The following is a 55,321-nucleotide window of genomic DNA, read 5'->3' as shown; positions in this document are numbered from 1 at the left end:
CCGATGACACCCGCTGACCCCGCGCCGACCGGCCTCGGCCCTGGTGGTCTCGTCCCTGCTGGTCTTGGTGTGGTCGACCCTGCTCCTGTCGGCTCCGCGACCGCTGATCACGGGCCGGTCGGCTTCGGGGCGGCTGTTCCTGCGCCCGCTGTCGCCGGACCGGCTGGGCTCGGTTCTGACGGCCTTGTTCCTGCTGGTCGCGGGGCGACCGGCCCTGCTCTTGTCGACTCTCGGCCCGCTGATCTCGGGGCGCCGGGCTTCGGACCGGTGGAGTCTGTGCCCACTCGCGCCATGTCCGCCGTCGACGTGCCCGCCGGCTCCGCGTCGGGCGGCGCCGCGTCCGCCGATCCGGCGCCGCCCCGCGCCTCCGCGCCCGTCGGCCCACTGCCGTCCGGGCCGGGGCCGGGCCTTCCCCCGGCCGGTCAGCCCGAGGCCGACCGGTTCCGGGCGGACAGCGGGACGGCCGGGCCCGAGGTCGTCTGCCTCGGGGAGGCCATGGTGATGCTCACTCCCGCCTCCGCCCGCCCCCTCGCCGAACGGCCGCACCTGGCGACCGCCGTGGGCGGCGCGGAGTCCAACGTCGCCTGCACCCTGGCCCGCCTCGGCCACCGCACGGCTTGGGTCGGCCGCGTGGGCGACGACCCGTTCGGGGCCATGGTCACCGGCGACCTGGCCGGGCACGGCGTGGACGTCTCCGGGGTCGGGGTCGACTCCGGCCGCCCCACCGGCGTCTACGTCAAGGACCCCGCCCCCGGTGGCACCCGGGTGTACTACTACCGGCGCGGGTCGGCGGCCTCGGCCATGGGCCCGGACACCGCCGCCGCCGTGCTGTCGGCGCGGCCCCGCCTCGTCCACCTGTCGGGCGTCACCCCGGCGCTGTCGGAGAGCTGCGCCGCCCTCGTCGACCGGCTCGTCGCGGGCGCCTCCGGCGGCCCGATCACCTCCTTCGACGTCAACCACCGGCCCCGGCTGTGGGCGGGCGGGGCGGCGGAGACACTGCGGCGCCTGGCCGACGCGGCCGACGTCGTGTTCGTCGGCCGCGACGAGGCGGAGGCGCTGTGGGGCACGTCCACCGCCGACGAGGTCCGCGCGCTCCTGCCGCGCCCGCGCCACCTCGTGGTCAAGGACGCGGGTGAACCCGCTGTGGAGTTCCACCCCGAGGGCCGCACGGCCGTTCCGGCCCCCCGGGCCCGGATCGTGGAACCGGTCGGCGCGGGTGACGCGTTCGCCGCCGGCTTCCTGTCCGGGCTGCTCACCGGCCGCCCCGCCGAACAGCGCCTCCGCCTGGGCCACCTGTGCGCGGCCGCGACCCTCGGCACCGTCACCGACCTCGCCCCGCTCCCAGCCCCGGAGACCATCGACGGCCTCCTCACCACCCCGTCCTGGCCCCACGCCGCCACGGAAGCGCTGTCCCGCGCCTGATCCCGCTCCGCCCGGGGGGCGGCGGAGACCGGCCGCCCCCGGGCGGACGGCGCGTTCGCGGTGGTTAGCGGCCTGTGCCGGGGGCAGAGAGTGGCCTTCATGGAGGCCACCACACCGCAGCCGGCGCTGCCCCACCTCACCTCGTTCGCCGAGCTGGTGGCGCTCGTCGGAGCGCGCGACCGGCTGTACCTGCGCTACTCGCACGGCCCCGAGGCCGACGCCGACACCGTCAGCCGCGATTACGAGAGCGGGCTCGAACTGCCGGGGCTGTCCTCGACCGTCCTCGACCCCGAACCGTGGTGGACGCGCCCGCTGGACGACTGGCTCGCCCGGCAGGTCCGCAAGTACGCGCAGCTCGGCGAGGCGGACGAGGACCGGTTCGCCTGGGTCCTCACCGGACGGGTGGTGGCGCGCGGACCCGACCACGAGCCGCTGCTCGTCGACGCGCGGCCCGTGGCCCGGCTGGATGACGCCGTGGTGCGCCAGGCGCGCGAGATCTACGAGGAGCGCTTCGACGTGGGCCGAGGGTCCGCCGATCCCTGACCGCCGCCGTCCCCCCGGAGCGGCCCTCTCGGCCGGCGGCGCCGCTCGGAGCAGCACGTTCGGCTCCGCCGTCGACCGCGCCGCAGGGCGCGCCGCTCGGACCGACCGCCTTCGCGGGGCGCTCGCCGAGTGTGGGTCATCGGGTGGGCGAAGCCCTGGGCACGGCGGCGGTCCGGGCGGGGCCGCTGACCGCGTGTCGGAGTCGTCCGGTCCGCAGCCGGGCGACCCGACCCGGCCTGTCGGGGTCCGCCTTTCCACGGCCCGTGGTCGGTCATGGCTCGCCGGCCGTCCGCCTTCCGACGTGTCCGGGCCGCCTGCGTGTTCGGGCCGGTGGGCCGTCGTGTGGGCGGGACCCTGGGGCGGGTGGTCCGGGGTGGGGCGCCGGCGCGGGTTCGGGGCGGGTGCGTGCGGGCAGACCGTCCGCACCTACGGAAGGAGTTCCGCCGTGGCACCCGCCCCCTCCGGTTCCACCCGGCCGCCCCCGCTCGTCGCGCCCCCGATGCCCGGACCGCCCCTGGTCCGCCAGAGCTGGCGCGACGCCGTCTTCCTGCACTGGCGGATCGCGCCCGAGCGCGTCGCCCCGCTGCTGCCCGCCGGGACCCGCCCCGATGTCCTCGACGGGGCCGCCCACGTGGGGGTCGTCGCGTTCCGGGTCGCCGCCACGACCGTCCTCGGCGTCGTCCCCACCGGCGGCTTCGGCGAGGTCAACGTCCGCGTCTACGCCGTCGACGGCCACGGCCGCCGGGGCACCGTGTTCCTGTCGCTGGACGCCGACTCCGCGCACAACGCCCTCGGGGGCCGCGCGGCAGCGGGGATTCCCTACCTGTGGGCGGACGTGTCGCTGCGCCACGCCGCCGACGGCACGCTGGCCGGCGCGGTCCGCCGCCGATGGCCTTCCGGGCCGGCCCGGGCCCGGTGGCGGACCACCGTCGGCGCCCCCATCGCCGCGCCCTCGCGCGAGGACCGGTTCCTCACCGACCGGTGGGGCCTGCACGTCCGCCGCCTCGGCCGAACGGTGTGGATACGCGTCGCCCACCAGCCGTGGCGGCTGCACCGCTGCACGGACACCCGGTTCGAGGGCGACCTGCTCGCCGCCGCCGGGCTGCCCGTCGGCGACCGCCCGCCGGACTCCGTCCTCTGGTCCTCGGGCGTGGACACCGGGATCACCCCCTCCTTGGTCCCCGCCTGATCCCCACGGGGCCGCGGCGCCGGTCAGGTGTCGAGGCGGGCGAGGGCGGCGTGCAGGGCGCGGACGTCGGCGGGGGAGAGGTGGGAGAGCGGGGAGCGCTCGGCCAGACCGGTGCCGATCGCGTCGACCACCCGGCGCCCCTCGGCCGTCGGACGGGCGACGCGGACCCGGCGGTCGCTGCGCGACGGGACGCGGGCGACCAGGCCCTTCGCCTCCAGCTCCCGGGTGAGCACCGACACCCCCGAGGCGGTGCGCCCCAGTTGGCGGGCGAGCGCGCTCTGCGAAGGGGCGTCGCGCAGCGCCCGCAGCGTGCGCGCCTGGAGGGCGGTCAGCCCGTGTTCGGCGGCAAGCGTGGTGAGCAGGGCGTCGAGCCGCTGCGCGACGCGCAGCAGCACCTCCCCGGTGTCGCGCGCCGTGGGCTCGGGCGCGCCGGGGGAGGGGACGGCGGGGGCGGCCGCCGCGCCGGCGGGGTCACTCGTCATGCGGTCCAGGATGGCGGTCCTTCCGTTGCGGCGTCGCGCGCGGGCCGGTGCGGCGGGGCGGGGGCGCCGCCCGGGCGGGGTCGGGTGGCGCCGGCGGCGGGTGCGGGCGGTGAGGCGGCCGGCCGGGGCGCCGCGCGGTGGTGGTGCGCCCGGCCAGGGTCGGCCTTGACACCGGAGGCGGGGGCGGGCGAGGTAGGGCGGTCGACGCCCGGCAGGGGGCGTCGCGTGGTCGCGGGTGCGTCCGGCCGGGCGGTGGGTCGCCTGTGTGCGGGGTCGGCCGGTGGTGTGTCCGGTCCGGCGGCCGGCCGGCCACATGCGCGGCGCGGTCGGTGGTGCGGCCGGTCGGTGGGGGCGGCGGAGTGGGGGCCCCGCCGGGTGGTCATGGGCGGGGCCAGTCGTGGGTGAGGGCGGCCAGGGCGTCCGGTAGGCCGACGCGCCAGCACGCGCGGTCGTGGCCGCCGTTGTACTCGGCGTAGTGCGGATCGGCGCCGCGGTCGCGCAGGGTGTCGCGGAGCCGCCGCGTCGGCCCGACCAGCGACCACTCGTGCACACCGACGCTGAGGTGGACGCGCCGGGGCACCTCGGGCGCGGCGGCGAGCAGGCGCGTCAACCGCTCCGACTCGCCCCCGGCGGCCGCCACGTTCGGCCACCAGAACGACCCTGACTGCGCCACCGCGCCGCCGACGCGCTCCGGGAACCGGTGCGCGGTGTAGAGCGCCGTCAGCCCGCCGAGGCTCTGCCCCGCCACCAGCACCCGATCGGGGTCGGCCGAGACGCCGAACCCGGCGCGCAGCGCCGGCAGCAGCTCCCCGGTGAGCGCGGCGACGAACGGGTCGTGGCAGGCGAGTTCGCGGACCCGCGCGGCGAAGTCGAGCGACGGCACCATGGCGACGACCATCGGCGGCAGCACCCGCGCCGCGATCAGCCGGTCCAGCAGCGGGGCGAGCGGCAGCGCGTGCCAGTCGTCCCCGTCGAGCAGCACCACCACCGGCCGCTCGCCCGCGGGAGGCAGCCCCGCCGCCGGGGTGTACACGCGCACGGTACGGGCGGTCGCGGGGTCGGCGCCGGTGAACGGCAGCGGGTCGACGCGGCCCGCCGGCGCGGCGGTGGGCAGGCCGCGCCACGCCTCCGGCGGCGCGTCCGGCAGGGACGCCACCGACCACCGGTCGTCGAGCCGTTCGCGGGCCAGCGGGTCGGGGCGGGCGTGGGCGAGGGCGTCGAACCACCGGGCGATGGCGGGGGCGTCGGCGGGTTCGGCGACGGCGAGCGCCCGGGAGCGCCGGACGGCGGTCATCGGGTCGAGCGGGCCGGGCGGCGGCGCACCGTCGGCGGGGACGGGGGCGACGGCGTAGGAGGACCGCCAGTCCGAGCCCATCCGGTAGGTGAGGTGCCAGATGTCGGAGCCGGGGACGCGCTCCATCCGGTTGCGGGTGAACGACCCGGCGTCGGCGCTGCGGTCGGCGACGAGCAGCACGTCCGCGACCTCGTCGCCGCCGCGCCACAGGAAGGTGGCGGTGTGCTCGCCGGGGCCGGCGGGCGCGACGACCGGGGTGCCGGTGCGCGCCGCGTCCCGCCAGAAGGCGCGGACGGCGTCCGGGCCGCCGCGGGCGGCGTCCTCGGCTGCCCGGACGACCGGTGCGGTGGAGCGGGGGAAGGCCGGCGCCGGCTTGAACTTGGGCGGCACCGTGGGGAGCGTGGGGTCGTTCACATGCGGAGACATTGACATAAGGATAGGCATACCTAAAAATGCTTGCAATGAAGCAAGCATCACTCTCCCGCCGTGCGGTCTGGGCCGCCCCCGCCGTCGTGTTCGCCCTGCTCTCCGCCGGGTGCGCGGCCGGCGAGGCCGAACCGCCCGCCGGCGACTCCGGCGACACCCGCGCCGTCGAGCACCTGCTCGGCTCCACCGACGTCCCCACCGACCCCGAACGCGTCGTCGCCGTCAGCGTCACCTCCACGCCGATCCTCCTCGGCCTGGATCTGCCGGTGGTCGCCGCCGGCACCACCTCCCCGTCCGCCCTCACCGACGGCAACGGGTTCTTCGCCCAGTGGGCCGACGTCGCCGAGGAGCGCGGCGTCGAGCCGCTGCCCGGCCCCGAGGTCGACCTGGAGGCGGTCGCCTCGGCCGAACCCGACGTCATCGTGGGCACCGGCTTCGGCGCCGACGCGGTCGACGAGCGGACCTACGAGCGCCTGTCCGAGATCGCGCCGACCGTGGTCTTCGGCTCCTCCGACACCCCCTGGCTCGACGTGACCGAGGAGGTCGCCGCCGCCTTCGGCGCCGAGGCGCGCGCCGAGGAGATCGCCGCCGAGTACACCGACCTCACCGAGGAGACGGCGGCGGCCCTCGACACCGGCAAGGACGTCGTCCTGCTCACCGGCACGCCCACCGGCTTCAACGTCTTCACCGAGGAGTCGCCGCAGGGCCGGTTCCTGGCCGACCTGGGCCTGCGCCAGCACGCGTTCGAGGACGGTGAGACGACCGCCACCGAGGGGCGCGCCGACACCGTGTCGGTGTCGCCGGAGAACGTCTCGTCGTTCGACGACTCCACCCTGCTGTTCGTCAACACGAAGGGCGAGAAGGCCGACGACTACCTGGAGACGGCGCCCAACCTGGCCCGCACGCCCGCCTTCGAGGAGGACCGGGCCTTCACCATCGGCGCCGAGGCCTTCCGCATGGACCCCTACAGCGTGCGTGTGGTCGCGGAGCGGCTCACCGACCTGATCGGCGCCTGACCCGACCGCCCCACCTCCACCGCCCGCCGCCCCGCCCCGCCGCGCCCCGTCCCCGCCGCCGTTCCGGCGGGGGCGGGGCGCGACGCGTCGCCGGTCCGTCCGCGTCGCGTGGCCCGGAAAACCAGAGGCGCGGGCCGGGGGGTGCGTGATAGCTTCCGCGCCGGGAAGCCGACGGGGCACCGTTCCCGGTGCTCCGCCCGGCCGCGTGCCGTCGCGCCGGACGGTTCCGGTGTCGCGCGCCGCCGCGCGGCGTGCCGCCCCACTCCCGCCCACCCACCCGGCCGGTGCCGGGCGCGGCCGCGCCGCCGCCCCGCCGACCGGCCCGCAACCACGCCTGGAGTCCCCGTGCCCGCCTGGCTGATCGCGCTCGCCGTCGGAGCGCTCGTGTTCTACACCGACGACTACGTGATCGCCGGCGTCCTGCCCGAGATCGCCGCCGACCTGGGGGTGTCCGAGGGCACCGCCGGCCAGTTGGTCACGGCGTTCTCCGTGACCGTCGCCCTCGCCGCGCCGGTGGCCGCGGTCGCCACCGCCCGCCTGCCGCGGCGCGGCGTGCTGACCGCCGCGGCGGCCGTCTTCACCGCCGCCAACGCGCTGGCGGCCGTCGTCCCCTCCTATGAGGCGCTGCTCGCGCTGCGCGTCGTGGCCGCCCTCGCGGCGGCCACCGCGACGCCCGCGATGTTCGGCCTCGCCGCCCGGCTCGCTCCGCCGGACCGGGTCGGCCGCTACGTCGCGGCCGTCGCGTTCGGCGTGACGGGCGCGATCGCGGCCGGGGTGCCGATCGGCACCTGGATCGGTGGGGTCCTCGGCTGGCGGGCGACCTTCGCCGCCATGGCCGGTGCGGGCTTCCTGGTGGCCGTCGCGTTCGCCGCGCTGCTGCCCGCGCGGTCGGGCACCGCCCCGGCCCTGACGCTGCGCTCCCAGCTGGCGACCCTGGTCCGCCCCGCCGTGTCGCTGGGGCTCGCGGCCAACGTGGTGCTCATGCTCGGGTCGATGATGCTGCTCACCTACCTCGCCCCGTTCGCGGCCGGGGTGGCCGGCGCCGGGGCGGGCACCCGCGGCCTGCTGTTCGCCGCCTCCGGGGTCGCCGGCATGGTCGGCATCTGGGCGGGCGGCGCGGCCACCGACCGGTGGGGCGCCGACCGCACCCTGCTGCTCGGCGTCGGCGCGTTCGTCGCCACCATGGCCGCCCTGGTCGGGCTGTGGGCGGTGCGGCCCGTACCGGTCGCGGTGCTGCTGCCCGTCGTCACGGTGTGGGGCGGGGCGGCGTTCTGGAACTCCCCGGCGGTGCAGGCCCGCCTGCACCGGCTCGCCGGACCGGTCGCGACCCAGGCCCTGGCGGTCAACACCTCGGGCACCTACCTGGGGGTGGCCCTCGGCGGCGCCGTCGGCGGGGCGGTCCTCGACGCGGCCGGGCCCGGCCCGCTCCCGGTCATCGCCGGGGCGGCGGGGCTGGCCGCCCTGGCCCTGCTCGCGGCCGCCGCGGCCCCCCGCTTCGCCGTCCCGGCCGACCGCGCCTGACCGGCCGCCCCGTCACCGCCGACCGCCGCCCCCCTGGCCCGCGAGCACGGTGAGGAGGCCGTCGAGCGCGTCGCCGAGGGCTGCGGAGGCGGCCGGGGTGAACCATGTGGTGCGGATGCGCTCGTTGTTCCCGTTCGGGGTCTCGTGGTCGGCGGCGATGCGGCGCAGGGAGCGCGTCTCGTCGCCCAGGGCGCGCCCGACGTTGTGGAAGAGGTGCCGGACGTAGCCCTCCGCGACGCCGGGGGCGATGCCGTGGCCGGCGGCCCACGACGTGAGTGCGGCGAGATACGCGTAGTGGGTGGTCAGCGTGCCCGTCAGCGCGGAGAAGACGTCGAAGGCCGCCTCGTCCTCGACCGGGAGCACTCCGCCCAGGCGCTCGAAGAGGGCGTCCACCGTCGGGTCCGACGGGTACGTCACCGTGACGGAGCGGCGTTCCCGTACGGCGGGCAGGGGGATGGCCCGGACCAGCGGGGCGTCGGTGGCCAGCGTCCGGCGCAGGTCGTCGACGCCGACGCCGGCCATCACGTTGACGACCGTCGTGCCGCCGTCCACCCGCAGGCCGGCGAGTGCTTCGTGCCGGTCCTGGCCGCGCACGGCGATGACCACGATGTCGGAGCGGTCCACCACCTCCTGGTTGCCGGCGCACGCCCGCACGCTCGCGAAGCGCTCGCACAGTTCCGCGACCGTGCCCGCTCCCCGGGGGGAGAGGAACACCTCCGGTGGCTCGCCGCCCCCGCCGCACAACCCCGTCACGAGGGCGCGGCCGATCTCGCCCACGCCGATGATGCCGATGCTCTTCACCGCGTCTACCTCCAGGGTGCGTGGTGGTCCCGAACCGGGCGGTCCGGTCCGGTGATGCCAGGTCGGTGGGGGCGGACCCGTCGCGGGCATCGCGCCGCCCGCGACGGCCTCCGCATTCCTTCAGGTGTGCCGGGGCGCGGCCGGGCCGGAGGCGGTCTCCGGTCGGCCGTTCCGCCACATCAGCCCGACCGCCACGAGGCCCGCCAGGCAGGGAGCCAGCCCCATCCAACCCAGAGCGGGCGGCAGGCCGGTGTCGCCGGAGGTGTCCGTGGTCAGCAGGCCGGCCAGCCCGACGCCCGTGCCGAGCGCCAACAGCACGGTCGCAACGGGGCGCGCCCACCCCTTGCCCGCCTTGACGGTCCACATCGACCAGAGCCAGGCGGCGGCGCCGAGCGCGCCGATGACCGAGAGCAGCGCAACGTAGAGGTCGACGGCCGAGTCGACCCTGATCTGGGTGTAGTCGGGATATCCGGCCCGGATGTGGTCGGCCAGCACGCGGGTGGTGGCACGGTCGACGTAGGGGGCGATCGCCGCGATGACGGTGAGCCCGAGACCCGCGCCCATCGCTGCGGCGACCCACCGCTCACGCGGTGCCCCCGTCATCGGGGGGCTCCCCTCCGACCGCGGTCGACCGTGCGGTGCCGTCCGGCGCGCTGACCCCATATCGCTTCTCTTCCTGCTCATACCTTTCTCCTCTCCTCTCTCCTCGTGGTGCGTCGGACGCCCGGCGAGGCGGGACGCCCTCAGCTCCGCGTGCCCGGTGCGGCCGGCGCGTCGTGGACGGTCCGCAGCAGCCGGGCCGCCAGATCCCGCACCTGTTCCGGGCGCGGGTTGGCGCCGGTGATCACGACCGCCGGCCGGTCGCCGGGGACCAGGCCCTCGGCGACCGCCGCCAGGCCCGCCGCCCCCGCCGGCTCCAGGACGACCCCGAGCGTGCGCGCCGCCAGGTCCATGGCGGCGGCGATGGCCTCGTCCGTCACCAGGACGACCTCGTCCACCACGGCGCGGGCCCGCCGCACCGAGGCCTCCAGGGGGCGGTGCACCGCGATGCCGTCGGCGAAAGTGCGCGGGTCCTCGACGCGGACCGGGCGCCCGGCGCGCAGGCTCTCCCGCATCGAGGGGGCGCCCGCCGCGTTGACCCCCACGACGCGGACGCCGGGGGCGTGCTCCTTCATCCAGCGGCCCACGCCGTTGATCAGGGCGCCGTCACCGACCGGGAGCACGACCGCGTCGAAGCCCCCGCCGCCCGGGCCGCGGGTCAGCTCGACGCCGATCGTCCCGGCGCCTTCGGCGATCGTCGCCTGGAGGCCGTCCCGCAGGTGGACGCGGTCGGGGTGGCGCTCGGCGTGGGCGGTCGCGGCCTCGCGCGCCGACGCGCCGTCCGGTCCCGCCGTGACGACCCGGGCGCCGAAGGCCTCCATCCGCTCCCGCTTGCCGGGGTTGACCGTCTCGGGCACGAACACCTCCACCGGCATCCCCCGGGCCCGCCCCGCGTAGGCGACGGCCTGCCCGAAGTTGCCCGAGCTGGCGCACACCACGGGGGTGCCGGGGGCGAGCGTGCTCAGCATCAGGTCCGCGCCCCGGCCCTTGAAGCTGCGCACGGGGTTGGCCGTCTCCAGCTTGACCGTCACCTCGCGGCCGCCCAGCGCCCGGCACAACTGCTCGTCGAGGTACTGCGGGGTGTTGAGGAACAGCGGGTCGATCACGTGCACGGCCTTCTCGATCCGTGCCGCGTCCACATCCAGGTCCATGCGTCTCGGCTTTCTTCAGAGGCTTCCGGACCCGGCCGACACTAATCGAACGCCTGATCGACGCGATTGAGAATTTCGTGCTGAGACGCAATAATCTTGCATGCCCGAGCAACCGCCGCCCCGCCTGGACGACATCGACGCACACCTCCTGGACCTCCTGCAGCACGACGCCGGACGGACCCTGCACGACCTCGGCGAACACGTGGGCCTCTCCCCGAGCGCCGTACAGCGGCGGATCGCCCGCTACCGCAGGGACGGCCTCATCACCGGGCAGGTCGCCGTCCTCGACCCGCACCGCCTCGGCCCCACCGTCCTGGCGGCGGTCCTGGTGACCCTCGACCGGGAATCGGTCGAGTACCACCGCGCCTTCGCCGAGCGGATGCGCTCGGACCGGCAGGTCCAGCAGTGCTACCGGGTCGCGGGACCGTGGGACTACGTGGTCGTCCTGGCCGCACGGAGTACGCGCGACTGCGGCCGTCTCGGCGACCGCCTGTTCAAGGCGGACGGCAACGTCCGGCGGTACGAGACGCTGATGGTCTTCGACACCGTCAAGACCGGCCTGGCCCTCCCGCTCCCGGCGCCGGAGCCCTCCCGGTAGCCGGAACGGCCACGGGCGGGACGGCCCGGCGCGGCGGCCGCGTTCAGGCGGTGAGGGTGCGGCGCAGGCGGGTGAACGCGCGGGCGCGGTCGACGGCGAGCACCGCCGCGGCCGCCCCCGCGCGCTCGTAGACGGCGGCGAACGACCGCTGCGCCGGGTCGCCCTCCACCACGCGCACGGTGTCGCCCGGGGCGCGGCGTCCGGCGAACTGCACCCGCACCCCGTACTGGTCGGACCAGAAGTAGGGCGGCCGCCGGTACTCGGCGACCGTCGCCCCCGCCAGGAGGTTGCGCACCGCCACGGCGGGCTGCTCGACGGCGGCCGTCCAGTGCTCGGCGCGCACGGACCCGCCGGGGGTGCGCCACCGGGCGACGTCGCCGACCGCCACCACGCCGGGCACCGACGTCCGCCCGCCGCCGTCGCACACCACCCCGTCGGCCACCGCGACCCCGCTGCCCGCCAACCAGTCGGCGGCCGGGACCGCGCCGATGCCCGCGACGACGGTGTCGGCGGGCAGCCGCCGCCCGTCGGCCAGCTCGACCGCGCGCACCCGGCCGGTGCCCAGCAGCCGGGCCACCCCCGTTCCGCACAGCAGCCGCACCCCGGCGGCGGCGTGCAGGTCCGCGCAGTGCGCCGCCATCTCGGCGCCCAGCACCCCGGCCAGCGGCAGCGGGGCCGCCTCCACCACCGTGGTGTCCAGGCCGAGCGCCGCGCACGCCGACGCCGCCTCGGCGCCGATGAACCCGCCGCCGACGACCACGACCCGGGGCCCGGAGGTGAGCGCGCCCCGCAGCGCGGCGGCGTCCTCGCGGGTGCGCAGCACGTGCACCCCGGCGAGCGGCGGACCGGGGAGGCGGCGGGGCAGCGCGCCCGTGGCCACCACGACCCCGTCCGCGCGCACCTCCGTGCCGTCGGCGAGCAGCACCGAACGCCGGTGCCGGTCGAGCCCGGTGGCGGGCACGCCCAGCCGCCACTCGGCGGCCAGGTCGGCGTCGGCGGGGTCGCACAGGTCCAGGTCGGCGGGGCCGGCGGTGCCGAGGAGCACCGCCTTCGACAGCGGCGGGCGGTCGTAGGGCGGGTGCGGTTCGGCGCCGACGAGCGTGAGCGCCCCGTCGAAGCCCTGGGCGCGCAGCGCCCGCGCGGCGCCGAGCCCGGCCAGGGAGGCGCCGACCACCGCCACCGACCTCACGCGCCGCGCTCCGCCGCGCCCGCCGCCACCCCCGCGCCGCTCCCGGGGGCGGGGACCCCGACGTGCACCTCCACCCGTCCGTCGGGGTGGACGGTGACGGCGTGGGTGCGGACCGGGCGGCGGGCGGGCAGGCAGGTGGGCGCGCCGGTGCGCAGGTCGAACGCCGCCTCGTGCAGCGGGCACTCCACGAGGCGGCCCTCCACCCAGCCGTCGGACAGCGACGCGTCCTGGTGGGTGCAGGTGTCGTCGATCGCGTACACCTCGCCGTCGACGTTGAAGACCGCTATGGGGACGTCGGCCGGCACGCGCAGCACGGCGCCCGGGGGGAGGTCGTCCAGGTGGCAGGTGCGGATCATCGCGACTCCTCTGGGGGCGTGCGGCCGCCGCGACCGGCGGTCGGCGGGTGGCGGGCAGCGGAAACGGGCGGCCCCGGCGGGTTCCGAGGGCGGGGGAGGGCGGCCCGCCACCGGACGCGGACGGGCCTGAGTGTTCCCTAGTGCGCAACAAAGAGTCGAACACGCAACAGTTTCCGATCCGCCGTGCGGCCCGTCAACCCCTCGGATCGGACAGCTTTCCGGCGGCGCGCCGGTAAAGAAGGTGTAACGGAGCGAGGCTTGACGGCGGCCGGAATGCGCCGCACGCTGTTGATTGATGCGCGACAGAGAAGCGCCATACGCAACAACTATGCCCGCCGTGCCGTGCGCCGTGTCCGCCGCCGTGCCGTCCGCCGTCCCCCTCGCCCCGCACCCCCCGGCCGACCCGTCCGCCGACCCGCCGGCTCCGCCGGACCGCCGCGTCCCCCGAGAAGGGCCTCCGCGATGAGCGCACCCCCCGACCCGACCCCCTCCGGCCCCCGCGTCGTTGTCATCGGCGCCGGCATCGTCGGCTGCGCCCTCGCCGACGAGCTCACCCGGCGCGGCCTCGCCCGCGTCACCGTGCTCGACCAGGGCCCCCTCTTCGCCACCGGCGGGTCCAGCTCGCACGCCCCCGGCCTGGTCTTCCAGACCTCCCCGTCCGCCACCATGACCGCGTTCGCGGCCGCCACCGTCCGCAAGTACCGCGGGCTCACCCTGGACGGCCGCCCGTGCTTCCGCCCCGTCGGCGGCCTGGAGGTCGCCACCACCCCCGAGCGGGCGGCCGACCTGCGCCGCCGCCACGGCTGGGCGCTGTCCTGGGGCGTGCGCGCCGACCTGCTCTCCGCCGAGGAGTGCCGCACCCGCTGGCCGATGCTGTCCGACGCCGTCCTCGGCGGCCTGGCCACCCCCGACGACGGCCTGGCCGACGCCGTGCGCGCCGCCGCCGCCCAGGCCCGCGACGCCGCCGCCCGGGGCGCCGTCTTCCGCGCCCACCACACCGTGACCGGCGTCGACGTGCGCGGCGGCCGGGTCCGCGGCGTCCGCACCGACCAGGGGGACGTCCCCGCCGACGCCGTCGTCTGCGCCGCCGGCTTCTGGGGGCCGCGCATCGGCGCGATGGCGGGCGTCCCCGTCCCGCTGCTGCCGCTCGCCCACCAGTACGCCACCACCGACCCGCTGCCGGAGCTGACCCGCCCCGGCGCGCCCGGCCCCGACGCCCAGCCCATGCTCCGCCACCAGCACGCCGCCCTCTACGTCCGCCGGCACGGCGACCGCCTCGGCATCGGCTCCTACGCGCACCGGCCGATGCCGGTCGACCTCGCCGACGTCGCCGCCCCCGGCACCGGCCCCGCCATGCCGTCCGTGCGCCCGTTCACCCCCGCCGACTACGCCCCGTCCTGGCGCGACGCCGTCGACCTGCTGCCCGCCCTGGCCGCCTCCCGCGTCGCGGACGGGATCAACGGCGTCTTCTCCTTCACCCCCGACGGCCTGCCGCTGCTCGGGGAGTCGCGGGAGGTGCGCGGGTTCTGGCTGGCCGAGGCCGTCTGGGTCACCCACTCCGCGGGCGCGGCGCGCGCGGTCGCCGCGTGGCTGGCCGAGGGCCGCCCCGGGATCGACGTCCGCGAGTGCGACGTCCGCCGCTTCGACGGCGCCCGCCTCTCCCCGGCCTACGTCGAGGAGCGGGGCCGCCGCAGCTTCACCGAGGTCTACTCCGTCGTCCACCCGGCCCGGCCCCCCGGCGGCCCGCGTCCGCTGCGCACCAGCCCGTTCCACGCCCGCCACCGCGAACTCGGCGCCCACTTCACCGAGGCCGGCGGCTGGGAGCGCCCGCTGTGGTTCGCCGCCAACGCCGGACTGCCCCGGCCCGGCGTGCCCGAGCGCGACCCGTGGTCGGCGCGCCACTGGTCGCCGGTCGCCGCCGCCGAGGCGCGCGCCACCCGCGAGCGCGTCGCCCTCTACGACATGACCCCGCTCACCCGGATCGAGGTGGCCGGCCCCGGCGCCCTCGCCCACCTGGAGCGCCTCACCACCAACCGCGCCGACCGCCCGCCGGGCACCGTCGTCTACACGCTGATGTGCGACGACACCGGGGGCGTGCTCGCCGACCTCACCGTCACCCGGCTGGGCCCCGACCTGTTCCAGGTCGGCGCCACCGGCCCCCTCGATCTCGACCGGCTGATCCGCCTCGCCCCCGACGACGGCTCGGTGCGCGTCCGCGACACCACCCCCGGCACCGCCTGCGTCGCCGTGTGGGGCCCGCGCGCCCGCGACCTGGTGCAGCCGCTGTCCCGCGACGACTTCTCCAACGCGGGCTTCCCCTACCTCACCGCCCGCCGCGCCCACGTGGGCGCCGTCCCCGTCACCGCGCTGCGCGTCTCCTACGCCGGCGAACTCGGCTGGGAGCTGTGCACCACCGCCGACCTGGGCGCCGCGCTGTGGGACACGCTGTGGGAGGCCGGCCGCCCCCTCGGCGCCGTCGCCGCCGGCCGGGCCGCCCTCGACGGCCTCCGCCTGGAGAAGGGGTACCGCGCCGCCGGCACCGACATGACCGCCGACCACGACCCCTACGAGGCCGGCCTGGGCTTCGCCGTCCGGCTCGGCAAGGGCCCCTTCATCGGCCGCGACGCGCTGCGCCGGCGCGCCGCCGCCGCACCCGCCCGGCGGCTCGCCACCCTCACCCTCGACGACCCCTCCCGCATGGTGCTCGGCGGCGAACCTGTCATGATCGACGGAGCGGCCGCAGGGCATGTGACCAGCGCGGCCTTCGGCGCCACCATCGGTCGGCCCGTCGCCCACGCCTGGCTGCCCGCGGCCGCCGCCGCGCCCGGCACCCGCGTCTCGATCGCCTACTTCGGGGCGGACCTGGCGGCCACGGTCGCCGCCGGACCCCTGGTCGACCCCGACGGGACCCGGCTGCGCGGCTGACCGACCCGCAGCACCGAGAGGAGCGCCCACACATGGCCACCACCCACGACGTCGCCGTCATCGGACTCGGCGGCATGGGCTCCGCCGCCGCCCACCACCTCGCGGCGCGCGGCCTGCGCGTCCTCGGGCTCGACCGCAACGGGCCCGCCCACGACCGCGGGTCCAGCCACGGCGGGTCGCGCGTCATCCGCCAGGCGTACTTCGAGCACCCCGACTACGTCCCGCTGCTGCTGCGCTCCTACGGGCTGTGGGAGCGGCTGTCCCGCGACGCCGACGCCGACCTGCTCACCATCACCGGCGGGCTGATGATCGGCCCGGCCGGCAGCCGCACCGTGGCGGGCACCCGCGCCTCCGCCGACCGGTGGGGGCTGCCGTACGAGGAACTGGACGCCGCCGACATCCGCCGCCGCTTCCCCGCCTTCACCCCCGGCCCCGAGGACGTCGGCGTGCACGAGGCGCGCGCCGGGTTCGTCCGCCCCGAGGCCGCCGTCGCCGCCCACCTGCGGCTGGCCGCCCGCGACGGCGCCGACCTGCGCTTCGGCGAACCCGCGCTGAGCTGGGCGCCGACCCCCGGCGGCGGGTTCCGGGTGACCACCCCGGCGGGCACCCACACCGCCGGCCGGATCGTCCTGTGCCCCGGCGCCTGGGCCCCCGGCCTCCTCGCCGACCTCGGCCTGCCCCTCACGGTGGAGCGCCAGGTCCAGTACTGGTTCGCCCCGCGCGGCGGCACCGGCCCCTTCCTCCCCGGGCGCCACCCCGTCTTCGTCTGGGAGGACGCCGAGGGCACCCAGGTCTACGGCTTCCCCGCCTACGAGGGCCCCGACGGCGGCGTGAAGACCGCGTTCTTCCGGCGCGGCACCGCGTGCGACCCCGACGCCCTCGACCGCGCCGTCCACCCCGAGGAGGTCGACGCCATCGCCGCCCACCTGGCCCCGCGCGTGCCCGACCTGCCCGGCCGGTTCCTGCGCGGCGCCGCGTGCATGTACACCACGACCCCCGACCAGCACTTCGTCGTCGCCGCCCACCCCGACCACCCGGGCGCCGTCGTCGCCTGCGGCTTCTCCGGGCACGGCTTCAAGTTCGTCCCGGTCATCGGCGAGATCCTCGCCGACCTGGCGGCCACGGGCACCACCCGGCACCCGATCGCCCTGTTCGACCCCCGCCGGCCCGCCCTGCGCGGCGGCCCGGCGGCCCCCGTCCCCCCAGACCCGAACGAGGTGGCGCCGTGACCGCGACCGACCCCCGCTCCCCGTTGCTGCCCACCCCGCCCGGCACCGCCTACACCGACCCCGCCGTTTTCGCCCGCGAGCAGGCCCGGGTCTTCGAGGCGGTCTGGGTGTGCGCGGCGCGCGCGGGCGACCTGCCGCGCCCCGGTGCCTTCCGCACCGTGCCGGTGGGCCGCGAGAGCGTCCTCCTCACCCGCGACCGCGCCGACCGGGTGCGCGCCTTCCTCAACGTGTGCCGCCACCGGGGGGCGCGGCTGTGCACCGAGGAGGCGGGCGAGGTGCGCCGCGCCTTCCGCTGCCCCTACCACGCGTGGACCTACGGCCTCGACGGGCGGCTCGTCGCCGCCCCCAACCTGGGGGAGCTGCCCGCGGCCGAGCGCGACCGGCGCGGCCTGGCGGCCGTGCACGTGCGCGAATGGCTGGGCTACGTGTGGGTCTGCCTCGCCGACGACCCGCCGTCCTTCGATGAGACGGTGCGCGGCGCGGTGGCCGACGCCCTGGGGTCGGCCGACGCGGTGGCCGCCTACGGCGTCGACCGCCTGGAACCGGGGCGGCGCGAGGTCTACGACGTCCGCGCCAACTGGAAGCTCATCGTCGAGAACTTCATGGAGTGCTACCACTGCGCCACCATCCACCCCGAGCTGACCGGGGTGCTGCCGGAGTTCGCCGAGGGCCGCGCGGCCCAGGCGGACGGCGGCCGGGGCGCCGCGTTCGGGGCGGACGTCGACGGGTTCACGGTCGACGGCGGGTCCGGGTTCGGCCGCCTCGGCGGGGTGGGGGAGGACCGCGACCGCCGCTACTACGCGGTGACCCTGCCGCCGCAGGTGTTCCTCAACCTGGTCCCGGACCACGTCATCGTGCACCGCCTGCTCCCGCTGGCCCCCGACCGCACCCGGGTCGAGTGCGACTGGCTCTACGACCCCGAGGTGCTCGCCTCCGGCGCCGACGTGGCGCGGTCGGCGGAGCTGTTCGACCGGGTCAACCGGCAGGACTTCGCGGCGTGCGAGCGGTGCCAGCCCGCCATGGCGTCCCGGGTCTACCGCGACGGCGGGGTGCTGGTGCCGCTGGAGCACCACATCGCCGGGTTCCACCGCTGGCTGGCCGACCGCATGGCGGACGCCCCCGCCGGGGGGTGAGCGGCGCGGGGCGCGCCGGGTGCGCGGGTCAGCCGCCGGCGGGGTCGGCCACCACGACCTCCACCCCGGCCTCGTGGAACGGCGCCAGCGCCTCGGGGGCGGCGTCGGCGTCGGTCACCAGGGTCCAGCCCGGGTCGAGGCGGGCCCACGCGTGGAAGGGGCGGCGGCCGAGCTTGGCGGAGTGGATGAGCACGTAGACCTTCTCCGAGCGGTGCGCCATCAGCTCCTTGAGCCGGGTCTGCTGCAGGCTCGCCTCGCAGATGCCGTCGCGGGCGTCCACGCCGTCGGCGCCGAGGAACGCGCGGTCGAACGTCATGCGCGACAGCGCCGCCTCGGCGAGCGGGCCGACGAAGCCCGCGCTGAGGTGGCGCAGCGTGCCGCCCAGGCACTCGACGTGCACGTGCTCGGCGGTGGCCAGCTCCTCCAGCACGGTCATGCCGGTGGTGGCCACCGTCAGGTCGCGCGCCGCGCGCAGCTCGTGGGCGAGCGCGCCGGTGGTCGAGCCGGCGTCGAGCAGCACGGTCTCGCCCGCGCGGATCTGGGCCGCCGCCCAGGTCGCGATGGCGCGCTTGGCGTCGAACGCCTCGCCGAGGCGCTGGCGCAGCGACGCCTCGGGGTGGGCGGCGACCGCGATCGCCCCGCCGTAGGTGCGGGCGAGTTCGCCGGCCGCCTCCAGGTGGGCGAGGTCGCGGCGGATGGTCGAGGGGGTCACGCCGAAGGTGGCGGACAGGTCCTCGACACTGGCGAGTCCGGACGTGGTGGCGAGCCGGACGATGGCCGCCCGCCGGGCGCGGGTACCACGGGGCATCGGCGTCCTCTCACATCTGCGGCGGCGCGGGGGACGGATCCGCCGCCGGGCGCGGGGCCGGGATCATGCTACCGGCGGCGGCGCGGCCCATCCGCGTGCAGCCGCATCGCGGGGTGGGCCGCGCGGCGCGCGGCCGCCGCCGGACCGGCGGCACCGCCGCGGGGACGGCGGCTCGGGGCGAGGATCGCACTCCTGCGCGCAACGCGCAATACGGGACGGCGCGGGGCGGCGGCGTGCCGGGGACGCGGCCCGCGTCCCCGGCGGCCCCGTGCGCGCCCGGCGGCCGCGCGCGCAGCCCCGTTGCGGCCGTCCAGGGAGCGGCAGTGACGTGCCCGGACGGGCGGTCGCGACCGGGGGAGGGTGCGGCCCCCGCAGGTGCCCGCTGTCCGCGCGCGGCGGGGGACCGCGCGGTCCCATGACCGGATTCTGTGCGTCTTTCGCGCAGATTCACGCCGGGGTATTGCGCACACCACGCAGTTTGTGCGATGGTGACGCGGGTAACACGCCGCCGCGCCCGAGCCGCGCCGTCGGCCCCGCCCGTCCGAGGAGACCGATGACCGACACCGCCCCCGCCGCACCGACCGCGCCCCTGGCGCTGCCCGGTACCGACGTGCCCCTGTCGCGGCTCGTCCTCGGCACCATGACCTTCGGCGACACCGTCGACGCGGCGGGCGCCGCCCGGATGCTCGACACCGCCCTGGAGGCCGGGATCACCGGCGTCGACACCGCCAACGGCTACGCGGGCGGCGCCAGCGAGGAGATCCTGCGCGACCTGCTGCCCGCCCGCCGCGACCGCGTCGTCCTCGCCACCAAGGCCGGCATCCCGCACCCCGACGCCGCCGGGCACGCCCCCCTCTCGGCCCCGGGCCTGCGCGCCGCCCTCGAAGGCAGCCTGGCCCGCCTCGGCACCGACCGGGTCGACCTGTTCTACCTGCACCAGCCCGACCGGGCCACCCCGCTCGCCGAGACCATGGGCACCATCGCCGAACTCGTCGCCGAGGGCCGCATCGGCGCGCTGGGCGTCTCCAACTTCGCCGCCTGGCAGATCGGCGAGCTCAACCGCGCCGCCGACGCCGCCGGGGCGCCGCGCCCGGTCGTCGCCCAGCAGCTCTACAACCTGCTCGCCCGCCGGATCGAGGCCGAGTACTCCGAGTTCGCGCGGACCACCGGCCTGCTGACCATGGTCTACAACCCGCTCGGCGGCGGCCTGCTCACCGGACGGCACCGCTTCGACACCACCCCCGACTCCGGCCGGTTCGGCGACTCCCGGCTCGCCGCCATGTACCGGGAGCGCTACTGGGACGTCCGGCTGTTCGACGCGGTCGACGCCCTCGGGCGCATCGCCGACGAGGCGGGGATCCCGCTCACCGACCTCGCCCTGCGCTGGCTGCTCGGCCGCCCCGAGACCGGGGCGCTGCTGCTCGGCGGCTCCTCCACCGCGCACCTCACCGCCAACATCGCCGCCGCGGCGGCCGGCCCGCTGCCCGCCGACGCCGCCGCGGCCTGCGACGCCGTCGGCGCCGAACTCGCCGGCCCCATGCCCGCCTACAACCGCTGACCGGCGCCCGACCGCACCGCCTCCGAAGGGAACGTGACCCCATGACCGCGGCCGACTTCGCCCGCAGGATCCGCAACCGCGAGCCCGCCATCGGCTACTGGAGCCTGCTCGACGCCCCCGTGGCCGTCGAGCGCCTGGCCCGCCTCGGCTACGACTACGTCGCCCTCGACGCCCAGCACGGCCTCTTCGGCTACTCCGGGATGCTGAACAACCTGCTCGCCGTCGACGCGGGCGGCACCTCCGTCGGCGTCGTCCGGGTCGAGGCCAACGACCCCACCCCCATCGGCCGGGCCCTCGACGCCGGAGCGGCGGGCGTGATCGTCCCGCTCGTCAACAGCGCCGAGGACGCCGCGGCCGCGGTCGCCGCCACCCGCTACCCGCCGCACGGCATCCGCTCCTACGGCCCCATGCGCTCGATGCTGCGCATCGGCCCCGCACCCGCCGAGGCCGACGCGGCCACCCTCGTGCTCGCCATGATCGAGACCCCGCAGGGCCTGGCCAACGTCGAGGAGATCTGCGCCGTCCCCGGGCTCGACGGCGTCTACGTCGGCCCGTCCGACCTGCGCCTGGCGGTCGGCGGCGCCACCTCCACCGACCCCGCCGTCGACGCCGTGTTCGACGCCGCCGTGGTCCGGGTCCGCGACGCCGCCGCGGCGGCCGGCATCGCCGCGGGCATCCACACGCCCAGCGGCGCCGTGGCCGCCCGCCGCCTCGCCGAGGGCTTCACCTTCGCCTCGGTCGCCTCCGACCTGGTCCACCTGGAGCAGGCCGCCGCCGCCCACCTCGACGCCGCCCGCGGCGGCGCCTGACCCGCGCCCCGGCGGGCCCCGCCCCGCCGCCCCCGCCCGCCCCGCCTCCGCCCGCAGCCGCCGGGCCGCAGACACGGGCGGCGGCCCCGCACCGGCCGCCGCCCGGAGGGAGACCACGCCCCATGTCCCAGGTCCTGGTGACCACACCCACCTTCGCCCGCTTCTCCGACGCGCCGTGGCACGTCTTCACCGAGGCCGGCCTCACCGCCGAGCGCCCGTGCGAGGACGCCGCCCTGCCCCGCGCGGAACTGCTGGCCCGCGTCGGCGGCGCCGAGGCGCTGGTGGTGGGCCTCGATCCCATCACCGCCGACGTCATGGACGCCGCCCCCCGGCTGCGCGTCGTGGCCAAGCACGGGGTGGGCGTCGACAACATCGACCTCGACGCCGCCCGTGCGCGCGGCGTCCGGGTCGTCTACGCCCCGGGCAGCAACTCGCGCGCCGTCGCCGAGCTGACGTTCGGCCTCATCCTCGCCGCCACCCGGCACATCCCCGCCGCCGACGCCGCCGTGCGCGCCGGCGCCTGGCCCAAGCCGTTCGGCCCCGAACTCGACGGGCGCACCCTCGGCATCGTCGGGTTCGGCCGGATCGGCCGCATCCTCGCCGGCTACGGGCGCGCGTTCGGCATGCGCGTCGCCGCCCACGACCCCTACCTCGCCCCGGCCGAGATCGCCGCCCACGGCGCCGACCCCGTCGATCTCGACACCTGCGTCACCGCCTCCGACGTGGTCAGCCTGCACCTGCCCGGCGACCCGGGGGCGCCCCCGCTGCTCGACCGCGCCCGCCTGGAGGCCATGCGCCCCGGGTCCTGCCTGGTCAACGCCGCGCGCGGCGGCCTGGTCGACGAGGCCGCGCTCGCCGACCTGCTCAACCGCGGGCACATCGGCGCGGCCGCCCTCGACGCGTTCGCCGGGGAGCCCCTGCCCGGCGACAGCCCGCTGCGTACCGCCCCCAACACGGTCCTCACCCCGCACATCGGCGCCTGCGGCCGCGAGGCCAACCGCACCATGGGCGCCATGGTCGCCGAGGACATCGTCCGCGTCCTGCGCGGCGAGGAGCCCCGCCACGCCGCGGCCTGACCGCGCCCCCGCCCCGCACCCGCGACGCCGCCGCACCCGCACCCGCACCCGCACCCGCGACGCCGCCGAGGCGCCGCGCGGGCGGTCGCGCGTACCGCCGACCGGCCCCCGGCCCCGGCCCACCCACCCTCCCTCCGCCCGACGGCGGTCCCGCCCGACCGAAAGAACCCCATCATGAGCACCACCTCCCCCCAGGGGGCGGCAGCGGCCGTCCCCGACCCCTACGCGCTGCGCCCCGAGGACGCCCGCGAGGCCCCGCGCACCTTCACCGGGCGGCTCCGCCACCTCGGGCCGGGCCTCATCCTGTCCGCGGCGGTCGTCGGCTCCGGCGAGCTGATCGTCACCACCTCGCTGGGCGCCCGCGCCGGGTTCGTCCTGCTGTGGCTCGTCATCGCCAGCACCGCGATCAAGGTGTGGATCCAGATGGAGCTGGCGCGGTGGACCATCCTCACCGGCAAGCCCGCCCTCCAGGGGTTCAGCCAGGTGGGGCCGCGCGTCGGCCGCGTCGGCTGGATCAACTGGCTGTGGATCGGCATGGACTTCGCCAAGATGCTCCAGCGCGGCGGCATCATCGGCGGCGTCGCGGCGGCGCTGTCCATCCTCTGGCCGATCTACGGCGAGCCCCTGTCCTTCCCGTCGCTGGCGGTGTGGACCGGGATCGTCGTCGTGACCACCATCCTGCTGCTGCAGAGCAGCCGCTACAGCATCGTCGAACGCCTCGCCGCGGTGTCCGTCGGCGTGTTCACCCTCGCAACGGTCGGCCTGGCCCTCGGGCTGCCGCTCACCGAGTTCGGCTACGGTTCGGCCGACCTCGCCACCGGGCTGAGCTTCGCCATCCCGGCGGGCACCATCGGCATCGCGGTCGCCATGTTCGGCATGACCGGGGTCGGCGCGGACGAGATGACCACCTACACCTACTGGTGCCTGGAGAAGGGCTACGCCCGCTGGACCGGCCCCGACGACGGCACCGAGGAGCGCGCCCGCCGCGCCGAGGGCTGGCTGCGCGTCATGCGCCTGGACGTCCTGGTGTCGTGGCTGGTGTGCACCCTGTGCACGCTCGCGTTCTACATCATCGGGGCGTCCGTGCTGCACCCGCAGGGGCTCGTCCCCGAGGGCAACGCCATGATCACCACCCTGGCCCGGATGTACACCGACACCATGGGGCCGTGGGCCGAGTACGTCTTCCTCATCGGCGCGGTCGCCGTGCTGTGGTCCACCAACATCGGGTCCACCGCCAGCGTCCCGCGGCTGTGGACCAACACGCTGGGCCTGCTCGGCGTCATCGACTGGTCCGACGTCGCCGTCCGCCGCCGGACCATCCGCATCCTCACCTGGGTCTTCCAGCCGCTGTGGGCCGCGTCGTTCCTGTTCATCCAGTCGCCGGTGCTCATGGTGCAGATCGGCGGAATCGCGGGCGGGATCTTCCTGCTCGCCGTGGTGATCGCCGTGTGGCGGCTGCGCTCCACCGAGGTCGACCCGCGGTTCCGGCGCAACCCCTGGCTCACCGGCGCCCTGGTGCTCAGCAGCGCCGCCATCGCGGTCCTCGGCGTGTACAGCGTCCTGGAGGTGTTCGGGCTCGGTATCGGGTCCTGAGGCCCGGCCGGTCCGGGACCGGCCGGGGCGGCCGACAACCCGGCGGCCCCGCCCGGCGTCTCACGGGCAACCGCCGGGGTGACGCGGGTCACCCCCGGGCGGTCGACGCAGAGGAGACGCCATGCCCGTCCCGACCCCCGTCCGCACCGCCGGCCGCGCCGCGCTCGCCGCGGCGGCGGCCACCGCCCTGCTGCCCGTCCTCGCCGCCCCCGCGGCGGCGGACGCCGCGGAGTCCCACCTGGTCACCGCCGCCGAGTTCGGCACCGACCTGCGGGTCACCCTCACCGCCCACCGGGTCGGCGACCTGGAGGCCAAGGTCGAACTCGTCGCCTACCGCACCGAGGCGGGCGGGTGGACGCAGGTCGACCGCGCGACCGTGGGCGAGACCTGGTTCTGGTACCCGCTCACCGGGACGGGGGCGGTCTGCGCGTTCTCCGTCGCCGACCCGGCCGGCACCCCGGAGGTCACCGTGAGCCTGCTGCTGTCGCCGTCGCTGGGCTGCTCCGACCCCGTGACCGTGACCGTGACCGGCTGACCCGGACCGCGCCCCGCGCCTTCCGCGGTGGCCGCGCACCGGGCCGGGTGCCGAGCGCTCCGGCGCCCGGCACCCCCCTCGGCGCCCGAAACGTCGGCACAGCCGGGCCACCCGTTCGGGTATGGGACTATATGGGCGGTGATCAACAGGCCGTCCCGGCTGCGGCCCCGTCCGGGGTGCGCCGGGCCCCCAGCCGGCCTGCTCCCCCCAGACCGCGGCGCGGATCTCACACCGGGCTCTCGCCCGCGGGTATGCGGACACCCCGGCGCGGACACGCCGCACCCAGCGAGGAGACGCGATGCGCAAGATCCTGATCGTCGGCGCGGGCTACAGCGGGCTGACCCTGGCCCACAAGCTGCTCCGCGGCGGCTACGACGTGACCGTCATGACCGGCAGGACCTCACCGGAGATCCGCCGCGGCCCGACCGGGGTCCTCGCCATGACCTTCCCCGAGGTACTGGCGATGGAGCGTGACGCTGGCCTGTTCTTCGGCCAGTGGGAGGCCGCCCCCACCGCCCGGGGCATCCACTTCTCCCTGCGCGCCCCCGGCATGCCGGCGATGGAGTTCGGCGGCGTGAACGCGGGCGGCACCAGCCTGGCCGTCGAGAGCCGGCTGAAGATGGCCGACTGGCTGGAGGCGTTCGAGGACCAGGGCGGCAAGGTCGTCGTCCAGGGCTGCTCCTACTCCGACCTGCGGTTCTTCACGCGCATGTTCGACCTGGTCGTCATCGCGGTGGGCTCCGGCGAACTCGGTGGCCTCTTCGACTACGACGCTTCGCGCTCCGGCGGCGCCCACGCCGGCCGGATCACCCAGGCCAGCCTGTTCGGGGTCGAGCCCAACCCCGACCCGGCGGTGCGCGAACGCGGCCTGGAGGTCGTGTCCGTCCCCGGCGGGGGCAACATCTTCATCGTTCCCCAGCTCACCGTGTACGGTCCGGCCACCACGATCTTCGCCAAGGGCGAGATCGGCGAGGGCCTGGCCTGGGAGGACCACGAGCGCCCCCGCCCGGGCGACCCCGACGCGGCGCAGAAGCGGCTGGACGTGCTGATGGGCAGGCTCGCCCAGTACGCGCCGGACGTCGCCGAGCGCTGCGCCGACTCCTACCTGGTCGACCCGAACGCGGTCATCATGGAGGAGATCAAGCCGCAGGTCCGGCAGCCCGTCGCCGAGCTGCCCGAGGGCGGCATGGTGCTGGGCATGGCGGACGCGGTCATCACGGTCGACCCGGTCTCCGGGCAGCTGCACACCAACTCCGCCCGGTGCGCGCAGACCTACTTCGACGCCATCCGCGCCCACGGCGATCGGCCGTTCACCGCCGACTGGGGGCGCGAGGCGTTCACCTCGTTCTGGAACGAGTGGGGACGGTTCGCGGCCATGTTCACCGACGTGTTCGTGGTGAACTTCTGGGACGAGTCCAACCGGCCGCCGCACTTCCCCGCCCTCATGGAGGCCGTGCTCACCCTCCCCGAGATCCAGGACATGTGGATCACCGGGGTGTGCAAGCCCACCGAGCTGATGTGGATGCTCGACGAGACCGAGTGCCTGGGGCGCATCGCCGCGGCGAAGGCCCGCGCCGGCCTGGCCTGAGGGCGGGCGCGGGGGCGGCCACGGCACCGCCGCCGCCCCCGCGCGCCCTCCGGCTCAGGACCGCGCCGTGGCGTACCAGAGGGCCAGGCTGCCCTCCGTCCAGACGTGGACGTCGTCGAAGCGCGCGGCGAGGGCCCGCTCCAGGTCCTCGGCGGTGTCGGCGCGGTTGGAGAACCACGCCAGGCGGTTGTAGGCCGCCATCATCAGCGGCGCGATCGGCCGCCGCCACTTGCCCGCGATCCCGCGGTCCAGGAGCGTGGCGCCGAAGAACCGGCCGCCCGGCCGCAGCACCCGCGCCACCGAGTCCAGCAGCGCGGTCTTGGCCTCGATGCCCCGCCCCTCGGGGTCGGGCAGGCAGTGCACGACGTTCATGCAGCCCACCGAGGCGAACGTGCCCGGCTCCAGCTCCGTCCACGGGGCGAGCGCGTCGGCGCGGGTGATCGTGGGGGAGAACCGGGCGAGCCGTTGGGCCGTCTCCTCCAGCGGACCCTGGTTGGCGTCGAGCAGGTGCAGGCGCTCGTGGCCCTCGGGCATGCCCGCCCGGTCCAGCAGCAGCCCCGTGCCGACGCCGACGTCGAGGTGGTCGCGGGAGAGGTGGGTGCGGTAGAACTCCACGACCCGGTCGGCGCGCGGGCCCCACGCCCAGGGCTGGAAGCTGAAGCCCCAGACCCAGCGGTCGTAGGCGGAGAGCCGCTCGCGCTTGTAGATACGCGAGGTGGGGCGGTCGGCGGACGTGGGGGACGACATGGGTGGACTCCCGGAGACAAGGGGACAGGGGGAAGATCGGTCCGCGTTGAGCGGGCCGCGGTCCGGCGTTCCGCAGAGGGAAGATTAAGCGGACATACCCTTTCATCTCTCTGTTATCACCCGCATCAATGGTGAATGTCGCCACATGTGGGTCAAACGCCCCTGATGTCACTGCGGTCCCCTCCGGTGAGGGGGCGGCCGGGCCCCATGCCGATCCCCGCGGCCGGTCGGGGTGGGGTCGCACGAAGGAGCCCATCGAGCCGCATTAAGGGCATTAAGCCTCTTGTCCGCCATTGCGCTCAGAACGAAATCATCGGCACAATCGGCACTCAGGTAGCACGGGGACCTCCGGCCTCACCGGAGCGACCACCAGACGTCCCGCCGCACCCTGTGATCGAAGGGATCGACCGCGTGTCCGAGACCCTCACCGAACCCGCGCAGGCGCTGGCCCGCCTGCTGGACCCCGCCGACGACGACCCCCACCCCTCCTATGCGGCCCTGCGCGAGGCCGGCGACGGCGTCCACTGGGCCGACGCCATGCAGGGCTACTTCGTCACCCGCTACGACGACGTCAAGGGGATGTGCCGCGACACCAGCCTGTTCTCGTCGGACCACTTCTGGATCAGCCCCGCCGCCGGGCACGACCCCGGCGACCCCCGGCAGGCCGCCAGCGTCGACGTCGCCAGCCGGCAGTTCATGTTCAGCGACCCGCCCGTCCACACCCGGCTGCGCCGCATCCTGTCCCCGTTCTTCACCACGCCCGCCATCCCGCGCTGGCGGGTGCTCGTCGAGCGGATCGTCGACGAGCGGCTGGGCCGCCTCGAACCCGGCCAGGAGGTCGACTTCATCGCGGAGATCGCCGCGCTGGTGCCGGTCGCCGTCATCGCCGGCATCCTCGGCGTGCCGATCGACACCGACGCCGACCTCGCCCAGTGGCGCGTCTGGTCCCGCGACATGGGCGCCACCCTCGACATCAGCATCTCCGGCGCCGAGCAGGAGCGCGCCGTCCTCGGGCAGGGCGCCCTCATCGACGCGCTCGCCGAGACCCTCCGCCTGCGGCGCGGCGATCCGCGGGACGACCTCATCTCCGCCGTCGCCCACCTCACCGACGACGACGGCGCACCCGTCGACGACCGCGACACCCTGGCCCAGCTCATGCTGCTGTTCGCCGCCGGGGTCGACACCACCGCCGGCCTGCTCGGCAACGGGCTCGAACTGCTGCTGCGCGACCCCGAGGAGACCGCCCGCATCGCCGCCGCCGGAGGCATGGCGGCCGCCGTCGAGGAGGCCCTCCGGTTCGAGCCGCCCGTCCACTTCGACCTGCGGGTCACCACCCGGCCCGTCGTCATCGGCCGGACCCGCATCGACGCCGGCCAGGCCGTCTACCAGATCCTGCCGGCGGCCAACCGCGACCCGCGCGTGTTCACCGACCCCGACACCTTCCGCCCGGGGCGGCCCAACGCGGCCCGCCACCTGTCGTTCCTGCACGGCCCGCACCACTGCATCGGCGCCATGCTCGCCCGCCTCGAAGGCGAGGTCGTGTTCAGCCGCGTCCTGCGCACCTTCCCCGGCATCCACCTCGCCGGAACCCCGCGGCGCCGCACCCGCGACAAGGCCACCCGCAGCCTCACCCTCCTCCCCGTCCGCCTCTGACCGGTACGCCCCCGGCGGCCGGATCCGCGGCCGCCGGGACGTGTCACCAGGTGACCGGCAGCTCGTAGACGCCGTAGACCGAGCCGTCGTGCTTGAACGGGACGGCCTCCAGCGGAACGGCCCGGCGCAGTGTCGGGATACGCCGGTAGAGCGTCCCGTAGACCGCCTGCAGCTCCACCCGCGCCAGCGACTGGCCGAGGCACTGGTGCACGCCGAACCCGAACGCCACGTGGTGGCGGGCGTCGCGCCCGAGGTCCAGCCGGTCGGGGTCGGGGAAGGCGGCCGGGTCGCGGTTGCCGATGTCGTTCGCCATAATCAGGCCCTCGCCCGCGCGGATCACCTCCCCGCCGATCTCGATGTCCTCCAGCGCCACCCGCCGCCGCCCGTTGTGCGTGATGTGCAGGTAGCGCAGCAGCTCCTCCACCGCCGACGCGACGAACGCCGGATCGGCGCCGTCGCGCAGCCGGGCGAGCTGGTCGGGGTGCTCCAGCAGCGCCAGCGTGCCCAGCGCGATCATGTTCGCCGTCGTCTCGTGCCCGGCGATCAGCAGCAGCACACCGATCTGCGCGGCGTCCTCGCGGGCCAGCTCCCCGTTGCGCACCCGCTCGGCCAGGCCGGAGAGCAGGTCCGGCCCCGGGTCGGCGAGCCGGTCGCCCACCAGGCCGTCCAGGTAGTCGCGCAGCGCGCCGATCGCCGCGCCGCGCTCCTCGGGGGTGGCCCCGCGCCGGATGACGGTCCGGCTGTGCTCCTGGAAGAAGTCGTGGTCGGCGTAGGGCACGCCGAGGAGTTCGCAGATCACCAGCGAGGGGACCGGCAGCGCGAACGCCTCCACCAGGTCCACGGGCTTCGGGCCGGCCAGCAGGGCGTCGATCCGGTCGTCGACGATGCGCTGCACCGCGGGCCGCAGCGCCTCGATGCGGCGGACGGCGAACGACGCCGTCACCATCCGCCGCTGCCGCGCGTGCTCGGGGTCGTCCATCAGGATGAAGCCGAGGCCGCCGGGGCGCGGCGGCGCCGCGCCGGCGCCCGGGGCCGGTCCGGCCGGGGCGGGCGCCACCGGCGCCGGCAGCGGGTACCCGGGGCGGGTGGCGTCGGCGCTGACCCGGGGGTCGCCGAGCAGCGCCCGCTGCTCGGCGTACCGGGTCACCAGCCAGGGCGTGTCGCCGTTCCACAGCCGGACCCGGGTGAGCGGGCCCTCGGCCTGCCGCTCCCGCAGGGCGGGCGGCGGGTCGAACGGGCAGCCGGCGGCGCGGGGCATCGGGTACTCGGGCGCGTCCGCGGACGGTGCGGTCGGGGTCATGCGTTCCTCCAGGGTCCGGTCAGCGGTCAGCGGTCGGCGGGTGCGGGGGAGGGCGAGGGGGAGGAGAGGGCGTCGGCGACCTCGCGGCGGTGCGCCCGCGCCTGCTTGGGCATGTTCCAGCCGAGGACGCCGGTGGCGGTGCCGTCGCGGTGGTAGAGCGCGACGAACCGGCCGCCGGCGGGGTCGCCCTCGACCACCGTCAGGACGTCCTCGGGCGCCGGGACGCCGTACACCTGCACCTTGGTGGCGAACTGGTCCGTCCACAGGAAGGGCACGGGCGTGTACGGCCGGTCCGCGCCGAGGACGTTGCCGGCGACGGCGGCCGCCTGCTCGGTGGCGTTGGTCCGGTTCTCCAGGCGCAGCAGCCCGCCCAGGCCCTCGTGGTGCCAGCGGGCCACGTCGCCGGCGGCGTAGACGCCCTCGGCGGCCCGGCAGCGGGAGTCGCACACCAGCCCGTCATCGACCCGCAGCCCGCTGCCGGCCAGCCACTCCGTCGCCGGTGCGGAGCCGACCGCCACCACGACGGTGTCGGCCGGCAGCTCCTCGCCGGAGGCGAGCCGGACCCCGGTCACCCGCCCGCCCCGGCCGGCCAGGCCGCGCACGGCGGCGCCCGGCCGCAGGTCGACGCCCTGCTCCGCGTGCAGTCGGGCCAGCAGGGCGGCCGGCACCGGTCCGAGCCGGGCCTCCAGTGGCGCCCGCTGCGGGCCGACCAGGGTCACCGCCCGGCCCAGGGCGCGCGCGGTGGCGGCGGCCTCCGCGCCGAGCACCCCGTCGCCCACGACGACGACCCGGCGGGCCGCGAGCAGGTCGGCGCGCAGCGCCAGAGCGTCGTCCAGGGTGCGCAGCACGTGCGCCCCGGCCAGCCCGGCCTGCCCCGGCAGCGTCCGCGGGCGCACCCCGGTGGCGACCACCACGACGTCGGCCCCCAGCTCGCGGCCCGACGCGGTGCGGACGGCGCGGTCGGCCGGGGAGAGGGCCACCGCCGGATCGCCGAGCAGGAGGTCGGCGTCCAGCGCGGCCAGGGCCTCGGGCGCCCGCAGCCGGGACCGGCCCGGCTCCCAGTCGCCGCGGAGCACCTGCTTGGACAGCGGGGGCCGGTCGTAGGGGGCGTGCGGTTCGGCGCCGAGGAGGGTCAGCGCGCCCCCGTACCCCTTGCGGCGCAGGGCCTCGGCGGTGGCGAGCCCGGCGGCGGAGGCGCCGACGACCAGGACGCGGGTCGGGGCGCTCATGCGTCGCCGCGCACCTCGATCGCCGACGCGGGGCAGACGTCGGCGGCCTCGCGGACCGCCGCGTGCCGGTCGGCCGGGGGCGCGGCGTCGAGCAGCACCACGATGCCGTCCTCGTCGCGCTGGTCGAACACCTCGGGCGCGCGCAGGACGCAGGAGCCGGCGCCGCAGCAGCGGTCCTCGTCGACGTGGACCTTCATCGTTCCTCCTTCGGAGCGGGCGGGCGGGTGACGGGGGCCAGGTAGAGGCCGACGAGCGCGTCGACCAGCCCGGTCGCCGCGTCGTGCCGGGTCGGCCGGTGCGTGGGGCGGCCCTCGGCGAGGGCGCGCTCGCGCTCGGCGGGCATGTGGGTCATGAGGTGGCGGGCCAGGGCCTTGCGCTCGGCGCGCACCCCGGCCGGCAGGTCGGGCAGGCGGCGGTCGACCCCGTCGAGCACCCGGCGCAGGGAGGGCGAGCCCAGGGCCTCCTCGGCCATGATCGGCCGCAGCGCGGGGTCGGCCAGGACCCGCACGGAGAAGCGGGCGAACCAGGTGGGAGCGCCCAGGTCGGCCAGGTGCCGCGCCGGCGGGTGGACCAGGCAGGACACCGAGTCGCGGACATCGGGGGAACCGCCCAGCTCGGCGAGCATGCGCCCCCGCAGCCGCTCGACCGCCGCGTTGCGCCTGCGCGCGATCACCCGCACCAGGTCGGCCTTGGCGCCGAAGCGGTAGCCGACCGCGGCGGTGTTGCCCTGCCCCGCGGCCTCGCCGACCTGGCGGTTGGAGACGGCGGACACGCCGTGCTCGGCGTACAGCCGCTCCGCCGCCGCCAGGATCAGCTCGCGGGTGGCGCCGGCCCGCTCCGACCGCGGGGTGCGGTCGGCCGCGGTCACCGCCGCACCGGCGTCCTCGCCCATCGGACCTCCTCGCGTCGGCCGTCCGTCGGTGAGCAGTCAACCCCGCCTGGTAACTTAAGTCAACCGATTGATTTAAAAACAGCGCGAACCCCACCCGCACCGGTCCCCGGAGGTCCGCCCATGTCCGTTGTGCCCGACACCGCCCCGGCGCCCGCGCCACCGCGGCCCGACGTCTTCGTCGCGGTGCTGGCGTTCGCCGGGATCGTGGTCGCCCTGATGCAGACCCTGGTCATCCCGCTGGTCCCGGCGCTGCCCGCGCTGCTCGGCGCCTCCGCGTCCGACACCACCTGGGCGATCACCGCCACCCTGCTCGCCGCCGCCGTCGCGACGCCCGTGGTCGGCCGGCTCGGCGACATGTACGGCAAGCGGCGGATGCTCCTGGTCAGCCTCGGCATGCTCATCGCGGGCTCGGTGGTCGCCGCGCTGAGCGACGGCCTAGCGCCCATGGTCGTCGGCCGGGCGCTCCAGGGGCTGGCCGCCGGGGTGATCCCCCTCGGGATCAGCATCATGCGCGACGAGCTGCCGTCCGAGCGGCTCGGCTCGGCGACCGCCCTGATGAGCGCCTCGCTGGGCGTCGGCGGCGCGCTCGGCCTGCCGGCGGCGGCGCTGCTCGCCGAGAACGCCGACTGGCACCTGCTGTTCTGGGTGGCGGCCGGCCTCGGCGCGGTGGCGGCCCTGCTCGTGGTCACCCTGGTGCCCGAGTCCGCCGTCCGCAGCGGGGGGCGGTTCGACCTGGTCGGCGCCGCGGGGCTGTCGGTCGCGCTGCTCTGCCTGCTCCTGGCGATCTCCAAGGGCGCCACCTGGGGCTGGGGGAGCGGGCTGACCCTGGGGCTGTTCGCCGCAGCGGCCGCCGTCCTGCTGCTGTGGGGCGTGTGGGAGCTGCGGACCACCGCACCGCTGGTCGACCTGCGCACCTCCGCCCGGCGCCAGGTGCTGCTCACCAACGCCGCGTCGGCCGTGTTCGGGTTCGCCATGTTCGCCATGTCGCTGGTGCTGCCGCAGGTGCTCCAGCTCCCGGCGGAGACCGGCTACGGGCTCGGCCAGGGCATGGTCGCCGTCGGCCTGGTCATGGCCCCCTCCGGCCTGGTGATGATGGCCATGGCGCCGGTGTCGGCGCGCGTCTCCCGGGCGGCCGGCCCGAAGACCACCCTCATGGTCGGCGCCGCCGTGGTCGCCGCCGGGTACGGGATGAGCACGGTCGGGATGGCGGAGATCTGGCAGCTCGTGCTCGTCTCGGCCGTGGTCGGCGCGGGGATCGGCCTCGCCTACGGCGCCATGCCCGCCCTGGTCATGGGGGCCGTCCCGGTGTCGGAGACCGCGGCCGCCAACAGCCTCAACACCCTCATGCGGTCGATCGGCACCTCGGTGTCCAGCGCGGTGGCCGGCGTCGTCCTCGCCCAGATGACCATCCCCCTGGGCGGCACCGAGGTCCCCGCCGAGGAGGGCTTCCGCCTGGTCATGGCGGTCGGCGCCGGCGCCGCCCTCGTCGCCCTCGCCATCGCGGCCTTCCTCCCCACCCCCCGCCGCCCGACCACCCCCTGACACCACAGGAGCGGCCCGGGGCGGCGGGGGACGGTCAGGCCGCGGTGCCGGCCGGCCGTGGGGTAGGTGCGGCCGGGGTGCGGTGGGCGGTCATCGCGATGCCGGCCAGGAAGGCGACCTCGCCGAGGTTGGCGATCGCCATGGGGGCCGAGTGCACGGCCGAGGCGGCGAACATGGCGGCGGCGCCGCCGGCCATCCAGGCCCCGCCGCGCCGGACCGTCGCCAGGCCGGCGGCGAGCAGCGCCACCACGGTGACGATCGCGGGGACCGGCGGGGCGGTGTGCGCGGCCGAGTAGCGCAGCGCGTCGCCTTCGGGGGCGGCCGCCAGCTCCAGGCCGTACACCTCGGCCACCAGCCCGTAGCCGACCAGTCCGAGCGCCAGGCACCAGGCCAGGACGTGGACGGCGCGGGCGCGGGCCCACCCCGCCCCGCACGCGCGCGCCAGGCCCACCGCGGTGACGATCAGCAGCGGCGTGAGCAGGGCGTGGATCACGAAGCGGGGGTGGTTGAGCGCCATCAGCAGACCGCCCTCGCCGATGAGGCGGCCCGCCGCCACGACGCCGTTGTCATAGACCAGCCCGGCCGCCACGAGCGCGGCCAGGCCCAGGGGGACCGATCGCCGCCCCACCGCGGCCCGCGCCAGCAGAACGGCGAGCACCGCGTGCACAGCGGCGAACAGAGCGTAGGCCAGGGAGAACACCGCGCTCACTTTCAAGTATCTCGTTTTTCGAGCTTATTTCACCCTTCGACCTACCCCGTCCGAGAACCGAGAAACAGCGGAGCGGACGCCGGCGCCGGCACCGCGAGGGCCCGGCGGTCCGGACGCCCTCGGGCAGCTCCACCAGTCGGTCCTGCACCTCGTGCGGCGCCCGGTCCGCGATCGCCATCGCGCACGCCGCCGCCACGTCCCCGTGCTCGACGGCGGCCAGCAGCGCGGGCTCCACCTCCGCCGCGTCCAGGACGGACAGGGGGCGCTCCTTCAGCACCGCGCGCATCCACGCGACGCGCTCCCGCTCCTCCGGGGTGCCGGCCGTGTCCTGCATCCGGCGCAGCACGTTCTCGAACAGCCGGCGGCGCATCTCGTACTCGAAGGGGCGCAGGCGGTCGACCATGCGCCGGAAGTCCGGGGAGGCCAGCGCGGTCGCGCACAGCGCGCGCTTCTCCTCGTCGGCCGTCGGCCCCAGGTGCATGGCGGCGCGCATCGCCGCCTCGAACCCGTCGGCCTCCACCAGGTCGAGCCGGCGGGCCAGCAGCGCCCTGTGCACCATCAGCAGGCGGCCGCCCCGCTCTCCGGGCCCGGCGGCCCGGTACAGGTCCACGCAGTGGCGGGCGAGGCCGCGGCGGACCGCTTCGGGCAGCCGGGGCAGGTGGCGGAGCGCCGCCGGGAAGTCGTCGGCCTCCAGCAGCGCCGCGCAGGCCGCGTCCGGGTCGCCGCGCTCGGCGGCGGCCAGCGCAGCCGCCGCGGTGGGGACGAGCGCGTCGATCCGCGTGAAGTCGTCGGTGTCGGACATCAGCCACCCACCAGGGGGACGAGCTTGAGGAAGGTGAACTCCAGGTCCGGGACCAGGTCGATCTCCTCGTCCAGGTCGGTCAGCCGCCGGTCGCCGGCCAGCACGAGGAACCCGTTCCGGGCGAACGCCGCGACAGCGGCGTCGAACTGCCGCTCCGGGTCGAGCCGCGGCGGCGCGTGCCGCGGGCCGCGCGGCCCGTTCAGCTCCGCCTCGGCCGCCGTCGGCCGGACGAGCCCGCGGAACGGCCCCTCCGACCCCCGGGCGTGGAACTCCGCCACCTCCTGGAAGACCCGCCGCCGGATCACCTCCCGCACACTGACCCGCTCCCCGGCCATATCCAGCCCCAGGGCGGGCCCGCGTTCACCCGACGTCGTCTCGTCCGCGTACATCACTCGCGTCATGCCGAGAGGCTAGGCCGCTCCACCGACAACCCGCGCCACGGAGCCGGGGCGACCGAGAGCGCTCCCAGGAGCGGCGGTTGGCGGGAACACCGAAGCGGCCCGGAGACGGGGTCTCCGGGCCGCTTTCGGCAAGGGTGGGCGATACAGGATTCGAACCTGTGACCTCTACCGTGTCAAGGTAGCGCTCTAACCAACTGAGCTAACCGCCCGTGCGGGACGACGTGGAGGCGGAGACGGGAATCGAACCCGTGTACAGGGATTTGCAGTCCCTTGCCTAAGCCACTCGGCCACTCCGCCGCGAGCCGCGACCGAGCCTCGTGGCGACCCCCTACGGCTTCCTCCGAGCGGACGACGGGATTCGAACCCGCGACCCTCACCTTGGCAAGGTGATGCTCTACCAGCTGAGCCACGTCCGCGTGACACGGGCAGGCCCGTGCACAAGTACTGCATGCAGAGCGGACGACGGGATTCGAACCCGCGACCCTCACCTTGGCAAGGTGATGCTCTACCAGCTGAGCCACGTCCGCGCGGCGGGTGCGGGCCCCCGGTGGGGCCGGGGTGTCGCCCTCGCTGCGTTACGAACTCTAGCGGATCGCGGCCCCCGGGGCGAACCGATTCCCCAGGCGGGCCGTGCCGCCGCGTCCGACAGGGGGGTGGGGAGGGCGCCGGTGCGCACAGCGCCCCCCGGGGGAAGGGGGGACCGGGGCCGCGCGCCGCCGCGGACGGCTCTGCCGCGGGGCCGCGTGCGGCGTGAACTCGGTGTCAGCGTTCGACGTGCGCGGGGGTGGTGGGCATGTCCGGGCGCGGCGGGGCCGACAGGTACTGGCCGACGCGCTGGATCACCTTGTTCATCTCGTAGGCGACCAGGCCGACGTCGCACTCGGTGTCGGACACCAGCGCCATGCACGCGCCCTCGCCCGCCGCGGCGACGAACAGGAACGCCTCGTCCATCTCGATGATGCTCTGCCGGATGCCGCCCGCGCCGAACTGCTTGCTGGCGCCGCCCGCGAGGCTGTGCAGCCCCGAGGCGATGGCCGCGAGGTGCTCGGCGGCCGGGCGGTCGAGTTTGCTGGAGGAGGCCATCAGCAGGCCGTCGGTCGACAGCACGATCGCGTGCTGGGTGCCCTGCGCGCGTGTGAGGAGGTCGTCGAGCAACCAGCTCAACTCGCCGGGGGCGGTGCTCCGTGAGGTCATAGCTCTCTTGATCTGTCGTCGTCGCGGGTGCGGACGCCCGACGACCCGCCGTGGGCCGCGCGGCCGCCCGCGGGCACCCCTCCGGGGCAGAGGAGTCCCCATAAGCGTTGCCCAGATGATAGCCATTCGTGATCCGTCCATCCGGCTTCCGATGCGGCGTCGGAGCGGCGGCGCCGGGCCCGAAGCCGTCGGCCGGACCGTGGGGTTACGTTACCCCCGCCCGTTTCGCCGTACGCAGGGGCGGGCGCGCGCAGGTCAGCGCGGCGGGCGCGGAACCCGGGGGCCGGGTCGGGCGCGGCCCGACCGGCGCGGGAAAGTGGCAGGATCAGGTCACGGGCGACCGTGCGCCCGCCCCCGCGGAGCGCACGCGCCATGGCGCGACACATGAGGGGTGGACAGGCATGCGGGTGTGGATCGCGGGTGCCGGCTACGGCCGGGGCCGGGTGCTCGACGCGGACGAGGCGCGGATTCCCGTCCTCGACCACGGTGTCACCGTGGGCGACGGCGTGTTCGAGACGGTCAAGGGGGTGGCCGGCCGGCCGTTCGCCCTCACGCGGCACCTGCGCCGGCTGGCGCGCTCGGCCACGGGGATCGGGCTGCCCGAGCCCGACCTGGACCTGGTGGCCGACGGCGTCGCGCAGGCGCTCGACGCCAACCAGGAGGTCGGGACGTCGCGCATCCGCATCACCTACACCGCGGGCACCGCGCCGCTGGGGTCGGAGCGGGTCGGCGGCGAGCCGACCCTGATCGTCGCCATCGCGCCGTTCCCGCCGATCGCGCCGACCGCCGACGTCGCCGTGGTGCCGTGGACGCGCAACGAGAACGGCGCCCTCACGGGCATGAAGACGACCTCCTACGCCGACAACGTGCGCGCGCTGGGCTACGCCAAGGAGCGCGGCGCCGGTGAGGCGATCTTCGCCAACACGGCCGGGAACCTGTGCGAGGGCACGGGCAGCAACATCTTCCTCGTGCTCGACGGTCGGCTGGTCACCCCTCCGCTGTCGGCGGGCCCCCTCGCCGGGATCACCCGCGAGCTGGTGCTGGAGTGGGCCGGGGGAGAGGAGGTCGACATCCCGATGTCGGCCCTCGCCGACGCCTCCGAGGCGTTCCTGACCTCCACCGGGCGCGACGTGCAGCCCATCCGCGCCGTCGACGGCCGGGAGCTGCCCGCGGCGCCGGGGCCGGTCACCCGCAAGACCATGGAGGTGTTCGTCGAACGCGGCGCGTCCGACATGGACCCCTGAGCCGGCACTGAGTGGTACTGAGTCGGCGCTGAGCCGACACTCAGCAGTAGGACCGTGCGGGGCGCCGCGACACCGGTGTCGCGGCGTGCCCGCCATCGCGCCGGCGTCCGCGTTTGGCGGGGCCGGGCGGCGGGTATACCGCCACCGCAGTCCTGTCCGTGCGGGCCTGGTCGACGGCACGCGTGGCCCACGGGACCTCCGCGCGGCCTCCGGGCCGGACCAGCGCCTCAGGTGTGCAGGTGGCGCTCGATCTCGCTGTCGAGGTCGACGTAGTCGCCCTCCTGGCCGGCGGGCACGATCTCGTAGGTGCGGTGCAGGAACTCGGCCAGCGGCGACACCGGGGCGTCGAACTGCGCCTGCCCGAACGGCGACGACAGCGCGATGTTGATGGTGCGCTCCCCGGCGCCCTTGGACGGCCACACCTGCACGTCGCCCTCGCCGACCCGGCGCACGATGCCGACCGTCAGCAGCTCGCGGGCGAAGATCCACTCGACCGGCTCGTCCTCGCCGGTGTGGAACGCCACCGTGATCGCGTAGGGGTCGTCGGCGGTGTAGTCGAGCCGAGCGACCAGGGGGACCGCCGTGCGGTCCGGAACCACCAGCCGGAGTCCCAGCTCGGCGGTGGCAGTGGTGTCGCTACTGTTCATGTTCGCCGTACCTTTTCTCGTCCGGCCCCGCGGATGCGCGGGTCTCTTGCCGTCTCACCCGCTCCAACGCGGCAGGGCGCGGCCTATGACGCGCCATTGGGAGACTTTTACTCGGAGATCGCGAAGGGGCGTCGCGCCGCGGCCTCGCCGATCCCTCCGTCAATGTAATGAGCTGCGGAAACCAAGAATTCCCCATGATCTGTGTGCCGCGTCACGCGTCCCAACCGCGGGTCGCCCCCGGCGCCTCCCTCCGCCGTTCGGACCCCATGGCATGAAGGGGTTTCACGTTTTACCCGCCCTTGACCGAGCGGATGCCGCCGCGCATGAGACGTCGATCACAGGTGGACCGGTTCCCCGCGCGGCGACCGTGCGCTCGGCACCCCGCCGAATGCGCTAGAGTCTTCCTTGTCGGCGCCGCCGGGGACACGGCGGGGTCACGACTCCGGGCGATTAGCTCAGTTGGCTAGAGCGCGTCGTTCACACCGACGAGGTCACTGGTTCGAGTCCAGTATCGCCCACAGCGCCGAAGAGGCCGGTTCCCTTCCCGGGAACCGGCCTCTTCGCTTGCGTCTCCGGGCGCGCCGCGGCCCGGCCCGCCGCCACGGCGGCAGCGGCCGGGTTCCGGACGTCCGGATCGGGTTCCGGGCGCGCCGCGCCGCGGGTTCAGCCGCGCCGCAGGCGCCGCCGTTCGCGCCCGCGCCGCCGCACGGCGCGTGCCTTCTGGCGGGCGCGGTGCGCCCAGCGGCGGGCGTAGCCGAGCATGCCGTGCGCCCACGCGAACTCGGTCGACAGGATGGCGAGGCCGAGGACGATCGCCGCCGCGCCCGGCCCGGGGGTCACGCACATGACGACCCCGGCGAGCAGGATGAGGCCGCCCACCACGGCCACGGCGGTACGCCAGGTGGCACTGGACACGGGATGGGCGTGCATGCGCATCCGCCAGATGCGCAGGCGGACGCGGAAGCGGCGCCACCGCCGCGCACGGGCGGTGGTCGGGCGTGATGCCGCCGGGTCCGGATCGTCGGTGCCGGTCATAGGGCTCGGTGACATGAATTCACAATAGTCGGCCGTATCAAGCGAAGGTAACGGGCCGCACGGGACGGACCGGAATCCGTGCCACGACGGGGATGCGGCCCTCCACCGCCCGCGCGGCGGCGCCCTCCGCGCGGTCGGCGGAGCGCGGCGGTCCGGGCCCGCTCCGACCGGGTCGACCGGGCCGGCCCCGCCCCGCCGTCCCACCGCGGCCGCCCGCCCCGCGCCCGCCGCCACGGGGCGGTTCCTGCGGCCCGGGCCCACCGGAGCCGATAGCATCGGAGCCCGGGTGCCCGCGCCCCGCCCGGGGCGCCCCCGCCCGCGACCGCCCGCCGCCGCGCGACGGCGGCCGCGCCGTACGTGAACCGCCTGCCGAAGGAGTCCCCGTGTCCGCCGTGCCTGAGCTGCGTATCACCCTCGCCGGAACCGAGCGTGCGGTGGCGGCCGGGACGACGGCCGGGCAGGCGCTCGACGCCGACGGGCGCACCGTCATCGCCGCCCGCGTCAACGGCGAGCCGCGCGACCTCGACCACGAGGTCGCCGACGGCGACACCGTCGAGCCCATCGAGATCGGCTCCGACGAGGGCCGGTCGATCCTGCGCCACTCCGCCGCGCACATCATGGCCCAGGCCGTGCAGGAGCTGTTCCCCGAGGCCAAGCTGGGCATCGGCCCGCCCATCGACAACGGCTTCTACTACGACTTCGACGTCGCCGAGCCGTTCACCCCCGACGACCTCAAGCGCATCGAGAAGCGCATGCTGGAGATCGTCAAGCAGGGCCAGCGGTTCGAGCGGCGCGCGGTGTCCGACGACGACGCCCGCGCCGAACTCGCCGCCGAGCCCTACAAGCTGGAGCTGATCGGCCTCAAGGGCGGCGCGGGCGACGCGGCCGAGGGCGCCTCCGTCGAGGTCGGCGCCGGCGGGCTCACCATCTACGACAACGTGCATCCGCGCACCGGCGAACTGTGCTGGAAGGACCTGTGCCGCGGCCCGCACCTGCCCACCACCCGCGCGGTGCCCGCCGTCAAGCTCATGCGCTCGGCCGCCGCCTACTGGCGGGGCAGCGAGAAGAACCCGCAGCTCCAGCGCATCTACGGCACCGCGTGGGAGTCGCGCGACGCGCTCAAGGAGTACCTGGCGTTCCTGGAGGAGGCCGAGAAGCGCGACCACCGCAAGCTGGGCGCCGAACTCGACCTGTTCTCCTTCCCCGACGAGCTGGGGTCCGGCCTGGCCGTGTTCCACCCCAAGGGCGGCGTCGTCCGCAAGGAGATGGAGCAGTACTCGCGCCGCCGCCACGAGGAGGCCGGCTACGAGTTCGTCAACACCCCGCACATCTCCAAGGCCAAGCTGTTCGAGACCTCGGGGCACCTGCCGAACTACGCCGAGTCCATGTTCCCCCCCATGGAGTTCGAGGGGCAGGACTACTACCTCAAGGCCATGAACTGCCCGATGCACAACCTCGTGTTCCGGGCACGCGGCCGCTCCTACCGCGAGCTGCCGCTGCGGCTGTTCGAGTTCGGCACCGTCTACCGGTACGAGAAGTCCGGCGTGGTCCACGGCCTGACCCGCGCCCGCGGGTTCACCCAGGACGACGCGCACATCTACTGCACCACCGAGCAGATGCCGGACGAGCTCGACACCCTGCTCACGTTCGTGCTCGACCTGCTGCGCGACTACGGGCTGAGCGACTTCTACCTGGAGCTGTCCACCCGCGGCGACTCCGACAAGTTCATCGGCGAGCCCGAGGAGTGGGCCGAGGCCACCGAGACCCTGCGCCAGGCCGCGCAGAAGCAGGACCTCGACCTGGTCATGGACCCCGGCGGCGCGGCCTACTACGGCCCGAAGATCTCCGTCCAGGCCCGCGACGCCATCGGCCGCACCTGGCAGATGTCGACCATCCAGGTCGACTTCCAGCAGCCCAAGCGGTTCAACCTGGAGTACACCGCCGCCGACGGCTCCCGGCGGACCCCGGTCATGCTGCACCGGGCGCTGTTCGGGTCGATCGAGCGGTTCTTCGCGGTCCTGCTGGAGCACTACGCGGGCGCGTTCCCGGCGTGGCTGGCGCCGGTGCAGGCCGTCGGCATCCCCATCGCCGACGAGCACGTGCCCTACCTGAACGACGTCGCCGCCCGCATGCGCGCCGAGGGCCTGCGGGTCGAGGTCGACGCGAGCGACGACCGGATGCAGAAGAAGATCCGCAACGCGCAGAAGCAGAAGGTCCCCTTCATGCTGCTCGCCGGCGACGACGACGTCAGCAAGGGCGCGGTGTCCTTCCGCTACCGCGACGGCTCGCAGAACAACGGCGTGCCCGTGGCCGACGCGATCGCCGAACTCCGCGCCGCCGTCCACGACCGCCGCGGCTGACCACCCCTCGCCCGATGCGCCCGTGGCGCACCGGGAGGCGGCGCCGCCTCCCGTAGGCCCCCCGGCCGCGTCGGGCGCCTACGCGCGCCACGGCGCCGCCCCGGGGCCGACCGGACGCCGCACCGCCCCCTCCGCCTCAGCCGGGAAGGGGTTCGCCCGCCGTCCGGCAGGTCTGCCGGATCTCCGCCGCGACGGCGCGCGGGTTGTCGGCCATCGGGATGTGCCCGCACCCCAGCAGGGAGACCTGCCGGGCGTGCGGGATGCGGCGCAGCGCCCGCCGCGCCCCCGCGGCGGGCAGCAGCCGGTCGCGGTCGCCCCACGCGATCGTCACCGGGCACGGCACCCGCCGCGCCCGGAAGGCGTAGGCGGCCACGTGCGGCACGAGCCGGACGAACGGGGACCCCGCCGAGAGCACGGTCGCGTCGAACGCCAGACGGCGGGCCGACGCCGCCGACGGGTCGCCGCGCAGCACCCGACGCGCGATCGACCGCAGGGGCGGGCTGTCGGCGGCGGCCACCCGCACCGGTTCGGGGATGCGCGCGGCCAGCCGGGCGCCGCGCGCGAGCACCCGCGCCCCCGCCCCCTCCCGCGCCGACCCGAACCCGATCGGCGACAGCGCGGTGACCGACGCCGCGAACCCGCGCGCGCCCAGCTCCAGGGCGATGGCGCCGCCCAGCGAGTTCCCGGCGACGTGCGGCCGATCCCACCCGAGGTCGGCGCAGAACCGGCGCACCGTGTCGACCAGCGCCTCGATGTCGTAGCGGTCGGCCGCCCCGGGCGGCGGCGACGCCCCGAACCCGGGCAGGTCGGGCGCGACCACGTCGTGCCCGGCGGCGAGGTGCCGCGCCACGGCGTACCAGGTCTGCCGCCGGTGCCCGAGCCCGTGCAGCAGCAGGACGGGAACCCCGTCCCCCCACCGGTCGTACACCATCCCCGACGTCTCCATGCCCACCAGGTCTACCCCATCCCGCCCCCGTCCGGGCACCGGCGTTCACCCTCCGACCCCGGGCCGCCGCCGCTATCATTCGACACGCCCGTGATCCACACGCGAGAGGGGGCGCGGTGCTCCTGCCGGAGTTCGACCCGGTGACCGGGCTGCTTCCGCCGGGGCGGTACACCGCCGATCTCGACACCCTGCACGACCGCCTGGTGTCGGCCCCCGGCTTCACGGCCTCCGCGACGCGCGCACCCATCTGGGCCGAGTGGGAGCTGCACCGGGCGGCCGTGGAGGCGGAGGCCGGCGAGATCACCCGCCTATGGCTGGGCGGCAGCTTCGTCAGCGGCAAGCTCGACCCCGCCGACGTCGACGTCACCTACCTGCTGCGCGCGGCGGCCTTCGACCGGCTGCAACGCGACGAACTGCGCTCACTCGACGACCTCACCGACCGGACCTGGTGCGTCGAGCGCGGCATGCGCGTCGACGCCTACCTCCTGCGGTTGCCGGAGGACCTGTCCTTCGGGGATCTGGCGCCCCGCCGCCTCACCGACGCCACGGACCGGTCGTTCCGGGACCTCGGGCTCTACGATGAGATCTGGCAGCGCTGCCGGCCCGCGGCGCAGGCGAGCGCGCCGCGCCCGTCGCGCCGAGGATATGTGGAGGTGCTGGTGTGAGCGCCGCGACGCCCTTCCCGGATCCGCGTGACAAGGCGGCCGTGCGCCGGTGGATGCGTGAGAACCGCCGCCCCGGCGGCGCCGCACCCGGTACCCCCGAGGAGTTCGCCGCCGTTCAGCGGCGGCGATTGCTCCACGGGGACGAGGCCGGCCCCGCGCCGCGGCGGCGCCTCGACGTCGCCCTCACCGGTGCCGACACGGACACCCACACCGTGCGCATCTCGGTCCTCGGGGCGTTCCTGTCCAACCTCCAGGAATCGGTCGCGGCGGTCGCCCAGGCCTTGACCGGCCGGCCCACCGGCAGCGCCCCGATCCCACGCCACATCCGCGAGTCGACCGCGCTCAGCGCCGCGGCCGTCTACCCCTCCTCCTTCGGGGTGGAACTGTACGGTCCCGACCCGGACGGCATCGATCCGTCCGACCGCATGGGAACGCTGCCGACCATCCTGGACGACGCCGTCGACACCGTCTTCGACGTCATCGACGTATCGGAGGGGTCGGAGGAAGCCGACGACCGGCTCGCGGAGCGGCTCACCACCCTGGGGCCGCGGGCGATGAAGCACCTCGGTTCGCTCACCGGCGGCCTCTCGGACGCCGGGTTGGGGCTCAGCGCGGCGTGGCACTCCGGCGGCCACACCCGGAGCAGCCGGTGGACCGCCGCCGGGGCGATGCGCGTCCGCACCGTCTGCGAGGAGAGCGAGTTCCGGCCGGGGGGCACCGTCACGGTGCGCGGATGGCTCGGGAGCGTGAGCGCGCTGCGCGGCACGGTGGAGATCCGGACCGACGACGGCGGGATCGTGCGGGCGAGCAGCGCGGAGGAGGTCACCCGCGACCTCGGACGCCATTTCGGGAAACGCGTCGAGGCCGAGGTCGAGGTGACCGACGTGCGCGGCGCCGGCGGCCGCCGGCGCCGCATCTACGCGGTGCGCTCCCTCCGCGGCGCGTGACCCCCGCCCGGTCCCGGGCGGGGGGTCAGGCGGGGAGGCCGAGTTCGCGGGCGATGAGCATCTTCTGGACCTCGCTGGTGCCCTCGCCGATCTCCAGGATCTTGGCGTCGCGGTAGAAGCGGCCGACGGGGAACTCGTTCATGAAGCCGTAGCCGCCGAACACCTGGGTGGCGTCGCGGGCGTTGTCCATGGCGGCGTTGGACGCCACCAGCTTGGCGATCGCGGCCTGCTTCTTGAACGGCTCACCGGCGAGCATGCGCGCCGCGGCGTCGTAGTAGGCCAGGCGGGCGGTGTGGGCGCGGGCCTCCATGTCGGCGATCTTGAACTGGATCGCCTGGTAGCCGCCGATGTGCCGGCCGAACGCCTCGCGCTCGCCGGCGTAGCGCACGCTCTCGTCCACGCAGCCCTGGGCCAGGCCCACCGCGAGCGCGGCGATGGCGATGCGCCCCTCGTCCAGGGTGCGCAGGAACTGGGCGTAGCCGCGGCCGCGCTCGCCGACGAGGTTCTCCTCGGGCACCCGGCAGTCGGTGAACACCAGCTCGTTGGTGTCGGAGGCGTTCCAGCCCACCTTCGAGTACTTCTGGCCCAGCTCGAACCCGGGGGTGCCCGACGGCACCAGGATGGCCGAGATCTCCGGCCGGCCGTCGGGCCGCCGCCCGGTGACCGCGGTCACCGTCACCAGGGCGGTGATGTCGGTGCCGGAGTTGGTGATGAACGACTTGGTGCCGTTGACGACCCACGCGCCGTCCTCCAGCCGGGCCGTGGTGCGGGTGCCGCCCGCGTCGGAGCCGGCGCCCGGCTCGGTCAGCCCGAACGCGCCCAGCGCCTCGCCCGCGCACAGCCGCGGCAGCCAGGTCCGCTTCTGCTCGGCCGAGCCGAACCGGTAGATCGGCATGGCCCCCAGCGACACCCCCGCCTCCAGGGTGATGGCGACCGAGGAGTCGACGCGGGCCAGCTCCTCCAGCGCCAGGCACAGGGCGAAGTAGTCGCCGCCCATGCCGCCGTACTCCTCGGGGAACGGCAGCCCGAACAGGCCCATCCGCCCCATCGCCGCGACGATGTCGTAGGGGAACGCGCCCCGCTCGTAGTAGTCGCCGATGACCGGGGCCACCTCCTCGCGGGCGAACGCCTCGACCGTGCGGCGCAGCTCCTCGTGCTCGGCGGACAGTCCGTGGGTCATGCCCTCACTCCTTGCTCGTGGCGGGTGCGGCGGCGCCGGGCGCGCCGGCCTCCGGTGCCGGGCCGGGCGGGGCGCCGGCCGGCCCGGGGACGATGGCGGCCAGGACGGCGTCCATGGCGACCGGGCGGCCCGGCCGGGCCTCCAGGCGGGTGACGACGCCGTCGACCGGGGCGGTGACCGCGTGCTCCATCTTCATGGCCTCGACCACGACGACCGGGGTGCCCGCGGTGACGTGCTGGCCCTCGGTGACGGGCACGGCGAGGACGGTGCCCGGCATCGGGCTGCGCAGGACCCCGTCGGCGGCCTGCTCGGCGCCGCGCGCGGGCGCGTACGCGGGCTCCTCGGCGAACCGCCACGCGGCGCCGCCCCGGCCCAGCCACAGGTCGCCGGCGTCGGCGGCGCGCGCGTAGGCCGCGGTGCGCCCGGCGTAGGCGACGGTGAGGCGGCGGCCGTCGGCGGAGCGGGCCGCGCGGGCCAGCACCGGGTCGGCCGCGCCGACGCGGACCTCGAACGCGGTCCCCGCTCCCGGGGCGGCGCCGGCGTCCGCGCGGCGCACGCGCACCGTGACGGGGTCGCGGTGCGGGGCGCGCAGCCGCCAGGTGGTCCACGCCGGGCCGCCGACGCGCCAGCCGTCGGGCACGTCGAACCGGTCGGCGCCGGGGCCGGCGGGCTCCAGGCCGAGCTGGTGGTCCAGCGCCGCGGCGGCGAGCGCCTCCTCGGGCGGGCCGCCGGTGTCGGCCAGTTCGGGGCGGACGCGCTCGGTGAGGTCGGTGGCGAGGTCGCCCGCCGCGACGGCGGGGTGGCGCAGCAGCCGGCGCAGGAACGCCACGTTGGTGGGGCACCCGAGGAGGGTGTAGTCGGCCAGCGCGGTGTCCATGCGGGCGAGGGCGGCGGCGCGGTCGGCCCCCCAGGTGATCACCTTGGCGAGCATGGGGTCGTAGGCGGAGGTGACCTCGGTGCCCGCGTCGAGGCCGGAGTCGACCCGCACCTCCTCGCCCTCGGGCTCGTCCAGCAGCAGCACCCGGCCGCCGGTGGGCAGGAAGCCGCGGTCGGGGTCCTCGGCGTAGACGCGGGACTCCACCGCGTGGCCCGCGAACCCGATGTCGTCCTGGGTGAACGGCAGCGGCTCGCCGCGCGCCACGCGCAGCTGCAGCTCCACGAGGTCGACCCCGCGCCGCCCGCCGACGGTGGTCACCGCCTCGGTGACCGGGTGCTCCACCTGCAGGCGGGTGTTCATCTCCAGGAACGCGTAGTCGAGCCCGCCGTCCGCCCAGCCGCCGCCGACCGCGCCGGGCGGCCGGACGATGAACTCGACCGTCCCGGCGCCGACGTAGCCGCACGCGCGGGCGGCCGCGACGGCGGCGCGGCCCATGGCGGCGCGCTGGTCCGGGGTGAGCAGCGGGGAGGGGGCCTCCTCGACGATCTTCTGGTGGCGGCGCTGCAGGCTGCACTCGCGCTCGCCGAGGTGCACCACGTTGCCGTGCGCGTCGGCGAGGACCTGCACCTCGATGTGGCGGGGGTGCTCGACGTAGCGCTCCACGAGCAGGGTGGGATCGCCGAACGCGGCGGCGGCCTCGCGGCGGGCCGCGGCGGCCGCCGCGGGCAGGTCGGCGGGGTCGCGGACCAGCCGCATGCCCTTGCCGCCGCCCCCGGCGGACGGCTTGACCAGCAAGGGGTAGCCGACGCGGTCGGCGGCGCGGCGCAGGTCGTCGTCGGACAGCGGGCCGGCCGGGAGGCCGTCCGCGCCGCCGCCGGGCGCCCCGGGGCGGTGCTCGGCGAACCCGGGCAGCAGCGGCACCCCGGCGGCGGCGACGGTGGCCTTGGCGCGGATCTTGTCGCCCATCGCCTCGATGGCCTCGGGCGGCGGGCCGACGAACACCAGCCCGGCGGCGGCGCACGCGCGCGCGAACCCGGCGTTCTCGGACAGGAAGCCGTAGCCGGGGTGGACCATGTCGGCGCCCTCGGCGACGGCGGCGGCGATGATGGCGTCGCCGTTCAGGTAGCTGTCGGCGAGCGCGGCCCCGCCCACGCGCACGGCCGTGTCGGCCGCGCGGACGTGGCGGGCGCCGGGGTCGCCGTCGCCGTGGATCGCCACCGACCGCATGCCGAGCCGCCGCAGGGTGCGGATGACCCGCACGGCGATCTCGCCGCGGTTGGCGACCAGGACGGTGGGCATCGGGTGCGTCATCGCCACCTCACATCCGGAAGACGCCGTAGCCGACCGGCTCCAGCGGGGAGTGCCGGGCTGAGGCCAGGCCCAGGCCGAGCACGGTGCGGGTGTCGGCGGGGTCGATGACCCCGTCGTCCCACAGCCGCGCGGTGGAGTAGTAGGGGTCGCCCTGCCGCTCGTACTGGTCGCGGATGGGGCGCTTGAACTCCTCCTCGGCCTCGGCGGGCCAGTCCTCGCCGCGCGCGTCGTACTGGTCGCGGCGCACCGTGGCCAGGACCGACGCCGCCTGCTCGCCGCCCATGACCGAGATGCGCGCGTTGGGCCACATCCACAGGTAGCGGGGGGAGTAGGCCCGCCCGCACATGCTGTAGTTGCCGGCGCCGAAGGAGCCGCCGATGACGACGGTGAACTTGGGCACGCGGGCGCAGGCGACCGCGGTGACCATCTTCGCGCCGTGCTTGGCGATACCGCCCGCCTCGTAGTCGCGGCCCACCATGAACCCGGAGATGTTCTGCAGGAACACCAGCGGGACGCGCCGCCGGTCGCACAGCTCGATGAAGTGCGCGCCCTTCAGCGCCGACTCGGCGAACAGGATGCCGTTGTTGGCGACGATGCCCACCGGGTGGCCGTGGATGTGCGCGAACCCGGTGACCAGGGTGGTGCCGTACTCGGCCTTGAACTCGGTGAACTCCCCGGCGTCCACGACGCGGGCGATGACCTCGCGCACGTCGTAGGGGGTGCGGGTGTCGGGCGGGACCACGCCGTGCAGCTCGGCGGGGTCGTGGGCGGGCGGCCGCGACGGGCGCCGCTCCCACGCGGGTTCGGGCCGGGGGCCGAGAGTGGCGGCGATGCGGCGCAGCACGGTGATGGCGTGCGCGTCGTCGTCGGCGAGGTGGTCGGTGACCCCGGAGACCCGGGAGTGGACGTCGCCGCCGCCCAGCTCCTCGGCGGTGACGACCTCGCCGGTGGCGGCCTTCACCAGCGGGGGGCCGCCGAGGAAGATGGTGCCCTGCCCGCGCACGATGACGGCCTCGTCGCTCATGGCGGGGACGTAGGCGCCGCCCGCCGTGCACGAGCCGAGGACCGCGGCGAGCTGCGGGATGCCCAGCCGCGACATGGTCGCCTGGTTGAAGAAGATGCGGCCGAAGTGCTCGCGGTCGGGGAAGACGTCGTCCTGCATGGGCAGGAACGCGCCGCCGGAGTCGGCGAGGTAGAAGCACGGCAGGTGGTTGTGGAGCGCGACCTCCTGGGCGCGCAGGTGCTTCTTCACCGTCATGGGGTAGTAGCTGCCGCCCTTGACCGTGGCGTCGTTGGCGACCACCACCGCCTCGCGCCCCTGGACGCGCCCCACCCCGGTGATGATCCCCGCGGCGGGGGCGTCGCCGCCGTCGGGCCCGTAGAGGCCGTGGCCGGCCAGCGGCGACAGCTCCAGGAACGGGCTGCCGGGGTCGAGGAGGGCGTCGATCCGGTCGCGGGGCAGCAGCTTGCCGCGTTCGACGTGCCGGGCGCGGGCGCGCTCGGGGCCGCCGAGGGCGGCCGCCGCGAGGTGCTCGCGCAACCGGGCGACGAGCGCCCGGTTGGCCTCGGCGTTGCGGGCGAACGCCGCCCCGCCGGTGTCGACCGCCGAGGTGAGCACGGGTGGCCCGGTCATCTTCCCCCCTCGTGTTAACGACCGCTAACATGGGCGATGTTAGTGACCGTTAACGCCGGTGTCCAGGGCCGGCGGGGGCGAGGCGGGAGGGGCCGTGGGCGATCGGGGGCCGGGCGGCAGACGCGCCGAGATCCTGCGCGCCGCCGCCGAGCTGTTCGCGGCGCGCGGCTTCCACGGCGTCACCATCGAGGACCTCGGCCGGGCCGTGGGCACCACCGGCCCCGCGCTCTACCGGCACTTCCCCGGCAAGGAGGCGCTGCTGGCGTCGATGCTGCTCGACGTCAGCGAACGGCTGGCCGCCGACGGCCGGGCCCGCGCCGCGGCCGCCGCCGACGACCCCCGCGCCGCCCTGGAGGCCCTGCTGCGCGGGCACGTCGCCTTCGCGCTGGGCGAACCCGCCCTCATCACCGTGCACGACCGCGAACTGGGAAACGTGCCCGCCGCCGAACGCCGCCGCATCCGCCGCCTCCAGCGGGGCTACGTCGAGGAGTGGGTCGCGGTGCTCGCGCGGCTGCGGCCCGACCGGCCCGCCGCCGACCTGCGCGCCGCCGTGCACGCCGTGTTCGGCCTGCTCAACTCCACCCCGCACAGCGCGGGCGGGCTCTCCACCGACCGCATGGCCGACCTGCTGCTCGCCATGGGCACCGCCGCCCTGCTCGCCGACGGCTGACCGCGCCCCGGCGGGCCCGGCGCCGCCGCCCGCACGTTTGAGCCCCCCGGCGCCGGGCAGGCGCTGGAGCGGAGAACGCGCAACGCCGCCCACCGGCCCCGCGCCGGGCGGGCGGCCGCTAGGGGGAGTGGTTCATCGATGACACGGCCGCGCATCGTGGTGGTCGGCGCCGGCTTCGCGGGGCTGCACGCCCTGCGCCGGCTCGAACGGCGGATTCCGCAGGGCGCCGCCGAGATCGTCCTCGTCTCACCCAACGACTACATGCTCTACAGTCCGCTGCTGCCGCAGGTGGCGTCCGGGCTGCTCACCCCGCAGTCGCTCGCGGTGTCGCTGCACCGGCTGCTGCGCCGCACCCGCATGGTGCCCGGGTCGGCCATCGGCATCGACCCCGAGCGCAAGGTGGTCGTCGTCAAGAAGATCTCCGACGAGGTCGTGTGCGAGCCCTACGACCGGCTCGTCCTGGCGCCCGGCAGCCTCACCCGCGTCTTCGACATCCCCGGCCTGACCGAGCACGGGTTCGGCAACAAGAACCTGGCCGAGGCCGTCGTGCTGCGCGACCACGTGCTCGCCCAGCTGGAACTCGCCAACGCCACCGACGACCCCGTCGAGCGCGAGGAGCGCTGCCGGTTCGTCGTGGTCGGCGGCGGCTACACCGGGGTCGAGACCGCCGCGTCGCTGCGCCGCCTCACCATGGAGGCCGCCAAGCGCTACCCCGACCTCCGCCGGGTCATCCGGTGGCACCTGGTCGACATCGCGCCGCGGCTGCTGCCCGAACTGGGTACCAACCTGGGCGAGGAGGCCCTCGACCTGCTGCGCGGGCTGGACATCGAGGTGAAGCTGGAGGTGTCGGTCCGCGAGGTCACCGAGCACAAGGTGGCGCTGACCGACGGCCGCGTCCTGCCGTGCCGGACGCTGATCTGGACCGCCGGCACCTCGCCGAGCCCGCTGATGGAGTCGCTGGGCGCCCCCACCGAGCGCGGCAAGCTCAAGGTCGGCACCGACCTGGTCGTGCCCGACCAGCGCGACGTCTTCGCCGTGGGCGACGCGGCCGCGGTCCCCGACCTGTCCAAGGACGACGAGGGGGCCCTCTGCCCGCCCACCGCCCAGTACGCCCAGCGGCAGGGCGTGACCGTGGCCGACAACGTGGTGGCGTCGCTGCTGCGCCGCCCGCTGCGCGACTTCTCCCACCGCGACATGGGCCTGGTGGTCGACCTGAGCGGCCGCGACGCGGTGGCCCGCCCGATGGGCTACGACCTGTCGGGGCTGCCGGCGTTCGCGGTGACCCGCGCCTACCACCTGTGGGCGCTGCCCTCGGGGCCGGCCCGCGCGCGGGTGACCGCCAACTGGCTGATCCGGGCGCTCACCGGCGGCGAGGTGTCGCGGCTGGGGTTCGCGCACGGCAAGCCGTCGACCTTCGTCGACATCGAGGCGGGGCACTACCTCGACGCCGCCGCGTCGCGCAAGGAGAGCGCCCGCCTGCTGGACGCCGCCGACGCGTGAGGGACGCCCGGCGCGCACGGTGTGCTCGGGCCCGCGCCGCCCGCCCGGTGCGGGCCCCGGCCGCACACCGCGGCCGGGCCCCGGGGGGTCAGGCGACGATGGTGTAGCCGGCCTCGTCGATGGCGGCGGTGAGCCGGTCGGGGTCGATCGGCTCGGTGCCGTCGATGGTGACCCGCCCGCTGTCGAGTTCGACGTCGACCGAGGTGACGCCGGGCAGCGCCGACACCTCCTCCTTGACGGCGTTGACGCAGTGCCCGCAGGTCATCCCGCTGACCGTGATGGTGGTGGCCATGGCCCGCCTCCGTTGTGGCGTGTGGTGTGGGTCAGGAGCGCACCAGCCGGGCGATGGCCTCCGACGCCTCGCGCACCTTCTCGTCGGCCTCGGCGCCGCCGTTGGCGACGGCGTGGCCCACGCAGTGCTTCAGGTGCTCGTCGAGCATCGACAGCGCGAACGACCGCAGCGCCTTGTTGACCGCGGCGGTCTGGGTCAGGATGTCGATGCAGTAGGCGTCGTCCTCGACCATCCGCTGCAACCCGCGCACCTGCCCCTCGATCCGGCGCAGCCGGTTGAGGTGGCTCTGCTTGTTGTCGTGGTAGCCGTAGGTGGCCATGCCGGTGGTCCCCTGCTCCTGCTGGTCTTCAGCCATCAATATACCCCCTCGGAGTATGTCAGCGCCCGAACGGCGCGGGTCATTCCCGGCGCCGCGGACGCCGCACGCCGCGCGGCGGGCCCGTCCCCCGCCCTACCGAGTATGGGCGCTGCGCCGACCCCCGGCACACGAGTCGGGACACATCAGGGCGAACCCCGGCACGGCCGACGAGTGGGGGACGCCGTCCCTCCGGCCGTGCCGGCCGGCCGCCGTCGCCCCTCTCCGGCCGTACCGGTCGGCCGCCGCTCCGCTCCGGGGACACGCGTCCGCCGAACGCCCGCGCCCGGCCCCCGCGCGATGCGCGGGCACCGGAGCCGCGCCGGTCGCCCGATTGCGCCAGGCCACGCCAACACGGCGCCGCGCCGCTCAGCGGGCCGCGCGGTGCGCGGCGTCAGCCGTCGGCCTGCGGTGGGCCGGGGCGGTAGCCGGAGATCCGCTCCACCGCCTCGGCCATCTCCGCCGGGGTGAGCAGCCTCGGTGCGCGGGCTTGGCCGGGCACCGCTGACAGGGCGCGCAGCGCCACGTCGCACACCCACTCCAGGTAGCCCGCCCGCTCCACCGCCTGGTCCAGGGAGGCGCCCGTCACCACGGCCCCGTGGTTGCCCAGCAGGCAGGCACTCCCGCCGGCCAGGGCCCCGGCGGCCGCCGCCGCCAGCTCCGGCCCGCCGTACGGCGCGTAGGGCACCACCGGGACGCGGCCGCCGAACAGCGCCAGGTAGTAGTGCACCGGCGGGACCTCCGGCACCAGCACCGACAGCGCGGTGGCGGCGGGGGAGTGGGTGTGCACCACCGCCCGCGCCGACGTGCGCGCGTACACCGCCAGGTGCAGGCCCAGCTCGCTGGTCGGCCGGAGCGGGGCGTCGAGGGCGGTGCCGTCGGCGGCGTGGACGCCGACCAGGCCGGGGGTCAGCGCACCGTAGTCGACCGCCGACGGGGTGACCGCCACCGCGCCGTCGCCGGTCCGGACGCTCACGTTGCCCGCCGTGCCCACCACGAGCCGGTCGGCGACCAGCGCCCGGACCGCGCCGACCACGTCGGCCCGCTCGCGCGCGTAGGGGAGCGCCTCGGCGCCCGACGCGCGGCGGGATCCACCGCCGGGCCGCCCGTGCGCGGAGGCGGCGATCGGGGCGCCTGCGGGGCCGGGACCTCCGGGGGTGGAGACTCGGCGGCCGGGATCGGGGTCGGGGCCGGGGCCTTCGGGAGCGGGGGGCGGGGTGTCGGGCATGCCGTCTCCTGTCCGTCGTCGCGGTGCGGACCGCTCGGGTCCGCCCGCCCATCGTGGGGCATGGCCCCCTGTGGCGCCCGGAACGGCGGCCACCGGTAGCGGCCCGCCGCACCGGCGGACCGCCCCGGACGGGCGTCCGTCCGGGGCGGACACCGGGGGTCAGCGGTGGCGCGCCGACAGCCCGGAGCGGCGGAGTTCCAGGTCGGCCAGTCCGCGCACCACCGCAGGGTCGCCGGACTGCCACGCGCCCACCGGGTCGGGGTGCACGGCCGCGAGCCGGGCGGGCGACACCGAGGCCAGCGCGCGCAGCGCCAGCAGCCGGTCGCCGGACCCCTCGGGCAGCGACCGCAGCCGCGCCGCGCCGCCGGCCCGCCGCGCCCAGCGGAGCCGGGCGGGCAGCCAGGTCACCAGCACGAGCAGCACCGGAACGGCGGTGGTGAGCAGCGCCAGCGTCATGGCGAGGTCGGCGACGTTCTGCTGGAACAACGTCCCCGCCTCGCTCAGCGAGGTCCCCGCCTCGCCCACGCTGGTGAACGGCGCCGCCAGGCTGTCGCCGGCCAGCGGCACCTCGCGCACCAGCTCCGCCGCGTCGGTCATGTTGGCCGTCAGGCCGTCACCCGCGTCCGTCATCAGCCGCCCGGGGGCCGCCAGGGCGTTGAGCGCGTCGTACAGGGCGAGCCCGGCCCGGACCCAGGCGAAGATCCACACGACGGCGAGCGCGTCGGCGAGGACCTGGAACAGCAGGCGGAGGGGTCGGTCGGCGTAGAGCTTCATCGGGGGGTCTTCCTGACGGGGAACGGGGGGTGGCCGGGGCGGGCCCCGGCGCGGCACAGATTCCCCCGGACGGCCGCTTCAACCGGGACCCCCACCGGGACGCCACCTGACGTGCGCCGACGGCCGGACGCGGGAGCGGGTGCCGGGTCCGCGTGAGCTGGGGCGACGATGGTGCGCGGCCCTTGCCAAGCGGGCGCGGGGCGCCGACCATGGAGATCATGAGCGAACCGACGGGCCGGGACCACGACATCCTCGGCCGCATCAACGACCTGGTGACCGAGGAGCGCGACCTGCGCGAGCAGAGCGAGCACCGGCTCACCCCCGAGGAGCGGCGGCGGATGCGGGAACTGGAGGAGTCCCTCGACCAGTGCTGGGACCTCCTCCGCCGGCGCCGCGCCCAGGAGGAGTTCGGCGGCGACCCCGACTCCGCCCGCCCGCGCCCCGTCTCGGAGGTCGAGAACTACCGGCAGTGACCCGGGCGACGCACCGGGCGACCCACCGGGCGGCGGTCGCGGCCCGCCGGGCGCCCTCTCCGTACCCCGGGCCGCGCGGTGGAGCCTCCCGGGGGTGCGCGCGGTGGGAGGCCGGGCGTGATCGGAGGACCACGGCGGGAACCCCGGCGCGGTCTCCGGCGTCCCACACCGTGGCGGGGCCGCGGTGGCCCCGCGGCGACGGCGGGAGCGCGGATGCTGGAATTCCTCACCGGGACCGGACTGGCCTCGGCGGCCGGGCTGAACGCCTACGTGCCGCTGCTGGTGGTCGGGCTCATCGCCCGCTACACCGACCTGCTCACCCTGGGGTCGGGGTGGCAGTGGCTGGAGCACCCGGTGGTCCTCGTCCTCTTCGGCGTGCTGCTCGTCCTGGAGTTCGCCGCCGACAAGATCCCCGGTGTCGACAGCGTCAACGACGTCGTGCAGACGCTGGTCCGCCCCACCTCGGGCGGCATCACCTTCGGCGCGGGCATGTCCTCGGTGACCGGTGCCGAACTCGCCGCCTCCGCCGACGGCGGCTCCTGGTGGCCCATCGCCACCGGCGTGGTGATCGCGCTGGCGTTCCACGCGCTCAAGGCCGTCGCCCGGCCGGTGCTCAACGCGGTGACCTTCGGCGCGGGCGGCCCCGTGGTCAGCTTCCTGGAGGACGCGGCCAGCCTCATCACCTCGGTGCTGGCGGTGGTGGTGCCGATCCTGGTGGTCGTGGCCGTGCCCGCCATCGGCGCGGTCGGCGTGTGGGCCTGGCGCCGCCGGCGCCGCCGCCGCGCCCAGCGGGCCGCCGCCGAACCGGCCTGAGCCCGGCGGGGTCGGGCGGACCATGGTCGGGATAGCCGGGGCCGGGCGGGCTCAGGCCGA

At 76.2% G+C, this 55,321-nt stretch carries 53 protein-coding genes and 5 tRNA genes (1 of these 58 cut by a window edge); 27 read left to right on the top strand and 31 right to left on the bottom strand.

The genetic code is table 11. The annotated features are described in order from the left end of the window. The 4 genes from NT8_RS03735 to NT8_RS30600 form a co-directional block, all read left to right on the top strand. Positions 1-17, top strand: the final stretch of a protein-coding gene (locus NT8_RS03735) for a bifunctional 4-hydroxy-2-oxoglutarate aldolase/2-dehydro-3-deoxy-phosphogluconate aldolase (RefSeq protein WP_067964250.1). It extends 604 nt beyond the left edge of the window; only the last 17 of its 621 coding nucleotides appear in the window; the start codon falls outside the window, past its left edge; its stop codon occupies positions 15-17. Positions 18-495: 478 nt separating this feature from the next. Further along, on the top strand, positions 496-1,422 hold the full coding sequence (locus tag NT8_RS03730; RefSeq protein ID WP_067964287.1) for a sugar kinase: 927 nt from the start codon (positions 496-498) through the stop codon (positions 1,420-1,422). A 99-nt stretch (positions 1,423-1,521) separates the two neighbouring features. Then, a complete protein-coding gene (locus tag NT8_RS03725; RefSeq protein ID WP_067964285.1) occupies positions 1,522-1,965 on the top strand; it encodes a DUF6098 family protein in 444 nt (147 codons plus the stop codon). Positions 1,966-2,410: 445 nt separating this feature from the next. Continuing rightward, positions 2,411-3,154: a YqjF family protein gene (locus NT8_RS30600; protein WP_245646020.1), complete on the top strand. Its 744-nt coding sequence runs from the start codon at positions 2,411-2,413 to the stop codon at positions 3,152-3,154. A 23-nt stretch (positions 3,155-3,177) separates the two neighbouring features. Here NT8_RS30600 and NT8_RS03715 read toward each other — a convergent pair whose 3' ends face one another. Together NT8_RS03715 and fes are read right to left on the bottom strand one after the other, a co-directional pair. Then, a complete protein-coding gene (locus tag NT8_RS03715; protein ID WP_084468620.1) occupies positions 3,178-3,636 on the bottom strand; it encodes a MarR family winged helix-turn-helix transcriptional regulator in 459 nt (152 codons plus the stop codon). A 379-nt stretch (positions 3,637-4,015) separates the two neighbouring features. After that, complete coding sequence (fes, locus tag NT8_RS03710) at positions 4,016-5,356, bottom strand: enterochelin esterase (RefSeq protein WP_067964248.1); 1,341 nt, start codon at positions 5,354-5,356, stop codon at positions 4,016-4,018. A gap of 35 nt (positions 5,357-5,391) precedes the next feature. On the opposite strand from fes, the gene fepB reads away from it, so the two are divergent. Further along, positions 5,392-6,372 (top strand): Fe2+-enterobactin ABC transporter substrate-binding protein, encoded by a 981-nt coding sequence (gene fepB, locus NT8_RS03705; protein ID WP_174549517.1) that lies wholly within the window; start codon positions 5,392-5,394, stop codon positions 6,370-6,372. Positions 6,373-6,717: 345 nt separating this feature from the next. After that, positions 6,718-7,893 carry an MFS transporter gene (locus NT8_RS03700; RefSeq protein WP_067964244.1) on the top strand — a complete coding sequence of 392 codons (1,176 nt, stop codon included), beginning with the start codon at positions 6,718-6,720 and terminating at the stop codon, positions 7,891-7,893. A 12-nt stretch (positions 7,894-7,905) separates the two neighbouring features. Here NT8_RS03700 and NT8_RS03695 read toward each other — a convergent pair whose 3' ends face one another. The 3 genes from NT8_RS03695 to NT8_RS03685 all read right to left on the bottom strand — a co-directional run bounded on the left by NT8_RS03695 (position 7,906) and on the right by NT8_RS03685 (position 10,445). Beyond that, positions 7,906-8,694, bottom strand: a complete 789-nt coding sequence (locus NT8_RS03695) for an NAD(P)-binding domain-containing protein (protein WP_067964242.1) — start codon at positions 8,692-8,694, stop codon at positions 7,906-7,908. Positions 8,695-8,814: 120 nt separating this feature from the next. Further along, a complete protein-coding gene (locus NT8_RS30255) occupies positions 8,815-9,297 on the bottom strand; it encodes a hypothetical protein (protein ID WP_217999052.1) in 483 nt (160 codons plus the stop codon). 140 nt (positions 9,298-9,437) lie between these two features. Beyond that, on the bottom strand, positions 9,438-10,445 hold the full coding sequence (locus NT8_RS03685) for a threonine ammonia-lyase (RefSeq protein ID WP_169805187.1): 1,008 nt from the start codon (positions 10,443-10,445) through the stop codon (positions 9,438-9,440). A 100-nt stretch (positions 10,446-10,545) separates the two neighbouring features. Here NT8_RS03685 and NT8_RS03680 point away from each other — a divergent pair, with 100 nt between their 5' ends. After that, positions 10,546-11,043: an Lrp/AsnC family transcriptional regulator gene (locus NT8_RS03680; RefSeq protein ID WP_067964240.1), complete on the top strand. Its 498-nt coding sequence runs from the start codon at positions 10,546-10,548 to the stop codon at positions 11,041-11,043. Positions 11,044-11,086: 43 nt separating this feature from the next. Here NT8_RS03680 and NT8_RS03675 read toward each other — a convergent pair whose 3' ends face one another. Together NT8_RS03675 and NT8_RS03670 are read right to left on the bottom strand one after the other, a co-directional pair. Then, the gene (locus NT8_RS03675) at positions 11,087-12,232 is read right to left on the bottom strand and encodes an NAD(P)/FAD-dependent oxidoreductase (protein WP_174549516.1); all 1,146 of its coding nucleotides are present in this window, start codon (positions 12,230-12,232) and stop codon (positions 11,087-11,089) included. Continuing rightward, the gene (locus NT8_RS03670; RefSeq protein WP_067964238.1) at positions 12,229-12,588 is read right to left on the bottom strand and encodes a bifunctional 3-phenylpropionate/cinnamic acid dioxygenase ferredoxin subunit; all 360 of its coding nucleotides are present in this window, start codon (positions 12,586-12,588) and stop codon (positions 12,229-12,231) included. The genes NT8_RS03675 and NT8_RS03670 overlap by 4 nt, the downstream gene beginning before the upstream one ends. A gap of 462 nt (positions 12,589-13,050) precedes the next feature. Here NT8_RS03670 and NT8_RS03665 point away from each other — a divergent pair, with 462 nt between their 5' ends. Genes NT8_RS03665 through NT8_RS03655 form a run of 3 tightly spaced genes read left to right on the top strand, consistent with a single transcriptional unit; the run spans position 13,051 to position 17,875 of the window. Next, positions 13,051-15,513 carry a GcvT family protein gene (locus NT8_RS03665; protein WP_067964236.1) on the top strand — a complete coding sequence of 821 codons (2,463 nt, stop codon included), beginning with the start codon at positions 13,051-13,053 and terminating at the stop codon, positions 15,511-15,513. Between the two features lie 32 nt (positions 15,514-15,545). Then, entirely contained in the window at positions 15,546-16,742 is a 1,197-nt protein-coding gene (gene solA / locus NT8_RS03660) for an N-methyl-L-tryptophan oxidase (RefSeq protein WP_067964231.1), read from the top strand. Continuing rightward, complete coding sequence (locus tag NT8_RS03655) at positions 16,739-17,875, top strand: aromatic ring-hydroxylating oxygenase subunit alpha (protein ID WP_067964228.1); 1,137 nt, start codon at positions 16,739-16,741, stop codon at positions 17,873-17,875. The genes solA and NT8_RS03655 overlap by 4 nt, the downstream gene beginning before the upstream one ends. Before the next feature lie 28 nt (positions 17,876-17,903). Here the strand turns inward: NT8_RS03655 and NT8_RS03650 are convergent, their stop codons facing one another. Further along, complete coding sequence (locus tag NT8_RS03650; RefSeq protein ID WP_067964225.1) at positions 17,904-18,683, bottom strand: DeoR/GlpR family DNA-binding transcription regulator; 780 nt, start codon at positions 18,681-18,683, stop codon at positions 17,904-17,906. Between the two features lie 553 nt (positions 18,684-19,236). On the opposite strand from NT8_RS03650, the gene NT8_RS03645 reads away from it, so the two are divergent. The 6 genes from NT8_RS03645 to NT8_RS03620 all read left to right on the top strand — a co-directional run bounded on the left by NT8_RS03645 (position 19,237) and on the right by NT8_RS03620 (position 25,842). After that, positions 19,237-20,241 (top strand): aldo/keto reductase, encoded by a 1,005-nt coding sequence (locus NT8_RS03645; RefSeq protein WP_067964224.1) that lies wholly within the window; start codon positions 19,237-19,239, stop codon positions 20,239-20,241. A 41-nt stretch (positions 20,242-20,282) separates the two neighbouring features. Then, positions 20,283-21,050 carry an HpcH/HpaI aldolase family protein gene (locus tag NT8_RS03640; RefSeq protein WP_067964223.1) on the top strand — a complete coding sequence of 256 codons (768 nt, stop codon included), beginning with the start codon at positions 20,283-20,285 and terminating at the stop codon, positions 21,048-21,050. Between the two features lie 122 nt (positions 21,051-21,172). Then, positions 21,173-22,126, top strand: a complete 954-nt coding sequence (locus NT8_RS03635; RefSeq protein ID WP_067964222.1) for a phosphoglycerate dehydrogenase — start codon at positions 21,173-21,175, stop codon at positions 22,124-22,126. A gap of 174 nt (positions 22,127-22,300) precedes the next feature. After that, a complete protein-coding gene (locus NT8_RS03630; protein WP_067964219.1) occupies positions 22,301-23,719 on the top strand; it encodes an Nramp family divalent metal transporter in 1,419 nt (472 codons plus the stop codon). A gap of 121 nt (positions 23,720-23,840) precedes the next feature. Next, positions 23,841-24,254 carry a hypothetical protein gene (locus NT8_RS03625; RefSeq protein ID WP_067964217.1) on the top strand — a complete coding sequence of 138 codons (414 nt, stop codon included), beginning with the start codon at positions 23,841-23,843 and terminating at the stop codon, positions 24,252-24,254. A 298-nt stretch (positions 24,255-24,552) separates the two neighbouring features. Continuing rightward, positions 24,553-25,842 (top strand): styrene monooxygenase/indole monooxygenase family protein, encoded by a 1,290-nt coding sequence (locus tag NT8_RS03620; RefSeq protein WP_067964216.1) that lies wholly within the window; start codon positions 24,553-24,555, stop codon positions 25,840-25,842. 54 nt (positions 25,843-25,896) lie between these two features. On the opposite strand, the gene NT8_RS03615 is transcribed toward NT8_RS03620, so the two are convergent. Next, the gene (locus NT8_RS03615) at positions 25,897-26,589 is read right to left on the bottom strand and encodes a class I SAM-dependent methyltransferase (RefSeq protein ID WP_067964214.1); all 693 of its coding nucleotides are present in this window, start codon (positions 26,587-26,589) and stop codon (positions 25,897-25,899) included. 411 nt (positions 26,590-27,000) lie between these two features. Between NT8_RS03615 and NT8_RS03610 the strand changes: the two genes are divergently transcribed. Then, positions 27,001-28,242 carry a cytochrome P450 gene (locus NT8_RS03610; protein WP_157515498.1) on the top strand — a complete coding sequence of 414 codons (1,242 nt, stop codon included), beginning with the start codon at positions 27,001-27,003 and terminating at the stop codon, positions 28,240-28,242. Between the two features lie 43 nt (positions 28,243-28,285). Here NT8_RS03610 and NT8_RS03605 read toward each other — a convergent pair whose 3' ends face one another. From NT8_RS03605 to NT8_RS03590, 4 genes are read right to left on the bottom strand one after another with little or no spacing between them, the layout of a single operon-like run. After that, the gene (locus tag NT8_RS03605) at positions 28,286-29,542 is read right to left on the bottom strand and encodes a cytochrome P450 (protein WP_067964212.1); all 1,257 of its coding nucleotides are present in this window, start codon (positions 29,540-29,542) and stop codon (positions 28,286-28,288) included. A gap of 26 nt (positions 29,543-29,568) precedes the next feature. Beyond that, positions 29,569-30,771: an NAD(P)/FAD-dependent oxidoreductase gene (locus NT8_RS03600; RefSeq protein ID WP_067964209.1), complete on the bottom strand. Its 1,203-nt coding sequence runs from the start codon at positions 30,769-30,771 to the stop codon at positions 29,569-29,571. Further along, entirely contained in the window at positions 30,768-30,968 is a 201-nt protein-coding gene (locus NT8_RS03595) for a ferredoxin (RefSeq protein ID WP_067964207.1), read from the bottom strand. Before NT8_RS03595 ends, NT8_RS03600 begins: the two co-directional genes overlap by 4 nt. Further along, a complete protein-coding gene (locus tag NT8_RS03590) occupies positions 30,965-31,663 on the bottom strand; it encodes a TetR/AcrR family transcriptional regulator (RefSeq protein WP_067964204.1) in 699 nt (232 codons plus the stop codon). Before NT8_RS03590 ends, NT8_RS03595 begins: the two co-directional genes overlap by 4 nt. Before the next feature lie 120 nt (positions 31,664-31,783). Between NT8_RS03590 and NT8_RS03585 the strand changes: the two genes are divergently transcribed. Beyond that, a complete protein-coding gene (locus NT8_RS03585; protein WP_067964202.1) occupies positions 31,784-33,205 on the top strand; it encodes an MFS transporter in 1,422 nt (473 codons plus the stop codon). Between the two features lie 34 nt (positions 33,206-33,239). Here the strand turns inward: NT8_RS03585 and NT8_RS03580 are convergent, their stop codons facing one another. From NT8_RS03580 to NT8_RS03550, 8 genes are all read right to left on the bottom strand, one after another. Next, entirely contained in the window at positions 33,240-33,833 is a 594-nt protein-coding gene (locus NT8_RS03580) for a hypothetical protein (protein ID WP_245646019.1), read from the bottom strand. After that, positions 33,772-34,716: a hypothetical protein gene (locus NT8_RS30595; protein WP_245646018.1), complete on the bottom strand. Its 945-nt coding sequence runs from the start codon at positions 34,714-34,716 to the stop codon at positions 33,772-33,774. Before NT8_RS30595 ends, NT8_RS03580 begins: the two co-directional genes overlap by 62 nt. Then, positions 34,716-35,117, bottom strand: coding sequence for a hypothetical protein (locus NT8_RS03575; protein ID WP_067964196.1), 402 nt, complete (start codon positions 35,115-35,117; stop codon positions 34,716-34,718). Before NT8_RS03575 ends, NT8_RS30595 begins: the two co-directional genes overlap by 1 nt. 135 nt (positions 35,118-35,252) lie before the next feature. Then, positions 35,253-35,326 (bottom strand) — tRNA-Val (locus NT8_RS03570). A gap of 13 nt (positions 35,327-35,339) precedes the next feature. After that, positions 35,340-35,414, bottom strand: a tRNA-Cys gene (locus tag NT8_RS03565). Positions 35,415-35,460: 46 nt separating this feature from the next. After that, positions 35,461-35,533, bottom strand: a tRNA-Gly gene (locus tag NT8_RS03560). 38 nt (positions 35,534-35,571) lie between these two features. After that, positions 35,572-35,644 (bottom strand) — tRNA-Gly (locus NT8_RS03555). A gap of 235 nt (positions 35,645-35,879) precedes the next feature. Next, positions 35,880-36,311 carry a roadblock/LC7 domain-containing protein gene (locus NT8_RS03550; protein ID WP_067964194.1) on the bottom strand — a complete coding sequence of 144 codons (432 nt, stop codon included), beginning with the start codon at positions 36,309-36,311 and terminating at the stop codon, positions 35,880-35,882. Positions 36,312-36,712: 401 nt separating this feature from the next. Here NT8_RS03550 and NT8_RS03545 point away from each other — a divergent pair, with 401 nt between their 5' ends. Then, positions 36,713-37,555, top strand: a complete 843-nt coding sequence (locus tag NT8_RS03545; RefSeq protein WP_067964190.1) for an aminotransferase class IV — start codon at positions 36,713-36,715, stop codon at positions 37,553-37,555. A gap of 227 nt (positions 37,556-37,782) precedes the next feature. Here NT8_RS03545 and NT8_RS03540 read toward each other — a convergent pair whose 3' ends face one another. Continuing rightward, positions 37,783-38,202, bottom strand: coding sequence for an SsgA family sporulation/cell division regulator (locus NT8_RS03540; protein ID WP_067964188.1), 420 nt, complete (start codon positions 38,200-38,202; stop codon positions 37,783-37,785). Positions 38,203-38,646: 444 nt separating this feature from the next. Between NT8_RS03540 and NT8_RS03535 the strand changes: the two genes are divergently transcribed. Then, positions 38,647-38,720 (top strand) — tRNA-Val (locus NT8_RS03535). A 145-nt stretch (positions 38,721-38,865) separates the two neighbouring features. Here NT8_RS03535 and NT8_RS03530 read toward each other — a convergent pair. Next, entirely contained in the window at positions 38,866-39,252 is a 387-nt protein-coding gene (locus NT8_RS03530; protein ID WP_245646017.1) for a PGPGW domain-containing protein, read from the bottom strand. Positions 39,253-39,620: 368 nt separating this feature from the next. Between NT8_RS03530 and thrS the strand changes: the two genes are divergently transcribed. Further along, complete coding sequence (thrS, locus tag NT8_RS03525; RefSeq protein WP_067964186.1) at positions 39,621-41,597, top strand: threonine--tRNA ligase; 1,977 nt, start codon at positions 39,621-39,623, stop codon at positions 41,595-41,597. A 136-nt stretch (positions 41,598-41,733) separates the two neighbouring features. Here the strand turns inward: thrS and NT8_RS03520 are convergent, their stop codons facing one another. Further along, positions 41,734-42,543, bottom strand: a complete 810-nt coding sequence (locus tag NT8_RS03520) for an alpha/beta fold hydrolase (protein ID WP_067964184.1) — start codon at positions 42,541-42,543, stop codon at positions 41,734-41,736. 116 nt (positions 42,544-42,659) lie between these two features. On the opposite strand from NT8_RS03520, the gene NT8_RS03515 reads away from it, so the two are divergent. Continuing rightward, entirely contained in the window at positions 42,660-43,208 is a 549-nt protein-coding gene (locus NT8_RS03515; RefSeq protein WP_067964182.1) for a DUF6932 family protein, read from the top strand. Continuing rightward, on the top strand, positions 43,205-44,155 hold the full coding sequence (locus tag NT8_RS03510) for a hypothetical protein (protein WP_217999051.1): 951 nt from the start codon (positions 43,205-43,207) through the stop codon (positions 44,153-44,155). Before NT8_RS03515 ends, NT8_RS03510 begins: the two co-directional genes overlap by 4 nt. Before the next feature lie 25 nt (positions 44,156-44,180). Here NT8_RS03510 and NT8_RS03505 read toward each other — a convergent pair whose 3' ends face one another. The 3 genes from NT8_RS03505 to NT8_RS03495 are packed head-to-tail and all read right to left on the bottom strand — an operon-like array spanning position 44,181 to position 49,141. Further along, positions 44,181-45,335, bottom strand: coding sequence for an acyl-CoA dehydrogenase family protein (locus tag NT8_RS03505; RefSeq protein ID WP_067964180.1), 1,155 nt, complete (start codon positions 45,333-45,335; stop codon positions 44,181-44,183). Between the two features lie 4 nt (positions 45,336-45,339). Further along, the gene (locus NT8_RS03500; protein WP_067964178.1) at positions 45,340-47,523 is read right to left on the bottom strand and encodes an acetyl/propionyl/methylcrotonyl-CoA carboxylase subunit alpha; all 2,184 of its coding nucleotides are present in this window, start codon (positions 47,521-47,523) and stop codon (positions 45,340-45,342) included. A 7-nt stretch (positions 47,524-47,530) separates the two neighbouring features. After that, positions 47,531-49,141: a carboxyl transferase domain-containing protein gene (locus NT8_RS03495; RefSeq protein ID WP_067964269.1), complete on the bottom strand. Its 1,611-nt coding sequence runs from the start codon at positions 49,139-49,141 to the stop codon at positions 47,531-47,533. A gap of 109 nt (positions 49,142-49,250) precedes the next feature. On the opposite strand from NT8_RS03495, the gene NT8_RS03490 reads away from it, so the two are divergent. Together NT8_RS03490 and NT8_RS03485 are read left to right on the top strand one after the other, a co-directional pair. Next, positions 49,251-49,826 (top strand): SACE_7040 family transcriptional regulator, encoded by a 576-nt coding sequence (locus NT8_RS03490; protein ID WP_067964176.1) that lies wholly within the window; start codon positions 49,251-49,253, stop codon positions 49,824-49,826. Between the two features lie 138 nt (positions 49,827-49,964). Further along, positions 49,965-51,326, top strand: a complete 1,362-nt coding sequence (locus tag NT8_RS03485) for an NAD(P)/FAD-dependent oxidoreductase (protein ID WP_067964174.1) — start codon at positions 49,965-49,967, stop codon at positions 51,324-51,326. A gap of 88 nt (positions 51,327-51,414) precedes the next feature. On the opposite strand, the gene NT8_RS03480 is transcribed toward NT8_RS03485, so the two are convergent. The 4 genes from NT8_RS03480 to NT8_RS03465 form a co-directional block, all read right to left on the bottom strand. Beyond that, on the bottom strand, positions 51,415-51,618 hold the full coding sequence (locus NT8_RS03480) for a heavy-metal-associated domain-containing protein (protein ID WP_067964171.1): 204 nt from the start codon (positions 51,616-51,618) through the stop codon (positions 51,415-51,417). Positions 51,619-51,649: 31 nt separating this feature from the next. Then, positions 51,650-51,937 (bottom strand): metal-sensitive transcriptional regulator, encoded by a 288-nt coding sequence (locus NT8_RS03475; RefSeq protein ID WP_067964167.1) that lies wholly within the window; start codon positions 51,935-51,937, stop codon positions 51,650-51,652. 430 nt (positions 51,938-52,367) lie between these two features. After that, positions 52,368-53,201 (bottom strand): class II aldolase/adducin family protein, encoded by an 834-nt coding sequence (locus NT8_RS03470; protein ID WP_084468617.1) that lies wholly within the window; start codon positions 53,199-53,201, stop codon positions 52,368-52,370. 159 nt (positions 53,202-53,360) lie between these two features. Further along, positions 53,361-53,975, bottom strand: a complete 615-nt coding sequence (locus tag NT8_RS03465; protein WP_067964166.1) for a hypothetical protein — start codon at positions 53,973-53,975, stop codon at positions 53,361-53,363. Positions 53,976-54,193: 218 nt separating this feature from the next. On the opposite strand from NT8_RS03465, the gene NT8_RS03460 reads away from it, so the two are divergent. Then, positions 54,194-54,448, top strand: coding sequence for a DUF2630 family protein (locus tag NT8_RS03460; protein ID WP_067964266.1), 255 nt, complete (start codon positions 54,194-54,196; stop codon positions 54,446-54,448). A 213-nt stretch (positions 54,449-54,661) separates the two neighbouring features. Then, positions 54,662-55,261, top strand: coding sequence for a DUF4126 domain-containing protein (locus tag NT8_RS03455; protein ID WP_067964164.1), 600 nt, complete (start codon positions 54,662-54,664; stop codon positions 55,259-55,261). Positions 55,262-55,321: the final 60 nt, after the last annotated feature.

This window comes from Nocardiopsis trehalosi NBRC 14201, from assembly GCF_001552555.1.
In the GTDB taxonomy this organism is placed as follows: Bacteria; Actinomycetota; Actinomycetes; order Streptosporangiales; family Streptosporangiaceae; genus Nocardiopsis_B; species Nocardiopsis_B trehalosi.
This window is presented reverse-complemented; position numbering and strand designations above follow the sequence as displayed.

Coding starts and splice junctions, on each gene's coding strand:
- NT8_RS03665 (WP_067964236.1), top strand. CDS start 13,051: ATGAGCGCACCCCCCGACCCGACCCCCTCCGGCCCCCGCGTCGTTGTC.
- NT8_RS03460 (WP_067964266.1), top strand. CDS start 54,194: ATGAGCGAACCGACGGGCCGGGACCACGACATCCTCGGCCGCATCAAC.
- NT8_RS03595 (WP_067964207.1), bottom strand. CDS start 30,968: ATGAAGGTCCACGTCGACGAGGACCGCTGCTGCGGCGCCGGCTCCTGC.
- NT8_RS03620 (WP_067964216.1), top strand. CDS start 24,553: ATGCGCAAGATCCTGATCGTCGGCGCGGGCTACAGCGGGCTGACCCTG.
- NT8_RS03575 (WP_067964196.1), bottom strand. CDS start 35,117: ATGACGCGAGTGATGTACGCGGACGAGACGACGTCGGGTGAACGCGGG.
- NT8_RS03685 (WP_169805187.1), bottom strand. CDS start 10,445: ATGGACCTGGATGTGGACGCGGCACGGATCGAGAAGGCCGTGCACGTG.
- NT8_RS03680 (WP_067964240.1), top strand. CDS start 10,546: ATGCCCGAGCAACCGCCGCCCCGCCTGGACGACATCGACGCACACCTC.
- solA (WP_067964231.1), top strand. CDS start 15,546: ATGGCCACCACCCACGACGTCGCCGTCATCGGACTCGGCGGCATGGGC.
- NT8_RS03455 (WP_067964164.1), top strand. CDS start 54,662: ATGCTGGAATTCCTCACCGGGACCGGACTGGCCTCGGCGGCCGGGCTG.
- NT8_RS03470 (WP_084468617.1), bottom strand. CDS start 53,201: ATGCCCGACACCCCGCCCCCCGCTCCCGAAGGCCCCGGCCCCGACCCC.
- NT8_RS03600 (WP_067964209.1), bottom strand. CDS start 30,771: ATGAGCGCCCCGACCCGCGTCCTGGTCGTCGGCGCCTCCGCCGCCGGG.
- NT8_RS03625 (WP_067964217.1), top strand. CDS start 23,841: ATGCCCGTCCCGACCCCCGTCCGCACCGCCGGCCGCGCCGCGCTCGCC.
- NT8_RS03550 (WP_067964194.1), bottom strand. CDS start 36,311: ATGACCTCACGGAGCACCGCCCCCGGCGAGTTGAGCTGGTTGCTCGAC.
- NT8_RS03590 (WP_067964204.1), bottom strand. CDS start 31,663: ATGGGCGAGGACGCCGGTGCGGCGGTGACCGCGGCCGACCGCACCCCG.
- NT8_RS03500 (WP_067964178.1), bottom strand. CDS start 47,523: ATGACGCACCCGATGCCCACCGTCCTGGTCGCCAACCGCGGCGAGATC.
- NT8_RS03640 (WP_067964223.1), top strand. CDS start 20,283: ATGACCGCGGCCGACTTCGCCCGCAGGATCCGCAACCGCGAGCCCGCC.
- NT8_RS03465 (WP_067964166.1), bottom strand. CDS start 53,975: ATGAAGCTCTACGCCGACCGACCCCTCCGCCTGCTGTTCCAGGTCCTC.
- NT8_RS30595 (WP_245646018.1), bottom strand. CDS start 34,716: ATGTCCGACACCGACGACTTCACGCGGATCGACGCGCTCGTCCCCACC.
- NT8_RS03485 (WP_067964174.1), top strand. CDS start 49,965: ATGACACGGCCGCGCATCGTGGTGGTCGGCGCCGGCTTCGCGGGGCTG.
- NT8_RS03540 (WP_067964188.1), bottom strand. CDS start 38,202: ATGAACAGTAGCGACACCACTGCCACCGCCGAGCTGGGACTCCGGCTG.
- NT8_RS03650 (WP_067964225.1), bottom strand. CDS start 18,683: ATGCCCCGTGGTACCCGCGCCCGGCGGGCGGCCATCGTCCGGCTCGCC.
- NT8_RS03505 (WP_067964180.1), bottom strand. CDS start 45,335: ATGACCCACGGACTGTCCGCCGAGCACGAGGAGCTGCGCCGCACGGTC.
- NT8_RS03545 (WP_067964190.1), top strand. CDS start 36,713: ATGCGGGTGTGGATCGCGGGTGCCGGCTACGGCCGGGGCCGGGTGCTC.
- NT8_RS03670 (WP_067964238.1), bottom strand. CDS start 12,588: ATGATCCGCACCTGCCACCTGGACGACCTCCCCCCGGGCGCCGTGCTG.
- NT8_RS03645 (WP_067964224.1), top strand. CDS start 19,237: ATGACCGACACCGCCCCCGCCGCACCGACCGCGCCCCTGGCGCTGCCC.
- NT8_RS03630 (WP_067964219.1), top strand. CDS start 22,301: ATGAGCACCACCTCCCCCCAGGGGGCGGCAGCGGCCGTCCCCGACCCC.
- NT8_RS03715 (WP_084468620.1), bottom strand. CDS start 3,636: ATGACGAGTGACCCCGCCGGCGCGGCGGCCGCCCCCGCCGTCCCCTCC.
- NT8_RS03520 (WP_067964184.1), bottom strand. CDS start 42,543: ATGGAGACGTCGGGGATGGTGTACGACCGGTGGGGGGACGGGGTTCCC.
- NT8_RS03585 (WP_067964202.1), top strand. CDS start 31,784: ATGTCCGTTGTGCCCGACACCGCCCCGGCGCCCGCGCCACCGCGGCCC.
- NT8_RS03615 (WP_067964214.1), bottom strand. CDS start 26,589: ATGTCGTCCCCCACGTCCGCCGACCGCCCCACCTCGCGTATCTACAAG.
- NT8_RS03530 (WP_245646017.1), bottom strand. CDS start 39,252: ATGTCACCGAGCCCTATGACCGGCACCGACGATCCGGACCCGGCGGCA.
- NT8_RS30255 (WP_217999052.1), bottom strand. CDS start 9,297: ATGACGGGGGCACCGCGTGAGCGGTGGGTCGCCGCAGCGATGGGCGCG.
- NT8_RS03635 (WP_067964222.1), top strand. CDS start 21,173: ATGTCCCAGGTCCTGGTGACCACACCCACCTTCGCCCGCTTCTCCGAC.
- NT8_RS03480 (WP_067964171.1), bottom strand. CDS start 51,618: ATGGCCACCACCATCACGGTCAGCGGGATGACCTGCGGGCACTGCGTC.
- NT8_RS03605 (WP_067964212.1), bottom strand. CDS start 29,542: ATGACCCCGACCGCACCGTCCGCGGACGCGCCCGAGTACCCGATGCCC.
- NT8_RS03475 (WP_067964167.1), bottom strand. CDS start 51,937: ATGGCCACCTACGGCTACCACGACAACAAGCAGAGCCACCTCAACCGG.
- NT8_RS03730 (WP_067964287.1), top strand. CDS start 496: ATGGTGATGCTCACTCCCGCCTCCGCCCGCCCCCTCGCCGAACGGCCG.
- fes (WP_067964248.1), bottom strand. CDS start 5,356: ATGTCTCCGCATGTGAACGACCCCACGCTCCCCACGGTGCCGCCCAAG.
- NT8_RS03725 (WP_067964285.1), top strand. CDS start 1,522: ATGGAGGCCACCACACCGCAGCCGGCGCTGCCCCACCTCACCTCGTTC.
- fepB (WP_174549517.1), top strand. CDS start 5,392: ATGAAGCAAGCATCACTCTCCCGCCGTGCGGTCTGGGCCGCCCCCGCC.